Origin of the sequence: Halanaerobium congolense, from assembly GCF_004366375.1 — a bacterium.
Classification (GTDB): Bacteria; Bacillota; Halanaerobiia; order Halanaerobiales; family Halanaerobiaceae; genus Halanaerobium; species Halanaerobium congolense.
This window is the reverse complement of sequence record NZ_SOEF01000006.1, coordinates 1-57,671: the sequence shown is the minus strand read 5'-3', so window position 1 is coordinate 57,671 and position 57,671 is coordinate 1. Positions and strand designations below refer to the sequence as shown.

49 protein-coding genes and 4 pseudogenes (1 of these 53 running past the window's edge) are annotated in these 57,671 nt (G+C 33.9%); 7 read left to right on the top strand and 46 right to left on the bottom strand.

The features are described 5' to 3' along the window. A pseudogene (locus C7954_RS14150) lies at positions 1–494 on the top strand (ISL3 family transposase) (it extends 111 nt beyond the left edge of the window). Between the two features lie 140 nt (positions 495–634). Here the strand turns inward: C7954_RS14150 and C7954_RS03545 are convergent. The 11 genes and pseudogenes from C7954_RS03545 to cbiQ all read right to left on the bottom strand — a co-directional run bounded on the left by C7954_RS03545 (position 635) and on the right by cbiQ (position 14,202). Continuing rightward, positions 635–3,508, bottom strand: a complete 2,874-nt coding sequence (locus C7954_RS03545) for a PAS domain S-box protein (protein ID WP_134058736.1) — start codon at positions 3,506–3,508, stop codon at positions 635–637. 231 nt (positions 3,509–3,739) lie between these two features. Then, positions 3,740–3,841: pseudogene (locus C7954_RS03540) on the bottom strand (hypothetical protein); the annotation flags it as partial. Positions 3,842–3,974: 133 nt separating this feature from the next. After that, complete coding sequence (locus tag C7954_RS03535; RefSeq protein WP_134058733.1) at positions 3,975–6,488, bottom strand: HAMP domain-containing methyl-accepting chemotaxis protein; 2,514 nt, start codon at positions 6,486–6,488, stop codon at positions 3,975–3,977. A gap of 329 nt (positions 6,489–6,817) precedes the next feature. Then, positions 6,818–7,303: a sirohydrochlorin chelatase gene (locus tag C7954_RS03530; RefSeq protein WP_134058730.1), complete on the bottom strand. Its 486-nt coding sequence runs from the start codon at positions 7,301–7,303 to the stop codon at positions 6,818–6,820. Next, entirely contained in the window at positions 7,303–8,604 is a 1,302-nt protein-coding gene (gene hemL, locus C7954_RS03525; RefSeq protein ID WP_134058727.1) for a glutamate-1-semialdehyde 2,1-aminomutase, read from the bottom strand. Before hemL ends, C7954_RS03530 begins: the two co-directional genes overlap by 1 nt. Positions 8,605–8,971: 367 nt before the next feature. Further along, positions 8,972–9,943, bottom strand: a complete 972-nt coding sequence (hemB, locus tag C7954_RS03520) for a porphobilinogen synthase (RefSeq protein WP_073158811.1) — start codon at positions 9,941–9,943, stop codon at positions 8,972–8,974. Positions 9,944–9,977: 34 nt separating this feature from the next. Further along, positions 9,978–11,564, bottom strand: coding sequence for a uroporphyrinogen-III C-methyltransferase (gene cobA / locus C7954_RS03515; protein WP_089655326.1), 1,587 nt, complete (start codon positions 11,562–11,564; stop codon positions 9,978–9,980). A 76-nt stretch (positions 11,565–11,640) separates the two neighbouring features. Then, complete coding sequence (gene hemC / locus C7954_RS03510; protein WP_166667669.1) at positions 11,641–12,573, bottom strand: hydroxymethylbilane synthase; 933 nt, start codon at positions 12,571–12,573, stop codon at positions 11,641–11,643. A 43-nt stretch (positions 12,574–12,616) separates the two neighbouring features. Continuing rightward, complete coding sequence (locus tag C7954_RS14230) at positions 12,617–12,736, bottom strand: adenosylcobinamide-GDP ribazoletransferase (RefSeq protein WP_476729747.1); 120 nt, start codon at positions 12,734–12,736, stop codon at positions 12,617–12,619. A gap of 171 nt (positions 12,737–12,907) precedes the next feature. Beyond that, on the bottom strand, positions 12,908–13,528 hold the full coding sequence (locus C7954_RS03500) for an energy-coupling factor ABC transporter ATP-binding protein (protein WP_073158805.1): 621 nt from the start codon (positions 13,526–13,528) through the stop codon (positions 12,908–12,910). A gap of 2 nt (positions 13,529–13,530) precedes the next feature. After that, entirely contained in the window at positions 13,531–14,202 is a 672-nt protein-coding gene (cbiQ, locus tag C7954_RS03495) for a cobalt ECF transporter T component CbiQ (RefSeq protein WP_134058724.1), read from the bottom strand. 70 nt (positions 14,203–14,272) lie between these two features. Between cbiQ and C7954_RS03490 the strand changes: the two genes are divergently transcribed. Continuing rightward, on the top strand, positions 14,273–15,094 hold the full coding sequence (locus tag C7954_RS03490; protein WP_134058721.1) for a DUF1670 domain-containing protein: 822 nt from the start codon (positions 14,273–14,275) through the stop codon (positions 15,092–15,094). Then, entirely contained in the window at positions 15,091–15,864 is a 774-nt protein-coding gene (locus tag C7954_RS03485) for a DUF1670 domain-containing protein (RefSeq protein WP_073160506.1), read from the top strand. Before C7954_RS03490 ends, C7954_RS03485 begins: the two co-directional genes overlap by 4 nt. A 158-nt stretch (positions 15,865–16,022) precedes the next feature. Here the strand turns inward: C7954_RS03485 and C7954_RS03480 are convergent, their stop codons facing one another. From C7954_RS03480 to C7954_RS03455, 6 genes and pseudogenes are all read right to left on the bottom strand, one after another. After that, a complete protein-coding gene (locus C7954_RS03480) occupies positions 16,023–16,589 on the bottom strand; it encodes a hypothetical protein (protein ID WP_134058718.1) in 567 nt (188 codons plus the stop codon). Then, positions 16,582–17,193, bottom strand: a complete 612-nt coding sequence (gene cbiM / locus C7954_RS03475; protein WP_134058714.1) for a cobalt transporter CbiM — start codon at positions 17,191–17,193, stop codon at positions 16,582–16,584. Before cbiM ends, C7954_RS03480 begins: the two co-directional genes overlap by 8 nt. Before the next feature lie 626 nt (positions 17,194–17,819). Continuing rightward, a pseudogene (locus C7954_RS14110) lies at positions 17,820–18,098 on the bottom strand (histidine phosphatase family protein). Positions 18,099–18,110: 12 nt separating this feature from the next. Further along, positions 18,111–18,839, bottom strand: coding sequence for a precorrin-2 dehydrogenase/sirohydrochlorin ferrochelatase family protein (locus C7954_RS03465; protein WP_073158796.1), 729 nt, complete (start codon positions 18,837–18,839; stop codon positions 18,111–18,113). Between the two features lie 24 nt (positions 18,840–18,863). Next, the gene (hemA, locus tag C7954_RS03460) at positions 18,864–20,162 is read right to left on the bottom strand and encodes a glutamyl-tRNA reductase (protein WP_134058711.1); all 1,299 of its coding nucleotides are present in this window, start codon (positions 20,160–20,162) and stop codon (positions 18,864–18,866) included. A 188-nt stretch (positions 20,163–20,350) separates the two neighbouring features. Next, entirely contained in the window at positions 20,351–22,165 is a 1,815-nt protein-coding gene (locus tag C7954_RS03455) for a heme NO-binding domain-containing protein (protein ID WP_073158791.1), read from the bottom strand. A 244-nt stretch (positions 22,166–22,409) separates the two neighbouring features. Here C7954_RS03455 and C7954_RS03450 point away from each other — a divergent pair, with 244 nt between their 5' ends. Next, positions 22,410–22,598 (top strand): hypothetical protein, encoded by a 189-nt coding sequence (locus tag C7954_RS03450; protein ID WP_134058708.1) that lies wholly within the window; start codon positions 22,410–22,412, stop codon positions 22,596–22,598. 215 nt (positions 22,599–22,813) lie between these two features. Here the strand turns inward: C7954_RS03450 and ahbB are convergent, their stop codons facing one another. From ahbB to larE, 11 genes and pseudogenes are all read right to left on the bottom strand, one after another. Next, positions 22,814–23,332, bottom strand: a complete 519-nt coding sequence (gene ahbB / locus C7954_RS03445; RefSeq protein WP_243833638.1) for a siroheme decarboxylase subunit beta — start codon at positions 23,330–23,332, stop codon at positions 22,814–22,816. Beyond that, positions 23,319–23,792 (bottom strand): siroheme decarboxylase subunit alpha, encoded by a 474-nt coding sequence (ahbA, locus tag C7954_RS03440; protein WP_089720714.1) that lies wholly within the window; start codon positions 23,790–23,792, stop codon positions 23,319–23,321. The genes ahbB and ahbA overlap by 14 nt, the downstream gene beginning before the upstream one ends. A gap of 308 nt (positions 23,793–24,100) precedes the next feature. Continuing rightward, positions 24,101–25,093: a radical SAM/SPASM domain-containing protein gene (locus tag C7954_RS03435; protein ID WP_089720716.1), complete on the bottom strand. Its 993-nt coding sequence runs from the start codon at positions 25,091–25,093 to the stop codon at positions 24,101–24,103. Next, the gene (locus C7954_RS03430; RefSeq protein ID WP_073158783.1) at positions 25,094–26,269 is read right to left on the bottom strand and encodes a radical SAM/SPASM domain-containing protein; all 1,176 of its coding nucleotides are present in this window, start codon (positions 26,267–26,269) and stop codon (positions 25,094–25,096) included. A gap of 373 nt (positions 26,270–26,642) precedes the next feature. Further along, positions 26,643–26,792 (bottom strand): hypothetical protein, encoded by a 150-nt coding sequence (locus C7954_RS13600; RefSeq protein WP_166667668.1) that lies wholly within the window; start codon positions 26,790–26,792, stop codon positions 26,643–26,645. A 5-nt stretch (positions 26,793–26,797) separates the two neighbouring features. Further along, positions 26,798–26,926, bottom strand: a complete 129-nt coding sequence (locus tag C7954_RS03425; RefSeq protein ID WP_166667667.1) for an oxidoreductase — start codon at positions 26,924–26,926, stop codon at positions 26,798–26,800. 144 nt (positions 26,927–27,070) lie between these two features. Further along, entirely contained in the window at positions 27,071–28,234 is a 1,164-nt protein-coding gene (locus C7954_RS03420) for an iron-containing alcohol dehydrogenase (RefSeq protein ID WP_073158780.1), read from the bottom strand. Between the two features lie 62 nt (positions 28,235–28,296). Next, complete coding sequence (locus tag C7954_RS03415) at positions 28,297–28,503, bottom strand: nitroreductase family protein (protein ID WP_219909470.1); 207 nt, start codon at positions 28,501–28,503, stop codon at positions 28,297–28,299. 8 nt (positions 28,504–28,511) lie between these two features. Then, positions 28,512–29,836: pseudogene (gene larC / locus C7954_RS03410) on the bottom strand (nickel pincer cofactor biosynthesis protein LarC). Between the two features lies 1 nt (position 29,837). After that, positions 29,838–30,608 carry a nickel pincer cofactor biosynthesis protein LarB gene (larB, locus tag C7954_RS03405; RefSeq protein ID WP_073158778.1) on the bottom strand — a complete coding sequence of 257 codons (771 nt, stop codon included), beginning with the start codon at positions 30,606–30,608 and terminating at the stop codon, positions 29,838–29,840. After that, positions 30,601–31,419 carry an ATP-dependent sacrificial sulfur transferase LarE gene (gene larE / locus C7954_RS03400; RefSeq protein WP_073158776.1) on the bottom strand — a complete coding sequence of 273 codons (819 nt, stop codon included), beginning with the start codon at positions 31,417–31,419 and terminating at the stop codon, positions 30,601–30,603. Before larE ends, larB begins: the two co-directional genes overlap by 8 nt. A 555-nt stretch (positions 31,420–31,974) precedes the next feature. On the opposite strand from larE, the gene C7954_RS03395 reads away from it, so the two are divergent. Then, the gene (locus C7954_RS03395; protein WP_073158773.1) at positions 31,975–32,712 is read left to right on the top strand and encodes a YaaA family protein; all 738 of its coding nucleotides are present in this window, start codon (positions 31,975–31,977) and stop codon (positions 32,710–32,712) included. Positions 32,713–32,785: 73 nt separating this feature from the next. On the opposite strand, the gene C7954_RS03390 is transcribed toward C7954_RS03395, so the two are convergent. The 13 genes from C7954_RS03390 to C7954_RS03330 all read right to left on the bottom strand — a co-directional run bounded on the left by C7954_RS03390 (position 32,786) and on the right by C7954_RS03330 (position 47,201). Continuing rightward, entirely contained in the window at positions 32,786–34,255 is a 1,470-nt protein-coding gene (locus C7954_RS03390; RefSeq protein ID WP_073158771.1) for an SLC13 family permease, read from the bottom strand. Positions 34,256–34,294: 39 nt separating this feature from the next. Beyond that, a complete protein-coding gene (locus C7954_RS03385) occupies positions 34,295–34,675 on the bottom strand; it encodes a PH domain-containing protein (protein WP_073158768.1) in 381 nt (126 codons plus the stop codon). A 184-nt stretch (positions 34,676–34,859) separates the two neighbouring features. Then, positions 34,860–36,818, bottom strand: a complete 1,959-nt coding sequence (gene tkt / locus C7954_RS03380) for a transketolase (protein WP_134058702.1) — start codon at positions 36,816–36,818, stop codon at positions 34,860–34,862. Positions 36,819–36,831: 13 nt separating this feature from the next. Further along, on the bottom strand, positions 36,832–37,149 hold the full coding sequence (locus C7954_RS03375; protein WP_243833636.1) for an HPr family phosphocarrier protein: 318 nt from the start codon (positions 37,147–37,149) through the stop codon (positions 36,832–36,834). Between the two features lie 4 nt (positions 37,150–37,153). Further along, entirely contained in the window at positions 37,154–39,376 is a 2,223-nt protein-coding gene (locus C7954_RS03370; RefSeq protein WP_089716936.1) for a BglG family transcription antiterminator, read from the bottom strand. A gap of 1 nt (position 39,377) precedes the next feature. After that, on the bottom strand, positions 39,378–40,655 hold the full coding sequence (locus C7954_RS03365) for a PTS ascorbate transporter subunit IIC (protein WP_223174544.1): 1,278 nt from the start codon (positions 40,653–40,655) through the stop codon (positions 39,378–39,380). A 14-nt stretch (positions 40,656–40,669) separates the two neighbouring features. Next, entirely contained in the window at positions 40,670–40,939 is a 270-nt protein-coding gene (locus C7954_RS03360) for a PTS sugar transporter subunit IIB (protein WP_073158756.1), read from the bottom strand. 69 nt (positions 40,940–41,008) lie between these two features. Further along, positions 41,009–41,464: a PTS sugar transporter subunit IIA gene (locus C7954_RS03355; protein WP_073158753.1), complete on the bottom strand. Its 456-nt coding sequence runs from the start codon at positions 41,462–41,464 to the stop codon at positions 41,009–41,011. Between the two features lie 236 nt (positions 41,465–41,700). After that, the gene (locus tag C7954_RS03350; protein WP_073158751.1) at positions 41,701–42,984 is read right to left on the bottom strand and encodes an iron-containing alcohol dehydrogenase; all 1,284 of its coding nucleotides are present in this window, start codon (positions 42,982–42,984) and stop codon (positions 41,701–41,703) included. 44 nt (positions 42,985–43,028) lie between these two features. Further along, positions 43,029–43,982, bottom strand: a complete 954-nt coding sequence (locus C7954_RS03345) for a 2-hydroxyacid dehydrogenase (RefSeq protein WP_073158748.1) — start codon at positions 43,980–43,982, stop codon at positions 43,029–43,031. A 123-nt stretch (positions 43,983–44,105) separates the two neighbouring features. Next, a complete protein-coding gene (locus C7954_RS03340) occupies positions 44,106–44,876 on the bottom strand; it encodes an ABC transporter permease (protein WP_073158746.1) in 771 nt (256 codons plus the stop codon). Continuing rightward, complete coding sequence (locus C7954_RS03335; protein WP_073158743.1) at positions 44,863–45,783, bottom strand: ABC transporter ATP-binding protein; 921 nt, start codon at positions 45,781–45,783, stop codon at positions 44,863–44,865. The genes C7954_RS03340 and C7954_RS03335 overlap by 14 nt, the downstream gene beginning before the upstream one ends. 50 nt (positions 45,784–45,833) lie before the next feature. After that, entirely contained in the window at positions 45,834–47,201 is a 1,368-nt protein-coding gene (locus C7954_RS03330; protein WP_073158740.1) for an MATE family efflux transporter, read from the bottom strand. 385 nt (positions 47,202–47,586) lie between these two features. Here C7954_RS03330 and C7954_RS03325 point away from each other — a divergent pair, with 385 nt between their 5' ends. After that, positions 47,587–48,462, top strand: a complete 876-nt coding sequence (locus C7954_RS03325) for a DUF7973 family transport facilitator (RefSeq protein WP_073158737.1) — start codon at positions 47,587–47,589, stop codon at positions 48,460–48,462. Between the two features lie 102 nt (positions 48,463–48,564). Here the strand turns inward: C7954_RS03325 and nrdJ are convergent, their stop codons facing one another. The 4 genes from nrdJ to C7954_RS03305 form a co-directional block, all read right to left on the bottom strand. After that, complete coding sequence (nrdJ, locus tag C7954_RS03320) at positions 48,565–50,958, bottom strand: ribonucleoside-triphosphate reductase, adenosylcobalamin-dependent (protein WP_081374557.1); 2,394 nt, start codon at positions 50,956–50,958, stop codon at positions 48,565–48,567. A 261-nt stretch (positions 50,959–51,219) separates the two neighbouring features. Next, positions 51,220–52,179, bottom strand: a complete 960-nt coding sequence (locus C7954_RS03315; protein WP_110301005.1) for a sugar kinase — start codon at positions 52,177–52,179, stop codon at positions 51,220–51,222. Between the two features lie 107 nt (positions 52,180–52,286). After that, positions 52,287–53,309 (bottom strand): sugar kinase, encoded by a 1,023-nt coding sequence (locus C7954_RS03310; RefSeq protein ID WP_089716939.1) that lies wholly within the window; start codon positions 53,307–53,309, stop codon positions 52,287–52,289. 317 nt (positions 53,310–53,626) lie between these two features. After that, positions 53,627–54,277 carry a bifunctional 2-keto-4-hydroxyglutarate aldolase/2-keto-3-deoxy-6-phosphogluconate aldolase gene (locus C7954_RS03305; RefSeq protein ID WP_089716940.1) on the bottom strand — a complete coding sequence of 217 codons (651 nt, stop codon included), beginning with the start codon at positions 54,275–54,277 and terminating at the stop codon, positions 53,627–53,629. A gap of 370 nt (positions 54,278–54,647) precedes the next feature. Between C7954_RS03305 and C7954_RS03300 the strand changes: the two genes are divergently transcribed. After that, entirely contained in the window at positions 54,648–55,928 is a 1,281-nt protein-coding gene (locus C7954_RS03300) for a cation:proton antiporter (protein WP_134058699.1), read from the top strand. Between the two features lie 239 nt (positions 55,929–56,167). On the opposite strand, the gene serS is transcribed toward C7954_RS03300, so the two are convergent. Then, complete coding sequence (gene serS, locus C7954_RS03295; protein WP_073158724.1) at positions 56,168–57,436, bottom strand: serine--tRNA ligase; 1,269 nt, start codon at positions 57,434–57,436, stop codon at positions 56,168–56,170. Positions 57,437–57,671: the final 235 nt, after the last annotated feature.

Here is a 57,671-nt window from a genome sequence, read left to right as displayed (position 1 = left end):
AACGGTAAGTTAATTGATATTTTATCTTCCCGTAAAAAGAAAGATCTAATCGAGTACTTCAATACCTGGCCTGAGGAATTGAAAGAACAGATCAAGTACTTCTCCATGGATATGTGGATCCCATATAAAGCAGTAACAGAAACTATCTTTCCCATGCTAAGATAGTGGTTGATAAGTTCCATCTATCAATAAAGCTCTGGATAAGCTCAGAATCAAGGAACAGAAGGAGCAGACACCTGCTAAATAGGACTAAATTCTACAAATCAAGTCTCACTCTTTTAATGGCTGGTGAAAAACTTGATGATGACGGATATCAGAGGCTGATAGAGATCTTCAAACTAGCTCCCATGCTTTATAAAGCATGGGAGCTAAAAGAAGAATTCTGTGATTTATTACAAATTCCTGATGTTAAAGAGTCTATTCAAGCTTTAAATCACTGGTATGAAAATGTTAGTCAGTCTAAATTAAATCTTTTCTGGAATCAGATTCTTTGACAAATAGTTTGTGATTATCAAGCATTAAATTAGCAAAGGACTTTAAAATAAGCCCCTTTAATTTGAATAATATTTTTCAGTTTAAAATGTATCTTTTCCCCAGGCTTGAAGTAATTTAATCTCCCATATTTAACATATGATCACTCACCCTCAAATATTTTTATTTTTTTTTCATGTATAATCAAATATAAATATTCTTTTTCTGCAAAAGGTATTGGCTGACTATAAACCTCTACATCCTTAGCTTCTTCATTAACTGTTCGATGCTTAAAATTAAAATAGTTTTTGCTTTTCTCCCTTGCCTCTTCCATTTCTTTTTTTACCTCTTCTTTATTTAAGACATTTATATCTGATATTTTCATTGATGTCAATTCTTCTTTACTCCAGCCATAAAAATTTACGGCTGCAGGATTAGCATCAACTATCTTACCATTATCAGGGTCAATAATTAACATAACTGTGTAATCATTTTCAAAGAGTGCTTTATATCTATCTTTAATATTTTTATATTTGCTTTTTGTTTCCTTAAGTTCAGTAATATCTCTGTAGATAATATAATAACCCATATTTTCTTCTTCTAAAGAAACAGGAAAAGCCTGAATTGAAACATCAATTAGTTCACCATTTGCTTTCTCTCTAATTGTCCTTGAATTTACATTTTCTCCCTGAGATAATTTATAAATATAATTATCAGTTTCTCTAGTTCTATCTATTGGAACTATTTTTTTGATATTTTCTCCTATTATTTTTTGCTCATCATAGCCAAACATTTCAATGAAATAATCATTAACTTTAATAATATGAAAGTCTTCATCCACAATTACTATACCCTCTTCTGTTTTTTGAAATAATTCTTTATAATCTTCATTTCTTTTTAAAATTTGATTTTCTATTTTAGAATCGCTAATTTCATCATCTAAAATATCTAATTTAAGCTGGTCAATTTTATCATCTTCGATAATCCTGATAAAGGTATCTGCCACCTGAGGTGAAAACTGGCTTCCTTTATTACTTTTAATTTCTGCCACTGCTTTTTCAAAACTTAAAGAATTACGATATGCCCTTTTAGATAACATAGCATCCCACGCATCTGCCACTCCTAATATTTGAGAAATAACAGGAATTTCTTCTTCTTTTAGCCCTTCAGGATAGCCTCTACCGTCCCATCTTTCATGATGATACAGTAAATATTTTGCAATCGGTTTTAATGTTTCAGAACTACTCAAGGCTTTACTTCCCCAGACAGGATGTTTTTTGATCAGTTCATACTCTTTATCAGTTAATTTTCCTTTTTTATTTATAATATCGAGCGGGATAAGCAATTTGCCTATATCATGAACTAATCCTGCCCAGTAGGTGTTTCTAATTGTTGTTTCAGGCAAGTTCATTTCTTTAGCTATAGCTGCAGCTATTTTTGCTACATTTTCGGAATGACCTTTGGTGTAGAGATCATACATTTCCATTATCTTAATAATCGAAGTTATAAGTTCCCTGGTAAATGAATTTTGTAGATTGGTATATTCTTTTATTGTGTAAAAACTTAAAGCAATATTATGAAACGCTTTAAAAACACTAAGAGAATTATTAGTAAAATTTTTGCTGCTCTTTTCGCTAATATCCAGACTTAAGCCTGCTTTTTTCTGACCTGAAATTTCTAAATCCATATATAATATTTCTTTCATTTTATAGCTTAATTTTTTCAATTTATTATAATTCTTTTGGTCCATAAATTTTTTATTTCTTCTTTTTACTTCGCTAAAATTTATAATCTCAATATTATCATTTTTATTGAAAAATGCTTCTTCTGGTATATTGATATCTTTAAGACTGGAGAGTTCATAACCAATAGTATTTATAAAATTAACCTTTCCTTTTTCGTATATATAAACACTACCATAATCAGCTTCAGGTATAATTTTTATAGCATTATTCAAAAGTTCTCCCAAAAAATCTTTTTCAGTTAATAAGCCCTCATCTGTCATATTAGATACAAGTTCAATCATTTTAACAAATCTCTGGTTGAGTGAATTTATTTCTTCAAAGGACTGTTCTAATTCCTCATTCATAGCCATAACTTCTTCATTATAGGCTGTTAGCTGTTCAAAAGCAGCAGCTAATTCTTCTTTTTGTTCTCTAATCTTTTCTTCTTTATCTTTTCTTTCTGTAACATCAAAAACAAAACCTTCAATTACATAAGTCCCATCTTCTTTTGTTCTGCTTTTTATAGCATTCATACTAATCCATTTATGAACTTCATTTTTTCCTATCGCCTGATATTCAAAGTTTTTGACTTCATCATTTTCATTTAATTCCATGATAAATTCTTCTCTTCGTTTTTGATTTAAATAAAGATCTTTTTTTAAGTCATTATAATGTTTTAAAGTCTCATCTATACTGGAAAATCCCAGAATCTCTGCCATGCTTTCATTAATAGAAATTATTTTCCCGTTAGAAGTTGTTTCAAAAATACCTATTGGTGCTTTATTAACTAAATTATCATATTTATCGCTTTTCCTTTTTATTATTTCATTATCTCTTTTTATTTCAATATTTTTATTAATTATTTCAAGGTGAGATTCTATTAGTTCTTTAAACTGCAGCATAATTTCCTGAGTGTTTTTAGAAAAATGATGGGTCTTTTTGTCGTGAATACAGAGTGTACCAAAGATTTTATCATCAGGCCATTTTAAAGGGTAGCCTAAATATGCATTTAGTCCAGCCTGAGCATCAATTGAATCTTTCCACTTGCTGTTTTCTAGAGCATTGACAATCATTACTTTCTTCTCATTTTTAATAACAGCCTCACAATAATGACCTGATAATCTAGATCTCATTCCTTCTTCAAAGATATTCTCAAGATTATCACTTGCCTTAAAAACATCAAGAAAAGGAGGATCAAACCGTGTTATCAAAGCATCTGAACTGCCTGCTGTTTTAACAAGTATATCGACAATGTTCTGCCATTTATCCTGCATTTTTACTGGGATTTTTTTGTTATAATCTTTTTTACTCACTTAAAATTCTCCTTTTATAATTCAATCCTGGTCTGTTAATTTAGACATTAAATAATTTTTCCGTATTGATTACTATTACTAATTTCTCGTTAAGTGTTAAAATCCCTTTTATAAATTCCGAACTAATTTCATTTTATTTTCTTATTTTCTCTTTTAATATCTTCAACTGCTAGTGTTAATATGCCCTGCATTTGATCTACCATAAATCTTAAAGTTATATTTTCGACGGTATTAATTATCATCCTCTTTACCTTCATCCTTAAAAGCTTCTAAGGTTTCAAGTCTTGATTTGCTGATTAATAATTCTCCAACTAAATTCATTATCTTATCAAGATTTTCTAAATCTAAGTTATTTTTTTATTCATTTAATTACCTCCATATTGCCTGCAGGTTTAACTTATAGGAAAAAGAGGGGCTAATACAAATTGTTTTTGTATTAACCCTTTTTAAGAATAATTTGTGATTATTATAGTTTGAATTTATTTACCGCTTCTGTTAGATTATTGGCCATATCTGCCAAGTTTTCAGCAGCAGAAACAATTTCTTCTGTTGATGCAGATTGTTCCTCACTGGCTGCAGCTACCTCTTCTGAGTTACTGGCAGCTTCTTCACTTACCCTTGCAATCTCCTGCACAGTTGCTTCAACTTCTCTACTATTAACATTTACTCTCTCAGACTGCTGGCTAATATTTTCTATTAACTCGCTCAGTCTCAAAGCAGCACTATTTATCTTTTCAAAGGTATTCCCTGTATTTTTTATAGCACTTACACTGCCGTCAACTACTTCCTCTGTATTATTCATTTTATTAACAGCATCTCCAACTCCACCCTGGATTTCTTTTACCAGACCACCAATTTGAGTTGTTGCCTCTTCTGACTCTTCTGCCAGCTGTCTTATTTCATCTGCGACTACAGAAAATCCTCTGCCTGCTTCTCCTGCTCTGGCTGCTTCTATTGCCGCGTTTAAGGCTAAAAGATTAGTCTGAGCTGCTATATCATTAATCAACTCTACTATTTCTCCAATCTTATTTGATAAATCTCCTAAGTTGTTGATAGTATTTGCAACATCCTTAGTATTTCCTTTTACATTTTCGATTTGTTCGACTGAATTATCTACTGATTGATTCCCTTCATTTATGTTATTCATAACATTATCAGCCTGTTCATCCATCTCCGTTGACATTTTCTCTACATCATTTATCTGCTCAATCAGTTCATTAATCTTACTGTTTGTTTCTTCAACCTGAGCTGACTGTTCTTCTGCTCCAGATGCTACCTGCTGAATAGATTCTCCCACCTGCTGGGCAGCTACAGCAACTTCTTCTCCCGAAGCAGAAAGTTCTTCACTTGAGGCAGATAAATTTTCAGCTATATTAGATACATTTGTAATCACATTTCTTAACTGGTCCTGCATTGTATTTAGAGCCTTTGCTAAAGTTCCTATTTCATCATTACTATCAACATCAATTTTTTCTGCAGCAAGATTACCATCTGCTATTTCTTTGGCAAAAGCAACACCTAAGTTAACAGGTTTAGTTATGCTTCTTGTAATGAAGAAGGCTAAAATTATACCAATTAATACAGCAATAACTAAAGCGATAATCAGATTTCTAATGGCTGTTGACTGGGCTTCATGCATCTCTTCTACATGAAGATCCTTTAAGGAGTTAGCCTGAACAATAAATTCTTCTGCCTTTTCTTCCAGCAATGCTTTGTTTTCATCTTTGACAAGCTCAACATTATGTATTTCCCTAAATACCTGCTCTGTATTTTCTAATTGAGCTATAATGTTTTCTGCTGCTTCAATGTCCTGTGCTTCGTTAAAGGAATCTCTTAATTCAGCAGCTGTGCTTTTGGCTGTTTCAAAAGCTGCTAAAGTGCTATCTGCATATTGACTCTGCATTTCAGCATTTGCGAGATTAATTATATAGTTTCTTTCCTGAATCCCAATTTCATTAATATTTGCTTTTAAATCATTAGCCAGCTTTCTAGTTGAATATTTTTGGTTAACCTTATTTAAAGTTGTTTCTATATTAGTATCTGTTTCTTGCTGTAATGAATTCGAAGCATCCATATATTTTTGTTGTATCTTATCCAGCTTTTCTCTGACTTCTCCAAATATCTGGTTTTCCTGTTCTAAAAGAGAATCAAGATTGTTATAATTACCACCAGATATATTATCCCAAATTTGGGAGGTCTTAGTTTTATATGTTTGAAATCCTGTATAAAAGTTTTCTCTAATTTCTATTTCTTCTGCAAAAATTGTATCTGTATTCTCATATTTTTCAAAGCGTTCTGCTGTTTGAGCAATATTTTCATCAAAAACACCTTTTAACTGTTCTATCTCTCCCCTGTTATTTTCATTAACAGCTTTCATTAGGGCAACTTTGGACTGCTGAAAATCCCGATCAGCATTTAATAAGTAATTAAAAGTAGGTAAATAATTTTCTGCAAATTCAGATACTATTTCTTCCTCAATTTTCGTTAATTCTTCAAGAGCCTGTTCATATTCTTCCTCCTGATTTGTAAGTATGGTATTAATATGAATGTTCAGATCTTCTTCAGTATTTATAAATTTGCTTCTTAACTCATTCTGCTGAAAAAGTGAATCTGCATAATTATTTGCAGCATTACTATATTCACCTGCAAGTGTCTGCATCTGAGTAACTCTATCTTTGTCCCCCTGCTCATTCATCAGGGCTTTAGTTTCTTCTGCCTGCTCATTCATCTTTTCAGCTAAAGAATTAATATTATCAATATAGATTTGTTCTTCTCTCAGCATAAAATCTTTTTCATTCTGCCTCATTTCTAAAGCAGTTTCTGCAAAACCAACTGCATCCATTGCAATTGTTGCATCATGATCCACATTATTTAGACCACTGTAGCCCATAAAAGCCATTACAGCTGCAATAATTAACAGTAATGTAAATCCCCCACCAATTTTGATACCTAAATTCAGATTCCTAAATGCTTTAAACATTAATTTACCCCCTTGGATGATTTAAACACTACTTTATAAGAAAACTAAATAAAAAAATTTTAAATAAATACCGTGCTGTCTTTACTAAAAAATTTTTTAGAGTTTATTTGATCATGTCAGACGCAACAACAGCAGTTATCTTAAGGATAATAGTTTTATGGCACTGGCCATTTCTATACCCGTTTCTACCGGAGAGAATGAGATTAATTATCTCAGTATCCCACTGTTATACTCTGTGATTCATGTATAGCAAAGGTAACGTTATTGACACCGCAAAATGCTAATGCTGTCCATTTATGATAGAAAATAAGAAAGAATTCCTAAAGCCTTTAAATCCGATCAAAATAATTGAGCGGATTTATTTTTACTTTATTATTTAAAACATTGTTTAAGATATAAGGTGCAAAATCATCAGCAGCAGCCGGATGTGGTAAAACATTATACTGCAGCTGCTCAAACTCAGCTTTCAACTTTTCCAGCCGCTGGGGTATATCCTCTCGCACATGGTAGCCTGCAAAAATAAAAAGAGGAAAAATATTAAACTGCTCATATCCCTTCTTAACTAAATCCTCAATTACTGTTTCCAGCTGCGGAGAAGCAAATTCCAGACAGGCCCCTCTAATTAATACATAGCTCCCTCTTGAATCAGATTTTCCAACCTGATCCGTCATTCCTGATAACGATTCAAACTCTTTTCTCTTTTTATTTTCAGAATTAATTTCATTTAACTTCTGAATAAAATTTTTAAACTCCTGCTTGCTTTCCTGGCACTTACTTCCATGACTGACTACAACTAATACTTTTTGGCTGTCCATTATAATTCCGCCTTTAATTTTTTTAAGACCTGATAATTGACAGCAATTGTTTGATCCAAATTTTCTTCACTCAAAGCCAGAGAAATAAAGTTAGCTTCAAACTGAGAAGGCGGTAAATAAATTCCGGCCTCTATCATATTTCTAAAATAAGCTGCAAAAAGTTTTTGATCACAGCTTTTGACATCCTGATAATTTTTTACTTTTTTGGCAGTAAAAAATAGAGTAAACATTGATCCAACTCGATTAAAATAGGCTGGAAATTCAAGCTCTTCAATATTCTTTTTAAATCCTTTTTCCAGTTTTTCTGCCTTTGCTTCCAGCTGAGTATAAATCTTTTTATTCTTTAATTCTTTTAAAGTAGCCAGCCCTGCCTGCATGGCCATTGGATTACCCGATAAAGTTCCTGCCTGATAAACGGGGCCAACTGGGGCAACATAATCCATAATTTCTCTTCGACCAGCATAGGCACCAACTGGCATTCCTCCCCCAATAATTTTACCAAAAGTACTTAAATCAGGCTCAATCTTATAAAGTTCCTGAGCACCACCCCGGGCCAGACGAAAACCTGTCATTACCTCATCAAAAATTAAAAGGGCACCATTTTTACGGGTTATTTTTCTTAAAAAATCTATATAACCTGGCTCAGGACCAATAACTCCCATATTTCCAGTTACCGGTTCTAAAATAATACCTGCAATCTCAGAACCATATTCCGTAAAAACCTTTTCTACAGCCTGCTGATTGTTATAAGGAACTACTATAGTTTCTTTAGCAGTATTTTCAGTCACACCCGGGCTGCCTTTGATACCCAGAGTAGCAGCACCAGACCCTGCATCAACCAGCAGACTATCTCCATGGCCGTGATAACAGCCTTCGAGTTTGATAATCTTATCTCTGCCTGTATAACCCCGGGCCAGCCTGATCGCACTCATGGTAGCTTCAGTTCCCGAATTGACCATCCGTACTTTGTCGACTGCCGGATAAAAACCCACTATTAGTTCCGCAATTTCCGTTTCAATTTCAGTTGGTGCACCAAAACTGGTTCCCTTTTTAAGCTGCTCTTTTAACTTTTTAATTACCTGAGGAGGATTGTAACCTAAAATCATTGGCCCCCAGGAATTAACATAATCTAAGTACTGATTACCGTCGATATCATAAAGATAAGCACCCTCACCTTTTTCGATAAAAATTGGATCCATTTCCACAGCCGAAAAAGCCCTGGCTGGACTGTTAACTCCACCCGGAATTACCTTTTCAGCTTTCTTAAAAGCTTTTGCTGATTTTTTTCTCTGATCTCCCATAAAAATCACTCCTTAGCTGATTACTTTCTTGAAAATATAAAAATTTAGCTTACTAATTTCCAACTCTATTTTTGCTTAGACTTTACTTAAATTTTAACTATCTCTGCATCACTTTTTTTATTAGCTAGGAAATTATACCTGATGGTTTGTTGTGAATAATATTTATAGTTTCATAATTTCCGCTATCAACAAAATTTAACCTTACTATATTATAGATTGTCCGAAGGACATTTTGTTCTTTCCGCTTTTAAAGTCTTCTTTCCTGTCCTCTTTTTTACCTCAAAAAAATCATTGACTCTGATATTTATTTCATTAAAAGGCAGTGGAATTTTAAAATTATCCCATCTTATTATTTTACAATTTTAAGTTAATCATTTAACCAGCGAGCAGCACTATCAGCCCAGTATGTAATGATAATATCTGCACCTGCTCTCTTAATTGATATTAAAATTTCTAAAGCAACACTTTTCTCATCAATCCAGCCCTTTTCTGCTGCTGCTTTAACCACTGCATATTCTCCACTTACATTATAGGCTGCAATTGGCAGGTTAAAGTTAAGGCTAGCTTTCTGAATAATATCTAAATAAGATAGTGCAGGTTTAACCATAATAATATCTGCACCCTCTTCAATATCCAGTTTCATTTCTTTTAAGGCTTCGTCGGAATTAGCAGGATCCATCTGGTAGCTGCTGCGGTCACCCTCAGCTGGAGCCGAATGTGCTGCATCACGAAAAGGTCCATAAAAAGCGGAATGATATTTGGCAGAATAAGCCATGATTCCTACTTCTGTAAATCCATTCTGATCTAAAGCCTGCCTTATTTTAGCTACTCGACCATCCATCATATCCGAAGGAGCAATCATATCTGCTCCTGCTTCTGCATGAGATATTGCGATTTTTGCCAGCCTGCTTAAAGTAGCATCATTTTTGACCTTACCTCCTTCTAAAATACCGCAGTGGCCGTGATCCGTATACTGGCATAAACAGAGGTCAGTGATTACCAGAAGTTCTGGAAAGTTGTTTTTTAGACTGCGTACAGCCTGCTGTACTATTCCATCCTGCTGCCAGGCACTGGAACCTTCTGCATCTTTGTATTCAGGCAGTCCAAAAAGTATAACAGCTCTGATCCCCAGATCTATCAGTTCCTCAACTTCTTTTAGCAGCTGATCTAGGGATAAATGATAATTATCAGGCATTGAAGAAATTTCTTCTCTAATATTCTCCCCCTTAACTACAAATAAGGGCTTAACAAAATCTGCAGCAGATAAATTTGTCTCTCGAACTAAATCTCTAATACTTTGAGAACTGCGCAGTCTCCGTGGTCTATTTATTAAATTCATTTAAAACTTCCCCCTTAAATTAACTTTATTTATTTTAAGAATAATATTTTAAAATAGCAGTAAATAAGCCTTCGAGCGTATATTCTGCAGCCGATATTTTAACATTAAGACCATAATCACCGGCTTTATCAGCTGTCACCGGTCCAATACAGGCGATCGGAATTTCTTTTAGCTGCCGCCAGAGCTGCTGATCACTAATCTTTTCTGCTGTTTCAAACTCTAAAATTTGATTTTGATTCTCAATTAATTTCTCTACCCCGCTGATAAAATTTTCAACAGTCGAAGAACTGGTAAAAGTTAATAAATCAAGTTCATCATTTAGAAGCAGCTCCAACATTTCTGCTTCCAATTTTACTGGCTCTGTTCTGTAGGCCTCAACATTATTGACTTTCGCCCCCAGCTTTTTAAGTTCTTTTTCCAGCAGCTGTGGTGCAATATCAGCCCGCGGCAGTAAAAATGAGGCCTGACTGAGATTAATTTTATTCTCGCTTTCAAGCTTCTTTAAATATTCCAAAATTCCAGCTGTTGAATAATCAGCTGGTATAAAATCTGCTCTAATGCCATTCTGCTTTAATTCAGCTGCCGTTTTAGAACCAATTGTTATAACTTTGATTCCGGCCAGAGCTCTTAAATCGAGCTGCTGACTTTCCAGAGCCTCCATAAAATATTTAACCCCATTAACTGAAGTAAATATTATATGAGTATATTCAGCTAAATTTTTAACGGCTTTTTGCAGAGGTTTAATATTTTGAGCTTCCTTGATCCTGATTGTAGGTGCTAAAACCGCATTACCGGCTTCGGCCTCTATCAGATTTACAAAAGAAGATGCCTGTTTCCGGGGACGGGTGACTAGAATATTTTTCCCGAGCAGTTTTTTATTTTCAAACCAGCCTAACTTTTCTCTTAAATTAACAACCTTACCTATTACAATCACTGCCGGCGGCTTAAAATCTGCAGCCTCAACTTTCTCTACAATATTAGCCAGAGTCCCGGTTAAAGTCTCCTGATGGGAGCGAGTTCCCCAGCGAACGAGAGCAGCGGGTGTGTCTGGATTTTTACCTGCCTCTAAAACTCTTTCTACAATCTGAGGCAGTTTACCGACTCCCATCAAGACTACCAGAGTATCCACAGCTGCTGCAATTTTTTCAATTTTAATTGTACTCTCTTCTTTATCAGCCGCCTCATGTCCGGTAATCACAGCAAAAGAAGAAGCCAGATGTCTCTGAGTCAGCGGAATTCCTGCATAAAGCGGAACTGCCAGAGAAGAACTGATCCCGGGGATTATTTCAAAATCAATCCCGGCCTCTTTTAATTTTAAAGCTTCTTCACCTCCGCGCCCATAAATAAAGGGATCGCCTCCTTTCAGACGGCAAACCGTTTTTCCTGCTTCAACTTTTTCGACCATCAGAGTTTCAATTTCACTCTGGGTATAATGATGGTCCTCTGCTTTTTTGCCAACATAAATTTTTTCAGCCTCACTACCGGCATATTCCAAAAAACGATCATTTGCCAGTCTGTCATATAACACAACATCTGCTTTTTCGATTGCTTTTTTAGCTTTTAATGTTAAAAGATCCGGATCACCAGGACCTGCTCCAGTTAAATACACCTTTGCTTCCATTTTTTATGCCCCTTTTATCTATCCTTATAATTCTTTTAATTGATATTCCACAATATTCTTCTCTTTCAGTTTAAAATTAATTATTTTGCAGACTGGCTAAGATTTCTGCTCCCCCGGCTGCTTTAATTTCCCGGGCCAACTTTCGTCCCAGCTTTTGAACAGAATTTAAGTTTAAATCATTTGTACTGACTTTTCTTCTAATTATTCTGCTGCCGTCAAGTTCTCCAGCGGCAGCTGTTAAAGTTAATTTTTGGTCTTCAATTACAGCCTCTGCTGCCAGAGGTGCATGACAACCAGCTTTCATTTCTTTTAAAAAAGCATGTTCTGCCCAGACTTCCAGAGCTGTAGTTTGTGCTTCAGCCTCTTTTAGAATCTTTTTAAGCTCAGTACTTTCTTTTCTGATTTCTACTGCCACTGCTCCCTGTCGGGCAGCGGGAAGACAGATCTCAGTTGATAAATATTCTGTAATCTGATCTTGAAGTCCCAACCGCTCCAGTCCGGCCGCAGCTAAAATAACACCATCCAAATTTTGAGTTTTAATCTTTTTTAATCTTGTTTCTATATTTCCTCTGATCGGAACAATCTCTAAATCAGAACGGTAAGCTAAAAGCTGTGATTTGCGGCGCAGACTACCTGTTCCCAGTCTTGCTCCTTCGGGTAGTTCCGCCAGCTTCTTTTCTGCCCCGGCAAGAACATCATGTCGGTTGGCCCGATCAATAACAGCTGCCACCTCTAAATCTTCGGGCAGCTCTGTCGGTAAATCCTTAAAACTGTGGACTGCCAGATCAATTTCTCCAGCCAGCAGTGCTAGCTCTATTTCTCTCACAAAAATACCTTCTCCATTTATTTCAGAAAACTTTTTATCTCTTTCGCGATCACCGGCTGTCGAAATTTCTTTAATCTCAAATTCTACTTCCGGAAATTTGTTCTGCAGCTTTTCTTTTACTAGCTGACACTGTTTTAAGGCCAGATTACTGCTGCGAGTTCCTATAATATAATTTTTCTTCAATTTAATCATCCCTGTTCCTTAATTTACTTCTATTTTCTTAATTTTATAACAGAAAGGTGCTTAATTGCAAAATTAAAGTTCCCAGTGCAAAAATTCCAGAATTAGAATCATGCATAATCTTTATAGTTTTAGCTTGATCTCTACCGGCAAAAATAAATGACAAAAAGTATTCACCCAGGATAATAATCACGCCAGCAGCAGTCCCTGATAACTGCCACAATTCCGAATTAAAATAGCCTAGCTTCTTAATTTAAAATATTTAATTTCCGCTCCTGCTGACTCTGCTCTCAATTATATATAATTTTTTTGCTGCTGACACTTATAACAGCTCCCTTCAAATTGAATATGATTTATCTATTACTTTTTGCGAAAGTTTATCATTATGAGAAACTAAAACAAAGGGCTGAGAGATTTTCTTTAAAATATAAACCATTCTTGCTGCTGATTCTTTATCAAGACTGGCAAAAGGCTCATCTAACAAAAGCAGTTCTGGTTCCATTGCCAGCACTGAAGCAAAGGCAATTATTTTCTTCTGCCCCTGAGAAAGATTATAACTTGCTTTTTTTTCAAAACCTTCCATTTCAACCAGCTTCAATTTTTCTTCAACAATTTTTTTTGCCTGACTGCGGCTCTTACCAAGATTAATCGGACCAAAGGCAATATCTTCTTCTACTGTTGGACAAAATAATTGATTATCTGAATCCTGAAATAAATACCCAACTCTTTCCCTTACTTCTAAAAAATCTTTTTCTTTTTTTCTTTCCTTTCCAAAAATATGTAGTTTACCTTTTTGAGCTTTAATTAAACCCATTATCAGCTTAAAAACAGTAGTTTTTCCGGCACCATTTGAACCTTTTAGGGCAATTCTTTCTCCAGCTTTAATTTCAAAATCAAAAGCCTCTAAAACTTTATTTCCGTTTTCATATTCAAAATAAATATTTTCTAATTTTATCATTATTAAATCAATCCCTTTTCAATAGCTAATAAAAATATTAAAAACAGAGATGAAACTATTATAAACAGATAGTCCTTTTGTTTGAATTTAAAATGATCTATCATTACAAAATCTCCTTTAAAACCCCTGCAGATCATTGCCTGATAAACTTTTTTGGATCTTTCGTAGCTTTTTATCAATAACATTGCAATCAAATAAGCATATGATCTATAGGTATGCAGATTAGTTTTTGCCTTAAATCCTCTAAGTAGCATAGCCTGATGTATTGTATTAAATTCCTTTTTTATTACATATAAATATCTATAAACAAAAAATAATAAATAAATTAGTTTTGGCGGAATCCGGAGCCTGCTCATTGCATGGATTAAATCCAGAACTGGAGAAGTAGATAACAATGAAATCACTAATAAGATAATACTGTTTGAACTTAAAGTGATTTTCAAAGCATAGAAAAGCCCTTCTCTGGAAACCGAAAACTGCCAGACAGTCAAAATTTCTTTGCCAGGAAAAGTAAACGGAATAAAAATCCAGATTAAACAAATAAATAAATTAAACAGCAGGAGTCTTTTTAAGAGATATTTAAAATCAATTTCAATTGAAATTATTAAAATCACTGCTAAAGCAAAAAACAGGCTCAAAGTCTTTAATTCATTTGATAAAGCAAATAAGGACATTTGTCCGCCCCTAATCAAGTTCGACTAACAAAAGAGTTTGATATAAGATATAGTTAAGGGGGAACAACAAATGCCTAAAACTGAACTTGATCGTGTAAAAGTTAAAACTTTAGATAGTCAATTTGAATACATTCTTAAAGAACTATTTGAATATTCACCGCGTGAAGCAAAAGCAATTGTAGAAGCTGCTAATGAAGTTTACCAACTTAAACATTATGATCCATCATATCATGAAAGTAAAGATAAAATAGTTAAGACTGTAATCTCTAAGAAAGCAAAACACGGTCCAGTTCTAGAAGATTTACCAAAGGTTCAGGTAACCCTGACTAAATCAATAACCAAAGAGGATAAAACACTCTTTAGAATAGAGAATAAATCAGCTCTCAGAAGAGTTAAAATTCTAAGAATGGCAGAAGAATCACTGGAACAGGGTGGTCTTTTAACCCAGGAGGATCTGGCTGATATACTGGAGGTATCCCCCAGAACCATCAGACGTGATATAAAAAAGCTTAAAGGTAAGGGCTTTTCTGTCCCTACCAGAGGTACATATCAGGATATTGGACCTGGAGTGTCCCATAAAACAAAGATAATTGAACTGTATCTGGAATATAACACCTACTCTGAAATACAGCGAAAAACCAGGCATTCTCCTGGGGCAATTAAAAGATATATCAATGATTTTGGTCGTGTATTGCTGGCAATAAAGAATAAGCTTTCAATTAAAGAAACAGCTCATATAGTTGGTATCTCAGAAAGACTGGTTAAAGAATATACCGAACTGTATTTTAAATATAATAGCTCTGAACATAAAGAGCGTATTGCTGATATAGTCAACATAGCTGAGAAAAAAGCTTCAGTAAAAACTGAGGCAAAAAAGGGGGTCATAAAATGAGACAGGACCCTTTTGCTAACCTGGATAAAAAGACTTTCAGGCAGGCTATCATTGAGCTTTTAGAGAGTGAATATAAATTACTTGGCAGCCATAAAATACTGGAATTAATAGCCAACGATATAGTTGAATTAGAGTATAAATATCATCCTCGTAAAAAGACCAATCAGTTTGGAAGTTTAAGCTGGATTAGTACTTCCGACCAGAATAACAAACCAAAACTGGGGCAAAAACGTGAAGAATATAAACAGGAAGTTATTGAACTTCCCTATGTTACCGAGGAAGATATAGAATTAAAAAGACAGAATGTATCCAAAACAGAACATGATATGATCCGTATTGCCAGGCTGACTAAAGCAGCTAAAAAACAGGGTGCTATGCTAACTGTTGAAGAACTAGCAGCAATAATGAACCGTTCTACAGCAACTATTTCAAAGCGTATTGGTGAATACCATAATAGTCATGATGATGTGTTACCTCTTAAAGGTTATATACTGGATATGGGTCGTGGAACCACTCATAAAAAAGCGATAATAGAGCTTTATGAGCAAAAGGTTCAGCCACCTGATATAGCCAGAAAAACAAATCATTCATTAAATGCTGTAGATAGATATATCAAAGACTATGAACGCGTTAAATTCCTTATCAGGCGCGGTATAAGCACAACCCAGATCAAACATATGACAGGAAGAGGAGCTTCTGTTATCAAACAATACAGGAAGCTTATAGAAAAATATCATCCTGAATATTTTGATTCTGATAACGATAAATAATTGATTAATTTGAAATACTAAGAATCAGGAAGAATAGGACCGGACATTTGTCCTAAATGTAATTAGAAAAGAAAAAAATAATCCAACCACTAATTTGGCCCGGGGATCAAGTTTGTGAATCCAGCTGGAACCAGCCGCTAATTTTTCTTCCAGCATTATTAATTTTCTCTCTTTTTAAAATAAAAATAAAGACCCATTAGTCCAAATATATAACCTATTCCACCAATTATCTCCGTCATTCCTGGACCACTATTAGACAACTGATCTAAATCATGATTAATAGGGGCCAGTTTTTTATCCAGCTCTTCACTAACTATTATTCGTAATTGTTCTTCACTAACATCATTTACTGCTTCCATTTTTGATTCAGAATTTGAACTTTGGAACTCAGCTGGAAGTTTAGATCTTTTTACAATATATTGATCCTGATGACCCAGATTATCGTTTAAAACTAATTTCAGATCTTCCAGTACAGGTATTTTAAACTCTACTATTCCATTTTCATCAGTCTGATAGGTGTTTAAAAGATAACCGTGCTCATCATAAATATTAATCTCAGAATTTTTTATAGCTGCTCCATCTGAAAAAGAAGCTTCAGCAATAATTTTGTTTCCCTCTACATAGGCATCTAAATGAACTCCGTGAGCCAGAACTGCAGAGGTTAAAAATAACAAAACAGCTAACAACAAAAGTAACAAAATTGATAGATTTAATTTATTAAACATCTTCTTTGATTCCCCCTAAAATATTTATATTTATTTTTTTGATTGAAAAAACTACAAATACAGTTATTATTCCTTCAATAATTATAACTGGTAAATATGAGACAACCGACAGTTTTGCAATTTCTAAAAAAGATTGATCTGTAAAAGCAAGAGAAAAAGCAACCAGAATAGAAGTTAAAAAAACTGCAAAACCACCACTGATAAAAGAAAGAATACCTAGCCGAAGATTACTATTTATCCTGGCAAAAGCGAATAGATAATAAGCTGCAATTCCAGGAAAAGCTATATTAAATGTATTAATACCCAGAGTGGTAATTCCTCCAAATTGAAATAAAATACTCTGTAAAAATAAAGAAATTAAAATTGCCGGGAAAATCTGCCAGCCGAGTATTATCCCGGCTGTACCATTTAAGATTAAATGAACACTTGTCGGCCCCAGCGGCAAATGAATTAAGGAAGCTACAAATAAAGCTGCCGATATTAATGCTGTTCTGGGTATATCCTGGTCCTTCATCTTTTTTAATCCAACTGCCACTCCAGCTGCTGTAAGCACAGCTCCACTGATTAAAACTGGCGCAGACAAAACACCTTCCGAAATATGCATAGTCACCCTCCTCTTATAATATATATACTTAGTGATATTGAAATATATCACTATTTAAATATAAATTGTTTTTTTACTCAGTATTGTATAATAAATTGTGTAAATTAAATTTAGCTATCTTTTAACTTTTAATTGATTCAGTGATTTTATTTGAATAACACTGCTGAACACCCTTATATTCTCCAAGTCCCTGCAGTTGAATCTCAACCTGATAAGAAAATCATCTTTGGACTGGAAGATACCCAGGAGCTTGGTCATTCTCTTGCTCATGGCTCTTAGATCAGGGCTATACTGTTAAAGAAGTCACGCCTGCTCTAACCAAAAAAAAATCATCACAGTGCTAAATCTGATTAAATTGATGCTGAAGCGCTTGATAAAGCTGGTTAATTTAAATTTCCAGCAGACTTTAAAAAAGCTAATATCTAGTCTCGGAGGATTCTTAGCCTAAAAACCAACCCCATTTTCTTCCATGGAAATTTTTAACTTTATATAGGATGCCTTAAAAAGTAGATAAAAAAAGATCCCAACCATCAGATTGAGATTAAAAGTATATAATCATAATTAAAGTTACTTAAATCAAAAATCTAATAACTTTAAACAAACAGCTAAATTAAATAATTATCTACCTAATACCTGTTCCCAAGGTCATTTGTAAAATTTAATTTACTTAAAATTATCTCCTGATCATAAATTTTCAGCTCAGTTAGAGAACAATTATCTATCTGAAACTGCCAAAAATTTTCGAGCTTAATTGACAGAACAGCTATCAGTTATAATTTGATAACCCCTCCATGAGTAACCACCAGTATTTTATTGCCCTGATGTCTCTCAATAATCTTCTCGAAAAAAAACTTCTGATTCCAGTCAGCTTCTCCATATCTTAATAAATATAATCTGGTTAACATCAGATCTCCACCTTAAAGTTCTTCATTATGAAACTTCTTTCTTTCTATCAGCTGTGAAATAGCTTTTTCTATCTCTTTTTTAATTAATTGATATTCCGAGTCATTAGGCTGATAATTACTGTTAGATAAAATTTGGGGATTGTAATCAACTATAATTTTTCTTATTTTAGTTAAAAAGTCAGCAGAAGCTATTTCCCTGAAAATTAATTTTCTAAGTTCAATACTATCAATATCCTCTATAATTGCCTTCCTTTTTTCTGACATTATATCAAGCAGAAGCCGGTATTCAATCCCAAAATCAGATTCCAATTTTTTTCTAATATTTTTTGAAAGAGCAGGCAGATTTGAACCGGAAGCAGCAGTCAAAAGCAATTCACCTCTATTTACCACTGCTGGAACAGTAAAATCTGAAAGTTCAGCATTATCTATTATATTAACCAGAATATTTTTTCCTCTGGCCAGAAAAGCAATTCGTTGATTTAATTCTGAATTATCAGTGGCAGCAAAAACTAAAAATTGTCCAATTAAATCTTCATCTTTAAATTTTCTTTTTAAAAAAATATATTTTTCTGATTCCTGATTTAAATAGGGTAAGAATTCCCAATTAAATTCTGGAGAAATTATTTTTATCTGCGCTCTGGTCTGCAGTAAACGCTTAAATTTACGCAGTGCTACTTTACCCGCGCCTACAATTAATACATTTTTATCTTTTAAATTTAAATTTATCGGGTAAAATTTCACAGCTGTTCTCCTTTAAAAATACAATTATTCTTTTTCGCCTACTGCAAAAATTGTTTTTACAGCTTCTAATTGAGCTTCTTTTGGTTTTTTACTTTCTACCGCCAGCTCTTTAAGTCCAACAGTTGGCTGGTGTAATAATTTATTTAAGAGGCGGTGGGCCAGCTGTTCAATAATTTCTTCCGATTCAAGCTCTGAATTTCTAAGCTGATGCAAAGCTCTTTTCACTTCTTTTTCTTTAATATTCTGTGCATCCTCTCTCATTTCCTTAATCAGAGGAACACAGCGTCGTTCTCGCAGCCAGCGCTGAAAATTATATTTTTCTTCTTCAATTATTGCTTCTGCTTTAGTAACTTCATTTTCCCTTAAGTTTAAATTTTTATCAATTACCCTCTTTAAATCATCTATATTATATAAATGAACTCCAGGAAGCTCTTCAACATTTTGATCAATATCTCTTGGTAGAGCAATATCAATTAAAAACATTGGCCCATGTTTTTCCTCTACTTTATCTAAAAGATCATTTTTATGAAGTACTGTATGAGGAGCTGCTGTAGAAGCAATTATAATATCAACTTCTTCAACTCTAGCTTTAAATTCTTCCCAGTGAATAGCTTCTCCCCCATATTCAGCTGCCAGTTTCTGTCCATTAGCATAAGTACGGTTTGCCACCATAATTCCTTCTACACCATAATTAAGTAAGTTTTTAAGAGTTAACTCTGCTGTCTCACCAGCGCCGAGAATCATCACTTTTTCTCCCCTAAGGCTGCCAAAAATATCCCGGGCCAGCTCTACTGCCGCATAACTTATCGAAACCGCCCGCTCATTAATTTTAGTTTTGGTTCTTACCATTTTTCCAACTTTAATCGCTTCCAAACAGAGCTGATTTAAATAAGAGCCAGTTAGATTGTCTTCTTTATATTCTCTAAACTGTTTTTTAAGCTGTGCTAAAATCTGATCTTCTCCTTTGATCAGAGAATCAAGCCCGGCTGCCACCCGGTATAGATGTTCAACAGCCTGCAGATCATGGTACTGATAAAGATAGTCATTTAAGTCATTAATTTTATATCTAAAATGGCCTTTGAGAGTGTTTCCTAGCAGCTTATAAATATATTTTTTTAAAGTATTTCTAGTTTCAACTTCTTTTTCAGAATAAAGATAGATCTCAAAACGATTACAGGTATTTAATATAAAAAATTCTTTAAAACTATTTTTGCTCAATTCCTGTTTTAGTTCTTTTTTGATCTCAGCTGTTTTTTGAGAAAGCTGATCTCTAATTGAAATTGGAGCTGTTTTATGATTAATTCCGGATACTAAAAGCTGCATCAAAAGGCCTCCTTTTTTATAATTTTTATATCTTGTTTCTAAATTTTACTTTTACTCAACTTTAATTATATTACAAATTTTCTTCTACTGCAAAAAAGTTTGGAAGAACGATAGGTACCAGGTACAAATCGGACGATTTGTACCTGGTACCTATAAATTTATCTTTCTGGATGTTCTATTTTAATTTTTTAGACATTGTAACTTTTAAGGTTTTTGCGGAAGTTTTCTGTTAAGTCTTCCATCTGTTCAATATAACCTGTCATTTCTTTAATTTTTTCAGAATAATTATTAACGCTGGCACTCATTTCTTCACTGGAAGCTGAATTTTCCTGAGCAATTGCAGCCAGATTATTAAAGTTTTCAATGACTTCTCTAATTTTTTTTGTCTCAGTATTTAAGCTGTTTACTATATCGACAACCTGATTAGTAGCAGATTCAATATCATTGGTAGCACTATTACTTGATTTAGCAACTTCCTCTAGAGCTTGATTACTTGTCTCAAGATTGGTAAACTGCTCACTAATACTGGAGCTAAGAGTTTCAACATGTTCGGTAAACTCTCCCAGATTTTTTCTGATTGTTTCTACTGCCTGCTGAGATTCTTCGGCAAGTTTTCTTACTTCTTCTGCAACTACTGTAAAACCGCGACCATTATCAGAAGAACGGGCAGCTTCAATAGAAGCATTGAGTGAAAGCAGATTAGTCTGACCAGCAATATCTTCAACTGTATCTACAATTTCCATGATTGTCTCTATTTTTTCCGAAAGCTGTTTTCCTAACTGATTAACATTGGCAAATGCTTCTCGAACTCCACTGATCCTCTGATTAACATCAACAACAGCCTGGGTGGAAGAACGAATATTTGTAACAGCATTTTCTAAATTTTCACGGCTGTCCTGACCGGCTTCAACCAATTTTTCAATTTCTTCAACATTTTGATTGACGATATAAGCTGATTCTTCAGTTTCCTGAGCCTGAGCCTGAGCTCCCTTCGCAACTTCATCTACAACGGTTGCAATACTGTCAGAAACTTCTTCCATATCTTCTGCCAGCTCAACAAAATCTTTAGTAAAGTTGTGCATATCATCTGTTCCACCTTTTAAGAAAAGAATATCTTCTCTCAATTTGGCTTTTATCTGACGCAGTTTATTAAATAATCTTTCAAAATCATCAGCGGTTTTTAGTCTATTTTCATCATCAAGATTTAATATTTCTATTTTACTTAACTCATTATCAATTGCTTTAACCGGGGACATTAAAAGTCTGCTGATTAGGGCTAAAATAATACCCAGTCCGACAGCTGCAGCCAGATTAATTGTCCAACCTGCTGAAAACTGCGGTAGAGATGTTAAGGCAAAGCTTAAAACAAAAACAGTAAGCCCCATTTTAGCAGGAATACTTTTAAATATGCCCAGTCCCAGAATTTTAGAGAATAAGTATTTTTTTTCATTTCTAAATGATTTTTCAAAGCTAATATGTATAGTTAAGAAATCTCGTCCATCATCCAGGGTTCCTCTGTCAATTTCTTCAACTTCAATAGGAGTTTTAAAAAATGAAGAACTGCCCTCTAAAAGCCCTAAAAAATAATCGTACATCCCTCTTTCAGACTTATATGTCATTTCTATTTTATGGTCATTTAATTCCTTTGCCCGCAGGCGAGGAGGGTTGGCTCCTGGAATCATTTCTGTTAACTGCAGATGTACGGTGTCCATCAACATTAAAAAGTTTTTTAAAGTGCGATTGCTGAAATATGAGGGAAACCAGTTTGAAAAAGTTTCAATATTTTTCATCCCCATATTATGCCAGATTTCACCGGGCTTTTTACCTACCTCCTGTCCTATATATTTCATTAAATCCTTTGTTTTTTGATCTTCAATTGTTGTCATTGGTGTGATAATTAAATCTTCTTTAAATCCCGCTTTCTTTTTTGCACTGTTGACTACTTCCTCTCCATAAGTTTTGGTAAGAGTTTTAAGCCAGGTCGAAACGACTGTTCCCTTCATATACTTCCCCCCAGTAATAATTTTAATTTCAAAATTTCAATAGAATTTTTTTCCTTTATCTTAAAACATAGTTTAAATAAATATAGCTTAATAAATTAAGCTATATTTAATTATTCTTGATTGAGGAAATAATACCTGCTTTAAAAGCAAAAAAAATTAGGTACCAACTGTATACTGCCAGGGTTTTCTCTGTCGGGTATTTCTAAGATTCTTAAAACATTTCTCATCTGTTTATCCTGTTTTTTTGTCTCCTAAAAGAACAGTAGAATCTTTAACTTCCTGGCCATCAATAATTACAATTTTAGATTTTAGAACTTTAATTTTAGCATTACTCTTAAGTCTTGATAGAAATAAAATATCAGCAGGAACTTTACCTGGAAGATGTTTGATCTTAAACTCTTCTCAGTGGTCATTTAAGAATTCTGCTGCTTGAGATATTTTTCTACTTCAGCAGTATTCATTGAATTTAAAGTTACATATTCTGGCTGGGAAATGACTCAGAATATCTGCGAATTCTTTACTGTTTGGGACTTCATTATTTCCTGTCTTTCAGCTTTAATTAACCTGTTTTTGGTTCTAAAAACATTTTATCAAAAAGAGAGTCTTCTTTTTAATTTTTTAGATAATTTCAAAATGAATCTCCAAAACTTATTTTACACCACAACCAAAATACTTCATACTGGTTTTTTTTAATTCTTCCGTCGAATATAAAATTTGATAATCTTCGATCTTATACTTTTCAACCAGCTGATTAACCTTCTTTTCCAGTTCTTCTTTATTTTTAGCGTGCATCATTGCATAAAAATTATAGGGCCAGTTTTGATAAGTCTGGCGCTGATAACAGTGGCTCACTGCTTCCAGTTTAGAAATTTCCTTTCCCAGCTGATCAATCTCCTGCTCACTAAAATGGCAAACAAACATTCCATTTGCCTGATAACCTGAATCTCTATGGTGTAAAATAGCAGAAATTCTTTTTAAAATTTTTCTTTCTTTAAGCTTCTGCAGTCTTGTTAAAAGTTCAGCCCGATCAATGTTTAAATCTTCAGCTATTTTCTGATAGGGGTTTAAGGTCAGTGGTATATCAGTTTCTAAAACCTTAATAATCTTTTTATCAAGCTCATCCACGATTTCTCCGAATTTTTTATCAGAAATATTATTCATGATCATCACCGGCTTCCTCTTCCATTTTAAAAAAAACATTTAATTTAAAAAATTTCTCTTTTGGCAGCTGATAGAGTTCTTTTACTCCTGGCAAAGCTTTAATTTGTGCCAGAAAATTATCTTGCTCAAGTTCACTGGTAGTTGAGAGGGTAAACCAGAGATTTAATTGATGATCTCTGCGATAATTGTGAGTTACACCTGAGTGCTGATTGATAATTTCAGCTACCTGATAAAAGTTTTTTTCCTCCACTTTTAAGGCTACAAGAGTACTTTTATAACCCAATCTTGAAGATCTAAAAATTCCCCCCAGTCGACGAATATAACCTTCTTTTTTAAGCTTTTTAATTCGCCGCAGCAGTTCCTCTGCTTCGATTCCCAGTTCTGCCGCTATTTTTTGAAAAGGTGAGGCTTCTAATTTTAAGCCAGTCTGCAGTCTATCGAGAATTTTCTTATCAATTTTTTCCATAAAAACAGCTCCTAAATAAAATAAGCTCAGCCTATGATTTTATAAACTGAACTTAATAATTATTAATTAAAATATTTAAAATAAATTTATAGATTATACATTAACTCCAGCTCAATCGCGGTCTGCTTCCAGAATTCCTGATGCAGACGGCTCTGATATTTCCAGCTTTTCTTCCTTTAATTCTCCATACTGATCACGATAAAGTCCAATTAGATTATTAACCTCTTCTGTTGAATACTTGTTAGAAAATTGCTCAACAATTTTTGCTTCTCTTTTTTCTACTATCTGAATCTGATTATATCACAGAACTACAGACCAGTATTTTCTATTGAGCAAAAGGGATCTGCTTTCATGTAGTCACCACTGTAATAATAAGCTCTGGCTCTACATCCTCTACAGCTGCTGCCATATTTGCAGCTGCCGCATTTTCCTTCCCAGTCTAAAGTTCTCATCTCATTTAAAATTTTACTATTTTCCCAGATAGATTTAAAACTTTCTTCTTTAACATTTCCAACTTTAAGATCAAGATAGGCACAGGGCTGAACATCTCCTACAGGATTGACAATACAATAACTTACTCCTGCCAGACAGCCGTTTTTAAAGCGGGAGTTAATATCAAGCTGGTCAGCTGTGGCAATAAATTGAGGAGCACAGACAGGCTTAACCTCAATCTCTACCTCTTCCGATTTTCTCATAATTCTCTCTACTGCCAGCTGATATTCTTTTTTAGAAATCGCACTCTCTTCTATATAAGCTGCTCTTCCTGTGGGAACCATAAAGAAAATATGAGCTGCTTTGGCTCCAATTTGAGCTGAATAATCTATTATAGATTCTAACTCCCCCAGATTCCAATCCATAACAGTCATATGAGTTTGAAAAGGAATACCTACTTTTTTAAGTTCCAGAAAGGCATTTTCCACTCTGGCAAAAAGTCCTTCTTCTCCCCTGAATCGATCATGTTTTTCAGCATTAACACTATCTAAACTTATACCTGCTGCTAGAACACCAGCCGCTTTTAATTTAAGAGCAGCTGCAGCATCAATTAACCCTCCACCTGTTCCCAGTACAGGTCGAAGTCCAATTTTTGAAGCATAAGCCATTAACTCAAAAATATCATTCCTTAAGAGTGGTTCACCACCAGAAAAAACCATCAAATGAAAATTAGCTGCTTTAATCTGATCCAGCATTCTTTTTGCTTCAGCGGTATTTAATTCTTTCCCCATATCACTTCCTGCATCACGATAGCAGTGAGGACAGCTTAAATGACATTGATTTGTAGAATTCCAGGATATTATATTCATCTATAAATCTCCTCCGATTTCTTTTTTACTTAAATAACAGCCGGGATCGGCTCCCCATAAATCATCAGCTGCATAAGCACGAGCTCGAAGATTACCATTACAGATTTCTAAAAACCTGCAGTCTGCACAGCGGCCCTTAAGATGTTCTTTTCTGTTTCTCATTTTATTTAGAAATTCATTATTCTGATCCTGCCAGATCTCAGAAAATTTATTTTCTCTAATATTACCCAGGGTTCTAAAACGGCTAAATTGATCTGCAAAAACATCTCCCTTATGATCAATATTGGCAATTGCACTGCCGCTGCGGTTACCCCCACTTTTTAAAAGCTGACTGTAGATATATTCAGCCTGCTCCGGGTCATTTTCCTTAGTTTTTAAATATAGATAGGCCCCATCAGCATGGTTATCAACTGTTAATATTTCTCTGGGATCTCCCTGATCTATAAAATACTGAGTCCAGTCAATAATTTTATCGATTGTCATCTTTTTGTCCAGGTTATTCAATTCAGCTTCTTTAATATTTTCTCCACGACCTGAATAAACCAGATGATAAAAACAGATGCGGGGAATATTCTCCTTTTCAATCAGCTGAAAAAGCTCATCAATTTGCTGATAATTATCCTGATTAATGGTGAAACGAAGTCCAACTTTTTGTCCATGTTTCTGACAGATTCGGATTCCATCTAAAGCAGCGTTAAAGGCTCCGTTTTTGCCGCGGAATTGATCATTGACAGCTTCTAGACCATCAAGACTGATCCCGATATAGCTAACTCCCAGAGATTTTAATTGCTCAACCATCTTTTCTATCAGCAGAGTTCCATTGGTAGAAATTACAACCCTTAAATTTCTGCTTTTAGCCTTTTTAATCAAATTAAATAAATCAGGTCTTAAAAGTGGTTCTCCGCCTGATAAAAGTAAAACTGGGACTTTAAAATTGGCCAGTTGATCAATTAAAGCAAAGGCCTCTTTTGTATTTAAAGTTTCATCTTTTTTAACTGCAGTAGAATTTGAATAACAGTGTTTACAATTCAAATTACACTGAGAATTAATATTCCAGGCAACAACAGGCCCCAGGCCAGGCCGGGTACCAATTGGGGATTTACTGCAGTCTTTATCATAGCGAAGCTGATCCCCATAAGTATTAAATTCTGTCAGCATTTTAGTTATATTAAACATATTTCACCTCTATTTGATAGTGATTGTATGAGTGCATTTAAATTCTTCTTCCGCTTTTAAGTTATTAATTCCTTCTTTTTCTTTAATTTTATATTTAATTTTAAATCTAAATTTAAATAAATATTTTTTTAATGTATCTTCATTTTCCTCTAAAACATAAGTTAAGTACTTTTATCCTGATCCACTAATTTAAATTCATTATCTCTGGCAAAACCATGCTGAGTCATCTTTTAAGACCTTTTCCATTAGCTGTAGTAACCCACCAACTAAAATAATAGGGACCTCAACTTCTGCTGCTATCTCTGCCTCATATTTTCTGAAATAGGATTCTTCTTTTAAGTAATCAAGACCCCTTTTTCTAACAGTGGTATCCTCATTTTAGGCTCCAACAACCCCACTGATCTCTATTGCATGCATCTATTCCTAACTCATCTAAACGCTGACAGATATATTTGCAATCTTTAAAGTCAGAACTATTAATCTTAATCATAATTGGAAAATCTGCCCCTACTTTTTCTCTCACAGCAGCTAGTGTTCAAAAATAATTCTGCCTCTATTTTCAATACGCCCTCCATATTCATCAGTTCTTTTATTATAATGGGGACCTAAAAACTGATTATAGAGATAGCCGTGAGCAGCATGAAACTGAACTTCCATAAATAGCATGTGACACAAGCCGAAGGACCTAAAATAGTTCTGTTTTCTGTAACAAAAGCATAGCCTGTAATAATTGTGCCAACTTCACCTTGGGCAAGGTCTTGATAAACTTTAACTAGTTTTTCAATCTAATCTATTTTAAGTTTATAAAGCTTTTTTATAAATATTTAATACATCCTGTTTTGTCAAAGGTTTAAAGTTGCCTAATTTGCCTCTTCTGGTAGCTTGTTTAGCCATTTCTTTTAATTTTTCTGCTTCAATCCCAACTTCACTCAAATTCGAAGGGATTCCTAGTAAATTAAAATACTCTCTTGTTTTTTCGATAGCAGTTTGGGCTATTTCATATTTATCATTATCAGAATTAATTCCCCAAACATTAACACCATATTCGACAAATTTATCTACTGTCTTTTTATTTAAGGAATATTCCATCCAATAAGGAGTTAAAATTGCAAGTCCCGTACCATGAGTAATGTCGTAAAAAGCACTAAGCTCATGTTCCATTGCATGTACACTCCACTCTGTTTCTTTACCATCACTTAAAAGACCATTTATAGCCAGACTAGCTGTCCACATCAAATTAGCTCTTGCCTCATAATTTTCAGGTTCTTGAAGAGCTTTTGTCCCATAATTGATACATGTTTTTAAAAGAGCCTCTGCCATTCTATTTTGCACATATGCTCCTTTTGTTTTACTAAAATATACTTCGAAAATATGACTCATTATATCTGCTGTACCAGCTGCTGTGTGTTTTTGAGGAACTGTAAATGTATAAGTTGGGTCTAAGATAGAAAATTTAGGAGCCATACTTGGATGACCAGTTCCTAATTTTTCTTTGGTCTCTAAATTGGTAATTACAGCTCCGGCATTCATTTCCGAACCTGTAGCAGCTAGAGTTAAAATAGTTGCAATTGGCAGCGAATCCTCTATTTTACTTGGATCAGTAACTATTTCCCAGGGATCTCCATTATAATAAAAGCCTGCACCTATAACTTTGGCACAATCAATTGTACTTCCTCCCCCAACTGCCAGGATAATATCTATTCCTTGTTCTTGACAGATTTCTATTCCTTTTCTGACACTTGAAATTCGAGGATTAGGCTTTACTCCTCCTAGTTCCCAAAAATTGATATCATTTTCATTAAAAATTTCTATTAGATTATCATAAATACCATTTCTTTTTATACTACCTCCACCATAAACAAGCAAAACATTAGAACCATATTTCTTTATGTTTTCTGCCAGTAAGTCGATTTTATTCTTGCCAAAAAATACTTTTGTTGGGACTGAATAATTAAAGTTTAGCATTATTTACTTCACTCTCCTTAATTTGATTTACAGTTAATTAATCTATTTTTTTCTATAATTAATTATTTTATATAATTTATAACATCCATATTTCTTTTTGAAGGTCCTGTTGGAATATCTTCTCCTTTATAGCCTAAAGCTACTGCACAAAACGGTTTATAACCTGTGGGTAAATCTGATTTTTTAATATTTTCTTCATTTTGAAAAAAGAACCTAGTCAGACCAATCCAGACCCCACCTAGATCAATACTTTCGGCAGCTATTAACATATTTTCTACTATTTCTGACTCTTTTGGTCCAATAATTTTTCTGCTGCTTCTTTTTTGATCAAATCATAGACCTGCTGCAGACTCATATCCTTTTCTGCCGCTATCTGCCTGCATTCTTCATATTCCGGAGAATACTTAATTAATTCTCCCTTATAATAAGCAGCCTTAATTGTGATGTTCCCAATTGAAGAATTTAGCTCAAAATATTTTCGCTGCAGACAGCTTCGCTCGACTTCTCTGCGTCTGATTCCTAAGGTAGATGTTTCTTTAAATATTATTTCTTCTATTTTTTCTCTCTGATCCTCAGCTATTAGGACTGATAGTTTTTGAGCCGGGCGATTTTTTTTCATCATTATATTTGTTAAATAAACATCTTTGGCGCCCGCATCTAATAAGCTTGGGAAAAGATAAGAATAAATTTCTCCACTCATATCATCGATATTAGTTTCTAAGATTAATAGCTTTTTTTTACTTTTTTTTTAGCCTGATAAACCCGCAGCAGATTTGTGATTTCAAAATCTTTTTTGCCGGCCCCATAGGCTATTTTTGATATCTCAACTTCTGGCAGCTGGATGAAATCTTCTGCCAGAGTCTTAATAATAGCAGCTCCAGTTGGAGTAACCAGCTCTCCCCTAACTCCAGTTGAAAATACAGGTACACCTTTTAAAATTTCAATTGTTGCTGGTGCTGGTACCGGAATTCTGCCGTGAGCAGCATCAACAAATCCTGTTCCTAAAGCTACCGCTGAAGCATATATATGATCTGGATTCAGCATTTCAATCAAAATTGCAGTTCCAACAATATCTACTATAGAATCAACTGCTCCAACTTCATGAAAGTGGACTTCATTAATCTCTTTATTATGAACCTTTGCCTCTGCTTTTGCTACTTCAGCAAAGATATCAATACTTAAATCTTTAACCTGCTGACTTAAGCCACTTTGATTAATTAATTCCTTAATATCATTAAAATTACGATGAAGATGACTGCTGCTGTGACTGTGAGAATGTCCTTTGTCATGATTGTGCTGATGACTATGATCATCGTGATTATGTTCATGCTCAGAGTGCTTGTGTTCATGCTCATGATAAGAATGATTGTGCTCAACCTCTAAATGATCTGGGTGACTGTCATCATCTAAAATAACTTTAAAATCGGTAGCTGTAATTCCATTTTTCTGAACAGTAGAAATCTTAATTTCATAACCTGCAAGGTTTAACTTCTTTAACTCTTTTAAAAATTTATCCTGTTCCAATCCTAAATCTAGTAAAGATGCAATTGTCATATCTCCACTGATTCCTGAATTTATATCAAAATATAATATATTTTCCATCTTATCCTTCCTTCCTGGCTTTTTCTATCTGTAAGTTAATTGTACTGGCTAAATAAGCGGCACCAAAGCCATTATCGATGTTGACAACACCTATCCCGCTGGCACAACTATTGAGCATTGTTAAAAGTGCTGAAACTCCACCAAAATTAGCACCGTAACCAACACTGGTCGGAACAGCAATTACCGGTTTGTCAACCAGACCACCAACTACACTGGCCAGTGCACCTTCCATTCCAGCTACAGTAATTATAACTTCAGCATCATTTAATTTATCTAAATTTCCAAGCAGCCTGTGTATACCAGCCACTCCAACATCGTAAAGACGTTCAACAGAATTTCCTAAAGCTTCAGCTGTCATCACCGCTTCTTCTGCCACTGGAATATCAGAAGTCCCTCCACTGACAACCAAAATCTTGCTCTTAGTTTTTTTGAGCTTTTGTTTTTCTATAAAAATCATTTTTGGGCGTTCATGGTACACAGCCTCAGGTGCAATTTCTTTAATCCGCTGATAAACTTCTTTTTCAGCCCTGCTTGCTAAAATATTATTCTCATGTTTAAGCATTTCCTTAACTATACCTTCAATCTCGTCTAATGATTTCCCTTCACAGTAAATAACCTCGGGAAAACCATTGCGCAGGCTGCGGTGATTATCTACTTTGGCAAAACCCAGATCTTTAAACGGAAGGTCTTTTAGAGATGATGCTGCAGCGTCAACCTCAAGTTCTCCCTTTTTAACTTTTTCTAAAATTACTCTAATATCTTCTTTATTCATCTTTAGCCTCCAGAATTTCCTTATTCATACTTCCACTTTTATAAGCTGACAAGTCCAAAGTAACATATTGGAATCCTAATTTCTGTAATTTATCAGACAATTTATCCATTAAATTCAAATCTAAAATTTTTTCTCGATCAGCTTCAGATAATTCTATCCGGGCCAGATTATTATGATCCCGCACTCTAAACTGGTGGAAACCATTTCGGCGCAGCAGTTCTTCTGCCAGCTCTATTTTTTCTAATCTCTCAGCTGTAATTTGATTATCATAAGAAACACGGGTAGCTAAACAGGAAAGGCTTGGTTTATCCCAGGTACTTAAACCCAATTCTTTAGAAAGCATTCTAATTTCTTTTTTGGTCAGTTCAACCTTAAGTAGTGGACTTTTAATCCCAAGTTCTTTTAAAGCTTTACGACCCGGCCTGTAGTCACCTGTATCATCTAGATTAGAACCTTCAATTACTGTTTTCCCATTTGCATAATTTATAATCTTGTCAAAAATTACTTTTTTACAGTAATAACATCGTTCAGCTGTATTATCTGCAGCCTTTTTTAACTCCTGAAGCTCGATTGACATTTGCTGGTGCTTAAAGTCCATTGACCGAACTAAATTTTCAACCTCTTTTATTTCTCTATCCGGAACAAAGGGGCTGTTAACAGTAACTGCTTCAAATTCCACCCCAGCTTCTTGAGCAGCCGCTGTTAAAAAGGTACTGTCTACCCCTCCTGAAAAAGCTATCACAAATGGTTCCAGCTCTTTTAAATTATCAATTAATAAATTGTATTTAGCTTTTGTGGTTGCTGTTGTCATTAAAAATCCTCCCTATTGTGTTATTCTGAATTTAAGAAATTGACCAAATTAAATAATTTGTTAATCTTATTATATAAAATTAAAGTTGTAAAGAAAAGATATAAATAGAATGAGTTTCTCCATTTTTTATTTAGAAACAAATCAAAAGTTATCAACAGGCAAATTTGTGGATAATTCTCCTTCAAAACTGATGAGAATTAGTTATCAACAGATTACGCAAAAAAGGTGAAACAAGCTCCGATTTTTGGTATAATTAATTCACCACAAAAAACCAAAAAGGAGTTGTTTCACCTGTGATTAATTATAGCAGACTTATCTATAAATTGAAACGAAATTTATCAACTTTTTCAAATAAAATTACTAAAAAAGACTACTGATCGCCTGTCAAAAAATTTAAAAAATTTTGATAATCAGGATTAAATTAAGAAAAATTATATCAATGCAATTGAATCTTTTATTAATGATAATACTATCTTTTAAAGGGATAAACTATCTTATCTTGAATATAATTAAGTAAGAAAATAATTTATTTAAGATAAAGAAAGGAAGGATACTGTGAAAATAATTTTATCACCAAGCAAAACTCAAAACCACGAAAGAAAAAGAGAAGAAAAAGGTAGAAATATTTTAAAAGAAGAAATGACTAAAGAATTATTCGATTATCTTAAATCTTTATCAAAAGAAGAACTAAAAAAAGAATTAGATATTCAAGGTAATCTTTTAGATAGAACCTATGAGCTGTATCAAGAACATAGCTATGATGATCAAACTCTCCCGGCTATTGAATGTTATAATGGTTCCGCATTTAAGCAAATTGATTTAGATAGCTACAATAAAGATCAGTTTTCATATATGCAGGAAAAGCTTATTATAATTTCTCCAATGTATGGTCCCCTTCATTCAGACACTGAGATTTGGCCCTACAGATTAGAAATGAGGCTTAAACCTAATGGAATTAATCTCAATGAGTACTGGCAAGATATAATGAAAGATTATTTTGATGATATTGATTTAATTATTAATTTAGCTTCAAATGAATATAGTAAAGTTGTAGAAGATAATTATCGAGGAAAAATAATTGACTTTTATTTTAAAGAAGAAAAAGAGGATGGCAGCCTTAAAACCGTGGGTTATTATGTTAAACATAATCGTGGTAAACTGCTGAATGAACTAGTTAAAAATCAGGTTGAGAGCATTGATGAAATTAAAAAGATAGATTTAGATGGTTATCAATACAATAAAGAACATTCTAATGAAAATGAATTCTATTTTATTAAACCATTTGAAAAATAATATTCAATTACTTTTATTAAAGAATCCGCTGAACAGCGGATTCTTATTTTTATAGTAATTATTTTAATATCTATTAAATCAAAATTCCCCACCAACTAAATAAATTATCAAGCAAATATGCTAATCCAGTTGAAATCAGGAAACCAAAAAAAGCAATAATGACTCCATGTTTAAACATTGTTTTTAAGTTAACTCCATAACCTGCACTAACAGCCAGGCAGCCATTACCAGAAGCAATTGCAAAAGACAAATTAACCGAAACTGTAAGTAATAAAATAATAGGAACTGGATTTATGTTCTGGGAAATAAAAAGTTTAATAATTATTGGCATTAATAAAGCAGCCGACGCAGTATTAGTAGAAATATTTGTTAAAAATGCTGTAACACCACCAAAAATCAAAAATGGTATGATACCATGACCATCAACAAAAAAAGTCAATAATGAACTTAAAATTTCTGCTAAACCTGAAAATTCAAGAACTTTAGCCAGTGCTAAAGCACTCGGCCAAACAATTAAAACAGTTATTGGAAAATATCTCATACTTTTAATTGAAAGAACATTTTCCTCTTCTTCTGTTGGAATAAAAAACAATAAAAAAGCCAGACTAAAAAATATGAAAGCAGGATCCAAAAATGGAAATAATTGAGTATATATTGGCTCTAAAAAAGCTGCTGCTACTGCTATTATAAAAACTAAAGCCGAAAACAACTCTCCTTTACTTAAACTCCCCATTTTTTTCAATTCTTTTTTGTATATTTCTTTTGTTCCAGGTAATTTCATATCTTTTTTTTGCAAAATATGACTAATATAGAAGCCAATAAAAGGAATGAAAATCAAAGTAAAAGGCAGCATTCTAATTGTCCATTCATAAAAATATATTTTTCTGCCAACTGCCTCGGAAAGAAATTCATAAATCAATAAGTTTTGACCTCCACCAAGCGGTGTAGGCAGACTACCTATTGAGGCACCCCAGGCAATTGCTAACAAAATATTAGTTGCAGCTGGATTATTCCAGCGTTTAGAATTAGAATCATAACCAAGATATTTTAATAAAGTCACAGCAACAGGCACAAAAACAGCTGCAGTAACTGTATCTGCAATTATTGAACTTAAGGTCGCAGAAATCAAAAACCAGGCCCAAATCTGTTTTCTTGCACTATTGCCGATCAAAGATAATATTTTTAAAGATAATCTTCGAGCAAGGCCCCACCGCTGCCAGGCTGCTCCCATTGCACAGCTTCCTGCTATTAGAAATACAATTCGGTGGCTGAAAACATTTACTATTTCAGCAACTGGAGCAATCGGAATAAAGGTTGTCACAAAAATTGGAACTAAGGCTGTAATTACAACAGATATATTACCACTTGTCCACCACAGGGCCATCCAAATTAATATTCCAAGACCCCCTCGGGCCTGCATGTCTATGACTGATAGTGGTACTAATAAAATTATTAAAAACGCAAGAGGTCCTAATATGATTATTTTAATTTTATTCATATCTATTCCAAAATTATCTACCATATATCTACCGTCATTTTTCATCACCACAACCTCCTATCATATTAGACAATTAAAATAAAGTTACTTTAAAATATAATTAGCTAAAGTTCGTTGAATCTTTAAAATATCACTAGATTTTTTGCCAAATTTTTTTTCAATGGGTTCAGTAAGACCTGCTGTCCAAAGTTTAAGTTCAGCATCTCGATCAAAGGTTCCCGCTGATTCAATACTAAAATGACGAATGTTTTTATAAGGTATTGTGTGGTATTCTATTTTTTTACCGGTAACTCCCTGTTTATCTACTAAAATCAACCTTTTATCTGTAAAAACAAAATAGTCTCTCAATACATTATATCCACTTTCAATCTTTTCTCCTTCAATTATTATTTCTGCTAACTCTTTTTCCAATTTCTCTATTTCAACTTCTCCTGCATTTCCGAGAATTCCGTCTAATAATCCCATATTCAACCTCCTGATATTCTATAATTAAAATTTTTATTATTTTATCTACTTATTATAATTCTATAATACAAAGAATAATCCTTTAATATTACAGGTAATATTAAAGATATAATCAAAAATAAAAGAACTAAAACTGCTGTCATAATCATTGTACAGCCTTTTAGTTCTAATTAATATTAACTTCTTAGCTTAAATATTTTTTGATTTTTTCTGCTATCTTTTCTGCTGTCAATCCAAATTCTGCAGCTATTTCATCTCCAGCAGCACTAAAGCCAAACTCTTCAACACCAAAAATTAGAGCACTTCCTCTTAAAATTCTGTACCAACCAGTTGGATTACCAGCTTCTACCGCCACACTTAATTTAACATTTTGGAGCAGCAGCTCCAAATAATTTTGATTTTGATATAATTTTTCTTTTTCAGGTACAGAAATTATTCGAACTCTGTAATCTCTTTTTAGCAGTTCTTTAACCTCCAGAGCGGTTTCAATTTCACTACCGGAAGCCATAACAGCAATATCCGGTTCAGCTTCACCAGAAACTACAAAGGCTCCTTTTTCAAATTCTGCTGCCGATATTTCCTTTTCATAAGCATTAACATTCTGACGGGCCATCACTAAAATTACTGGCTTATTCTTTTCCTCAACTGCAGCCTTCCAGGCCAACTTCACTTCAGTTTCTGTGGCAGGTCTAATAACTCTCAGACCCGGAATCATTCTTAAAGATTCAAGCTGCTCTATCGGCTGATGAGTAGGACCATCTTCACCAACATAAATAGAATCATGTGTGAACACGTAAATTACCGGTAACCCCATCAGAGCTGCCATCCTGATTGAAGGCCGCATATAATCAGAAAAGGTTAAATAAGTTGCAGTCACAGGTCTTAAACCGCCATGCAGCATTATTCCACCTGCTGCCGCTGCCATTGCATGTTCTCTAATTCCAAATTTAATGTTCCTGCCGGCAAAATAACCTCTTTTAATATCCGGATACTGATCCAGATTGATTCTTGTCGAAGCAGAGAGATCAGCTGTTCCTCCAACTAAATAAGGAAGCTTTTCGGCCAGCAGTTGATAATATTCACCTGCATAATTTCTAATCGGCTTCCCCTCTTTTTCCTGAACATCTAAAACATCTAAATCGAAATCTGCCTCAAGCTCAATTCCCGACATTAATTCCTGATATTCTTTCTCAAATTCTGCCTCATAGTTACTTTCAAGTTCCTTCCACTCAGCAAATTCTTTTTTCAGTTCAGCCAGGTAATCACTAAAATATTCATAGACCTTTTCTGGAACCTCAAAATCTCCTGTCGGCAGTCCGGCTTTCTTCTTCATTTCAATTATCTCTTCTTTCCCGAGTGGTGAGGCATGGGCGGAACTGTCACCTTCTTTGCCAGCAATTCCTTTTGCTATAACAGTATCTGCAACTATTAAAGTCGGTCTCTTCTGTTCTGCTTTTGCTTTTTTAAATGCAGCTTCTAAATCAGAAAAGCTGCTCCCATCAACATCAGAAATAACCTGCCAGTTAGCAGACTCAAACCTTTTTTTAATATCATCTATAAAAGTTATTTCAGTTGGTCCATCAATTGAAACCCCATTATTATCATAAATAACAATTAATTTATCAAGCTCCAGACTACCTGCCAGCGAGGCTGCCTCATAGCTTATTCCTTCCATTAAATCTCCATCACCAGCTACCACATAGGTATAATGATCAATTAACTTATAATTCTCTTTATTGTATTTTTCAGCTAAAATTTCTTCAGCAAATGCAATTCCAACAGCATGAGCAAGCCCCTGACCTAAAGGTCCAGTAGTCATTTCAACTCCAGGAGTTAGCCCATATTCTGGATGTCCTGGAGTTTTAGAATGAAATTTCCTATACTTTTTTAGGTCTTCAAGACTCAAGTCATAACCGCTGAGATGAAGCAGTGAATAAAGCCAAATTGAACCGTGTCCGGCAGATAAAATCAGACGATCTCTATTAAACCAATCAGGGGCTTCAGGATTATATTTCATTTCCTCTGCAAAAAGATAGGCACCAATTTCTGCACATCCCAGAGGCATTCCAGCATGTCCAGAACCGGCATATTCAACTGCATCTGCAGAAAGAGCTCTAACTGTATCAGCAATTTTTTGCAGCATTTATTTCCCTCCTCTATTCTTCTGCCATCTGTTCATGAAGAAAGTTAACTAATTCTTCCAGTGCAGTTTCTGCATCTTCACCTTTACATTTAATTATTATTTCATTACCCTGACTTACTCCCAGACTCAAAACCCCCATTATACTTTTGGCATTAACTTCTTTTTCTCCATAAATAATCGTTACATCAGATTTAAAAGTTCCTACTTTTTGAACAAATTTTGAAGCAGGTCTGGCATGAAGTCCGGTTTCATTAGTTATTTCAACATTTTTTTCTACTGTCATTTTAGCATCCTTTCTAGATTTAATTGAAGATCTCCATATTTTTAACATTATCTTATTTATTAAAATTATTCTGCAACAGTTTATATGCAGCACCCTCAGATTCTGCCGCTAAAAGATCATCCATTAATTTTCTGTTGTTTGCAAATTCCATAATATCTGTCAGTGCCGGCATATGAGATTTTTTATCTATTGGTGCCAGCACAAAAATAAATTTTATTGGGTCAAATTGATGGCCGAGTTTAATTCCTTTTTTAATTACCAGCAGACTAATCGCTGACTCTTTGACACCATCTTCTATTCCAGCGTGGGCCAGACAGATTTCGGGAGCAATTGCAATATAGGGCCCCTTATCTTCTACAATTTCGATCATCCTTTTAATATAGCGGGGCTCAATTAAGTCTTTAGCTAAAAGCAGACTACCAGCTTCTTTAATTGCTTCTTTCCAGTCAGCTGCTCTTTCTATAATTTTAATCTGATCCCTTTTAAACAGCTTTAAAAGATCTTTTTTCCTGTCTTTTAGGCCAGTTCCAGCTTCTCTTTTCATTTTTTCAGCAGCAAAATAATCCCTGATTTTCTCTAAAGCTGCTGGAATCCGCTCTTTATCCAAAAAAGGTCTCAACAGCTCAATAATTTCTTCCGGCTCCAGACCAGTATTTTCTGCCAGCAGGGACTCATAGTCCACCGGCTTCTGTTCTGAACTGACTTTTTGCTTCTCTTCATTAAAAATCCCATATTCCATTTTTCTCTGCTGAAGATAGTCTTTAATTTTTTCAATATCATTTTCCTCTAAAAATGGATTAACCTCAATTACATCCTTTGCTTCCAAACTTAAAGGGATTGTAGAAATTACAAAATCAATTTCTTTTAGAATCTCATTGTCCTCCAAATCCAGACTGGAGAGGCTGTCAACTATCTCAATTGCTTTAAACTCATTTTTTAGACGGACTTCCAGAAGATTGGTGGTTCCAACTCCACTGGAGCAAACAATTGCAACCTTTGCCTTTTTCCTTTTTTGAAAATTAATTCTCTCCAGAGCAGCACCAAAATGAATAGTCAGGTATCCAACCTCGTCTTCACTGATTTCGACATAAAATTCACTCTGAATCAGCCTCGCTGCCAGTTTTGAAGCTTCAAAAACCTCGCCGTACTTTTCTTTAATATCTTCCAGCAGCGGATTCTGAATTGGTAGATTAAAAATAATCCGGTTGACAATTGCCTGCAGGTGAACAAGAAGACCTGAATATAGTTTCTGATCTCCAGCAAAACTGGTAGAAAAATATTTTTCTACAACTCTTATCATTTCTTTAACCAGATATTCAAGCTCATCTTCCTTTAACTCACTGCTTGCTTTTCCTTCTCTCATTTTTGCTCCTAAAAGATGAATCGTAATAAATCCAATCTCATCTTTTGGAATTTCTACCGGGAATTTTTCTTCCAGTAAATCTCCTATTTTTCTGGCAATCTCAAATTCATTTTTCTTTTTAATCATTTTCAATCTTTCAGGGTCGATCTTTATGTCCTGTTCTGCTAAAAGACGAGAAATAGCAAAAGCTACATGAACGATCAGACCGGTAAATGCACTATCAGTAAAGCGAATACCGAGTTCTTTTTCTGCCATTTTGACAACTGACTCAATTTCTTCCAAATTGAGCTCACCTAAAAGATTTTTTATTTCTTCATCATATCCGTGCTCTAAGCGGCTTTTAAAATCAACCTTTTTATTGCTCTTATTTAATAGTTCAATCATATTGCCAGTTTCATAGCTTTCATTGAGCAGACTTTTCATTGCATGTCTGATATCAATTTCTGCACCTTCAATTTGAACTCCGTAATTTCTGCGCCTGATTAAAGCCAGATTTTTTTTAGTCAGCCAATTTTCCACCTGATCCAAATCCTTGCTTACTGTTGTCGAACTCACATCTAAAAGATCAGCCAGTTCAAAAATTAAAATTGGTTCTTTTTTTTGGAAAAGTCTATATAAGATAAGGTATTTCCTCATTTTGGCAGAACGAAAATGACGGCTGTTGTAAAAATCATTAAACTCTGCAAAAACTTTAAACTGCTCTTCTGCTTCTCCTTCTAAAAGCACACCGAAATTTGGTTTTTTAGTCAGCTTTAATTCATATTTTTGAATCAAATCTTCAATCTCATTCAGGTCATAGCGAATTGTTCTGCTGCTTACATCCAGAATTTCAGAAAGAACCTGGATAGATACAGGCCCTTTCTGATCAACTAGGTATTTATATAACTCAAATAATCTGGTACTTTTTTTCATTTTAAGCGAACAGCTTCGCTATATAACCAATTATTATACCAACAACTCCGAAATCGGCATCACCAAAGGTTGTATTTGCAAAACCAAGTGATCCTAAGACCGGTAATAAGAGCGCTGGTAAAAATGAGATTAAGACACCATTAACAAAGGCACCAAGCATTGCTCCCTTCTTACCACCTGTGGAATTACCAAATACTCCCGCAGTTGCTCCGGTAAAGAAGTGAGGAACCATTCCGGGAATAATTAAGGCCAGACCCAGAGGTCCAAGGAAGAACATGCTGACAAGCCCCCCTAAAAAGCTGAATAAAAAACCAATAATTACTGCATTTGGTGCATAGGTAAAGGTTATCGGACAGTCCAGTGCAGGCTTTGCATCCGGAACTAATTTTTCACCAATACCCTGGAAGGCAGGAACAATCTCACCAATGATCATTCTTACACCAGTTAAGATAATGTGAACACCAGCTGCAAAAGTAATACCCTGCATCAGTGCGAACATAAAGATACTCTGTCCACCCGAATACTGAGAATAAATGTCACGACCAGCAATTAAAGAAACTATAAAGAAAATAATGATCATAGTCAGCATAGTAGCAAGAACTGATTCTTTTAAGAAGCTCAAATATTTAGGAACTTTAATATCTTCAGTGCTGTCTTCTGGATCTCCAACTACCTTACCAACAAGACCTGCTGCAACATAGCCAGTTGTTCCAAAATGACCGAGTGCAACATCAGTACCACCGGTAATTTTTTTCATAAACGGTTCTGCTAAAGCCGGGAAAAGCACCATTACAAAACCTAAAATTACAGCTCCAACAGCTATTAAAGGTACTCCTGTTAATCCTGCTGTACTTAAAACTGCTGATAATAAGGCTGCCATAAAGAAAATATGATGCCCGGTAAGGAATACATATTTTAATGGTGTAAATCTTGCAAAAAGCAGATTAGCTATAAAACCAAAAGCCATAATCAAAGCAGTTTGAGTACCAAGTGTCTGCTGTGCCAAAGCCACAATTGCTTCATTTGTTGGTATAACTCCCTGAATATTGAAAGCCTGTTGAATCATCGGCCCTAAATTATTCAGACTACCAATTAATACATTAGCACCAGCACCTAAGATTACAAAACCTAAGATACTCTTTAAGGTCCCTGACATTATCTTAGAAAATGGTTTTTTAAGCAGTGCCAGTCCCAAAAATGCCATTAAACCAACTAAAGTTGCAGGTTGATTTAAAACTTCATAAACTAAAAAATTAATAAAAGACATTAAAAAATCCATAAACTATTCCCTCCTTAAAGTTTTTTATATGCTGCCAAAACTTTTTCCTTAATCTCTTTTTTATCTGTCATATTTTTGACACTTATTACTTCTGCCGGATGCTCAATTTTTTCCCCGATTTCTTCACTGGCAAAAATGTAATCTGCCTGTTCCCCCATAATAGATGAAAGATCCTTAACCTCAACTGAGCCTTCGATACCTTCCTGCTCCATTATCTTTTCTATATTCATCTTTAAAACCAGACTGCTGCCCAGACCCATTCCACATACTGCTAGTACTCTCATGCTTTTCTCCTCCTATTTTTTGTTGATTGATCAATAAATTTAAGAATCTTAAAATTATTTTAATTAAAATCACTGCTGTGCCAGAATATCCTCAATATAGCTTAAGATTTCCCCTGCACTTCCCATTTCTGCAATATTGTCCACTGCAGATTCTTCCATTAAAACTACTGATAATTCCGAAATTGTTTTTACGTGCTTTTCATTATCTACTGTACCAAAAGCAAAGGCAATTTTTACAGGATCATTATTTTTATTTCCAAATTCTACCGGCTCAGCCAGAGTAATTAAGCTGAGGCAGTTTTCTTTAACCCCATCCTCCGGTCTGGCGTGTAAAAGAGCAATTCCCTTACCGATAACCACATAGGGTCCGTTGTCAATTATTGACTGCTTCATTGCTTCAATATATCTTTTTTCAATTTGACCTGCCTCTAATAATAGCTTTCCTGTTTCAGCAACCACTTCTTTCCAGTCAGCAGCTTCCACATTTACGGCTATATTTTTCTTTTGCAAAAGATCTAAAATCAAATCTTTTCACCTCCTGATTTAATTTGTTTCTTTAACTTCTGATTCTATTATACTCCCGTAATCCCCGAGATAGCAAGAGTTAATAAACTACTTCTTTTTCTAGAAATTGTGGCAAAGTATTTTATTTATTAAAAAAAGCACCCAAAAGCTGATTTATTTCAGCTAATAGGTGCTTTAATATTTAAGCATTAAATTGAATTTATTTTTTAAAAAATATTTTTAGCTCATTTTAGTCTTTAGTCTTCCATATTTTTTATTAAACTCAAATCGCCTGTTTTTGCTGCTTCTAGAATAGGACCCATATACTCGTCTACAAGTGATGCATCAAGTGGTATCGGCATATTTTTCAATTTCATATCCAACTGTGGATCTTTAGCAGCCTTTAAAGCTCTCTCTATATGCTGATCAGTAAATCCATCTAATTCAGAAAGAGTAGTAGGAAAGTTAACCTCTTTAGCAAATTTTATCATTCCCTCTGCAACTGCTTCACCTAATTTGCGACCATTTAAATTATTAATATCTACATCTATATATCCATTTCTTTTAAATATATCCCCTAAAACTTTTAATTGTTCTTCTATAGCTGGTGCAAAAAATACAGTGTAATAGATATTCATAATTCCACAGGCTCTTCCATGACTGCTCACATCTACTAAAGAAAAACTGGTAAGGTGCCCACCATTAGTTCCACCTACCATTATCGAATAAGCACCTAAATCTGTGGCTAATCCTAAAGCTTCACGTGCTTCAGTATCATGCAAATCATTAATAACTTTGGGCGTATTTTTAACTATCAGTTCAATAGCTGTAGAAGCAATCTCCTTTTCTAAATCATAATTTTCAGCATCGATTCCATAAAACACTTCTAAGCAGTGTGCTATCCCATCAAAAGCACCATCAATAGTTACCTTAAGCGGCATTGTTTCGGTTACTGCATAATCAAAAACAGATTTATGAGGAATGATAGCATTATCTACAATCAATTTCTTCTGGCCACTTACTAGATCAGTAACATTAGAATATTTTGTCAGATGCGCTCCAGAACTTGCCGCTGTTTGAATAGCGATTGTAGGAATTAGATGTTCTTTGCTGTGCTGTAGTGCCTCTGTCACAATTCCTGTTCCAAAATATTCGTCTATATGAGGACTATAATGACCGAGTGAAGCTACTATATTAGCAGCTTTAACTGCATCAATTGTACTTCCTCCACCAATAACTATTATGGAATCAGCTTCAAAAGTATGTAAATATCCTGCTAAACGATAAACATCTTCTCTGGGAGCATTTGGATTAGCCCCAGGAAATATTCTATTTCCAGCAATTTTTAGATTGTTTTTCTTAAGTGATTTTTTAACTTCAGTTACTGCTGTTTCTCGATAAGTATCATTAGAAATTAACAAAACCTTCTCACCATATTTTTTAGCATATTCTCCTACTTCATTTAAGATTCCTATACCTAAAGCATATTCCTCTCCTTTAAAATCATATAAGAGTGTTTTCGCTTTTTCTTTTAAATCCATTCTGAAATACCTCCCTTATAAAAAATTTAAATTCCATCATTACTTCAACTAACTACATTCTGAGGTTTTTCTGCTAACCAGGCTTCAATATTATCAAATACTATCTCTGCTCTTTTGATAAAAGCTTCTTCTGTTGCAAAGGCTGTATGTGGAGTTAGAATTGTATTTTTAGCATTTAAAAGTGGATGATCTGAAGGAATCGGAGGCTCCATTTCAAAAACATCAATTCCAGCTCCTGCAATTTTTTCATTATTTAAAGCCTCAGCCAAAGCTTCACTGTTAACTACAGGTCCACGTGCCGTATTAATCAAAATTGCATCCTTTTTCATTAAAGCAATCTCTTCTACACCGATTAAATCTACAGTTGAGTCTTTAAGTGGAACATGCAGGCTCACAATATCACTATTCTGCATTAATTTATCAATCGGAAGATATTCTACCCCTAATTCTTCTCCCAGTTTATGTTGTTTATGGTCATCAACCAGAATATTGCAGCCAAAGGCAGCAGCTATTTTAGCAGTTTTTTGTCCTATTGAACCAAAACCAATTATCCCAAAGTTTTTTCCGAAAAGTTCATTCCCAATTAAATTTTTTCTTGTTTTACCAACTCTTACTGCCCCATCAGAATCTTTAATATTACGCATTAGATTAATTACTAGACCAAAAGCTAACTCTGCCACAGCCTGATTGGCATAACCAGATGAATTTGAAACTAAAATATCATTTTCTCTGCAGGCTTCCATAGCTATATGATCAAAACCAGTAAAAGCAACAGAAATCATCTTTAAATCTTTAGAAGCATTAATAACTTTCGCAGATAAAGGCTGATTGGCTATAATTAAAATATCAGCTTCTTTAACTCTCTTAATCATTTCCTGATCATTTTCTGCCCGACTTGAATAAGCAATTAGCTGATGTCCCTCAGCTTCCAGCTGCTGCCGATACTCTTCAATTTTCATCATTGAAATATTAATTGGTTCAACCATCACAATTTTCATATTATCTCCTCCAAGAATTTTTCCCATTTAGGCCATGTTATGTTTTAAACCGCCATTAAATTTGATTTCATTAACTTAATTTTAGCATTGTTCCAAAAACAAGACAAATATTTTAAGACTTAATTAACTTTTAACCTTATAGCCAATTTTAAATAAATAAGTAACTAAAACAAATAAGATTAGGGCAAAAGATCCAATAATAAGTGCAGATATTAAAGGTGAAATATCAGACTGTCCAACAAAAGAATAACGAACTGCATCTACCATGTAAAAAACTGGATTAAATAAAGATACCTTACTCCAGATTCCTGGCAGGCCTTTAACTGAATAAAAGACACCACTTAAAAATGTCAAAGGAGTAATAAAAAAGTTTGAAAAAATTGATACATGATCAAATTTTTCCGCCCAAAGGCCAGCAATTATTCCAAAAAGCGAGAAAATTGAAGACACTAAAACAGCAAAAAACAAAGCCAAAAATGGATGTGCAACTGCTCCTCCATAGAAATAAATTGAAACCAAGTAAGTTACAGTTCCAACCAGTAAACCTCTTACCATCCCACCAATCATAAAACCTAGGCTTAATTCGATGTAAGAAAAAGGGGCCAGCAAAAAATCAATGATAATCCCATTATATTTAGCTCCAATTAAAGAAGATGAAGTGTTTGCAAAAGAGTTTTGGATTAAACTCATCATAATTAATCCCGGTACTATAAAACTGATATATGGAATCCCATATCTCGGAACCTCTCTATTTTGAAAAGAATAAGAGAAGATAATTAAATATAAACCTGTAGAGATCAAAGGTGCAAACACAGTTTGAATTGCCACCTTTGAGAATCTAAGAACTTCTCTTTTAACAAGGCTCGAAAAAGTAATAGTATTAATTTTCATCATCCCCTAAATTAGTTAACTTAATAAAGACATCTTCTAATTTTGCACTTTCAATATTCATATCTACAATATCTAAATTTAAATCGTTTATCGTTTTTAGTATTTTATCTAAATTTCCTTTTGCAGTTTCAATTTCAATCTCTTTCTTTTCTTTATTTAAATTAAAATCAATCCCCAACAGCTCTTTATTCAATCCGTGAACTGAATCAGCAAATTGAATCTTAATCAGCTTTTTATCAATCGAATTGATCAGATTTTCCTTAGTGTCAACCTTAACTATCTTTCCCTTATTCATAATAGCAATCCGATCACATAAAGCTTCCGCTTCTTCTAAATAATGAGTTGTCAATATGATTGTTTTACCCTGCTTATTTAAATTAATAACATATTCCCAGAGGCTATTTCTTAATTCAACATCAACCCCTGCAGTCGGTTCATCTAAAACAATTATTTCAGGATCATGGACTAAAGCCTTAGCAATTAAAAGCCGCCTTTTCATTCCACCTGAAAGTTCACGTGGACCAATTTCTGCTTTATCAGTCAGGCTTAATGCTTCTAATAATTCATCTATTTTCTCTGAATTATCTTTAATTCCAAAATAACCAGAATGAATTTTTAGAGTTTCACGAACTGTAAAGTAAGGATCAAAAGTTATCTCCTGGGGCACAATTCCTAAAGATTTTTTTGTTTCCCTATAATTTGAAATAATATCCTTACCCAAAACTGTAATACTACCTGAATCTTTTTTAACTAAACCACCAAGAACTCCGATTAAAGTACTTTTGCCAGCACCATTAGGTCCCAACAGTCCAAAAAATTCTCCTTTTTTAATATCTAAATTAATATCACTTAAAGCCTGTAGATGACCATAACTTTTATTTGTATTTCTAATTTTTATAGCTGTAGACATGAAAATCCTCCTTAATAAACTATCTTTTGATACTAAATTAATACTTCCATTTAAACTGTTTCTCTCATTTTAGACATTGAATCTTTAATTGAAGCCATCAACCAGGTTGACATTATTATAAAAGCAGTTAGTTCTGCGATAGGGAAAGAATACCAGACAGCATCAAGACCGAATATTTCTCCTAAAATATACATCCCTGGAACTAAAAACACGGCCTGTCTTAAAAATGTGATAGCAAAACTAGGCATTCCTTTTCCAACTGCTTGAAATGTAGCTACACCAATTATATTTAAAACCATAAAGAAATATGATAAACTTACTCTTTTTAAAGCACTAACTCCAATATTTAAAAGCTTGGGATCACTATTAAATAATTTAATTATAACTTCTGGAAATAGTTGAAATACCGCAAAACCAATAACTCCAAAGCTCAAAGCAGCTGCATTACCGATTAAAATTGTTTTTTTCATCCGCTCAGGATTATTATGACCAAAATTATAACCAACAATAGGCAGATAGCCCTGAGTTAAACCAAAGACCATCATTAAAAAGAAGGACTGCATTCTAAAAATCAAACCCATTACCGCTATCGCTGTAGAACTAAAAGCCCCCAAAATAAGATTAATAAAGACAACTGCAATACTAAAGAGCAGTCTATTAGCCATTGCAGGTATTCCTACATTATATATTTCTTTTATTATCTGAAAATCAAACTTAAAATCCTCCAATTTCAATGTTAATTCATTTTTATCACTAAATAAAACAAAAATAATAAATACCCCTCCAACTGCACGCGAAAAGATAGTTGCATAAGCAGCACCTGCTACTCCAAGCTGAGGAAATGGACCTAAACCAAAAATCAAAAAAGGATCTATTATCATATTTAAAACTGCACCAATGATCATAGTCATCATCGGCAAAAAAGTGTTTCCTTCTCCCCGTAATATATAATTAAAAGTTGCTGGAATAAAGACAGCCATTGAACCAGTTAAAATTATATTAATATACTGGTAACCAAGATCAATTAAGACTGGGTCATCTGTAAAAATTTTAATTATATCTTCTGCAAAAAACACACCTACTAACCCACCTATTATTCCATAAATAATTGCAATAAAAAAGACATGTTCTGCAACATTATTTGCTCGGCAGTTATCTCCCTGACCCAAAAGCCTTGAAATTAAAGAACTAGTACCAACACCAGTCCCAACTCCAACCGCAATTAACACCATTTGAACTGGAAAAGAAATCGATAATGCAGATAAAGCATCTGTACTCAGTCGGCCAACATAAATACTATCTACAATATTATACATTGCTTGAATAATCATACCGACTATGGCCGGAGCGGATAATCTGAAAAGCAATTTTATTATTGGCTCCTGACCCATGCGGTCTGATTTTGATTGAATTTCCATCTTAACCCTCCATTAATAACAAAATTATAATTAAGGTAATTTATTTTTTAAAACATACTGCTTTAATTTTAGCATCTATACTCAAAAAAAACAATAATTTACTTAACAAAAGCTGGTTATTTACTTGATTTATTAGCCCGATCAATATTTTTTAACTAAATTAATAGCCATAATATTTCAAATTCTTTGACATTGGTTATTTGAAGTGATAAAATTTATATAGAGAAGTAGGAAATAGATATTTAATTATTTTCATTTATATAAAAATATTATAAATAACTCAAAATATATACAAAATACACAAAGAAGGGGGGATAATTTCTGAATTTTTTTAGGATAAGGTATTTCTTAAAATCTTTTTTATGTTAAAAAAGGAGGAATAATAATGGGTATTACTTTAAACTTAGTTCTTGCTGCTTTTGGGGGAGGCGCATTTGGAGCTGCTTTAGGAGCATTACCTGCATTTATTTTCTGTGGTTTTGCTGTAATGGCTGGTGAAGCTTTAGCTCTGGCAACTGGTGGAGGTGTTATTACTGGTTCCATAGGTTTTGGTGCTTTATTTGGTCCTCATATTGCTTTTGCCGGTGGCGCTGCGGCAACAGCCTATGCTGGTCAAAAAGGGAAACTTGATGATGGTGCGAACATTTTGGCTCCACTTTATGGAATTGATGAAAATTGGGATATTCTACTCGTTGGTGGTATTTTTGGTATTTTAGGTATGGTAATTAATCAGTTTTTTTCTTCTATTGGCACACCCACTGATACAATTGCTTTAACTGTAGCAATTTCAGCACTTATTCATAGACTTGTTTTTAGTAAAACTGGTATTTTTGGTACTTATGATCCTGATAAAAGTGATTCTCGCTGGAAACCACCAGCAGAAATTGCCTGGCTGCCATGGCAGATGAACTTTTCGCAGCTGCTGGCTTTAGGACTCAGTGTCGGCTTGGTTTCAGGATATATTACTATTATTACAGGAAGTAAATTTATTATGTTTGGTATAACAGCTGCTTCTTTAATCATCTTAGAGACCAAGGGCAAAGGACCTGTTACCCACCATATTGCTTTTCCGGCTGCAGCTGCAGCAATTGCAACAGGAAGTGTTATCTGGGGAGGAATTTTCGGTATACTAGGTGCTTTTATTGGTGAGTTTTTTGCTCGTCTATTCTATGACTGGGGAGATACTCACATTGACCCTCCAGCCTGTACAATAGCTACTTTAATAACAGCTGCTATGTTATTTTTAGGTTTTACATTTTAAATAAGATCAAAAACTCCTGGCAGATAATATTTGTCAGGAGTTTTTTCTATCTAAATATTTTTTATTCAATTAAACTTCAATTATTATTTGAATTTAGAACATTTATCGTACCGGACAAGCTCCAGTTTCACAAGAAGCATCATCAATTTCTCTTTCTAGAAACTCAGTTTCATACTTAGAAACTAAGGACGGATTGAATTTTTCCATTTTTTTAACTCTTTCATTATATTCTTCTTCTGTTATTTCTTCATAAGGCATTAAATCATAGAAATTATCATTATAAGAAATAAAAGAAATACCCACAACACTATTCCAATTCTCCCATAACCATTCTTCTACATCTTTCCATTCATCATCACGAACATGAACAGTAATTGATGCATTATGATCAACATAATTTTCCATAAACATCTTATATGTTTCCAGCTGATCAATTGCATCTACATCCCCTTTAACTTCTCCTTCTGGCGCTTTAACAGGGAATTCAACCACTAGAGTTTCAGGGTCATCCGGATTCTGGCCAACTTCTGGATGAATCGGATAATCCAGTTCTTCACAGACTCTAGCCAGTGGATCAGAAGCAGAGATTCTTACTCGTCTAACATAATATGCACTGTGAGAATAGTGTAAACCACTGGAAACAGTTGGCATCTGAGTCTGTGTTCCCTCAGGTTTAACGGTTGTAATTAGTTTTGGCTCATTATCTCCAACTTCTTTAGCTATTTCTCTACCTGCTTTATGAGCAACTTCGCGCAACTCTTCTAATAATTGAGCCTCTTGAGCTTCATTTAGTCCAGCTGCATTTTTCATATCCTGCCAGCCAGTTAAAGAAGTTCCAATCAACCTGTCTCTTTTATTTATTTGATCCCATTCTGGTAATTCAAATTCAATTAAAGCCATTCTGTAACCCGCTCTGGCTGAAAGTTGTTGAGCCTCAAACATAGCTTCTCGATCAATATTACCTTCTTCATCTACAAAAGCCATTACATTCAATGATGTCAGATTACAAACTCCTCTCGAGTCCAGCAGAATTTCCGCACAGGGATTAACACCTTTAAAGTTTTCTCGGCGTCTGCTTCCCTCAACAGCATTGATAAATCCTGGCTCACCACTGAAACGCATCTGCTTAACATGCCACTTAAGCTGTTCTTTAGAAGGTTTTCCTTCATAAAAAATACTATTGTTACTCATCTGACGGTGAGATATTTCCTTATTGATTACCCACTCATCATTTTCTTTGACATATAAATTACTTTTTGCCTGAGCAATTTCTTTATCATCTTCACTGAAAAGACAGATTTGAGATGAACGTCTAACTCCACCCGACACAACATTTTCAGCTACAATATTTGCTAGATCCATTGCGTCGATTGGCTTTAATTTAACTCGTTTAATATCATCAAGTTCACGATCTGGTTTTTCTGTAAGCAGCTTATCTATTTTAGTAAACATCCGCTTTAAACTCTGATGTCCGGAAGCTGTCCCCCCAAAAGTCTTGAGTTTTTCACCTTTTGGACGTACAGAATCATAATTAAAAATGATTCTCTTTAAAGGTCGATAAGCATGATTAACTAAGAATTTGAAATAATATTCTAAGGATTGAATCCAACCTTCTTTAGAATCACCGACATTAATTGTTACAACATCATCTTCATCAAAATCAAAATCTGTATATTCTCTTCTCTCATCTTTATCAACTGGCTCATAATATTTATGGATTACTTCAATATCAGTTCTAATCTTAGGCAGCTGCTCTACATCACGAGGCAGGACTCGGAAACCAACTCCTGATCCGATCATTAAAAGATAAAACAAATCCTGATAAGCTTTAAAGCTGTCAATGACTGTAAAAGAACAGTTGTAATTACTCATTCCATATTTTTTAGATGATTCTGTAGAAGCTGTCCAGAGTGTACGCCCTGCTAAAAAGTTTTTTAAATTATATACATTATCATATAGTTTTTCCGCTTCTTTTTTAGTTGTCGGAGCCAATGAACAGTTATATTCAACAGCTCTTTTAACTGTTTCCCACCAATATTCACGACGCTGCTCTTCTTCTAACCAGCGCGAATATGTTCTATAGTAAATAAACTCTCCCAATTCAGTTGGAAAAGGGTTAGGCTGATGCTTATATTTACTTAAAAAATCATTTGATAAAAGTGCATTTTCCCGGTCTTTCTTTTTTCTATGCAGCCTAGACTGCTGTCTTTTATTTCTATATAAAATATATGCTTTAGCTGTTGTTACATATGCCGCCTTCATAAGTTTTTCTTCTACTAAATCCTGGATTTCTTCTACTTTAGGCACCTGATCTTCATTGTAGAAATCTATTATCAAATCAGATTCTACATCTAAGGCAACCTGTTCTGCATCATCCTCAGTCGCATCTTCTCCTGATTCGATCATAGCTCTATAAATCGCTTTGGTAATCTTATCTCGGCTGTAAGCAACCTCTCTATCATCTCGCTTAATCACCGTCATATCGGATTTGCTCAAAATAAAAACCTCCTTAAAATTTTTTCTCTAATTCTAAAACATAATTATAACATACTAATATTTAAATTGCATTTAATTAAAGCTTGATTAATCTGCTTAACTTTGCATTAAACTACAAATCTAAACAAAAACTTAGTTATTGACAGTTAATTATATCTATTTTAAAAACAGAAAGTAAAAAATAACTAATCTTTAGTATTTAGCTATATTATTTATTATAAGATTAATATAGTCAAATATCAATTATTTTCTTAAATCCTTTTAACGAAAAATTTCTTCTTTTTTACCCTGATAAACTTCAACCTGCTCCCAAGTGGGAAGTCCTTCTATATCACCTTTAACAGTTATACATAATGCTCCAACTAAATTAGCAAGTTCAACAGTTTTTCTAATTGGAAGCTCTCTTAGAAGCCCCGTAATTAAACCTGCTGCAAAAGCATCTCCGGCTCCAATTAAATCAACAATATTATTAACACAATAAGGATCAACATGCTTTATTTGATCTCCCTGATAATATAAAGCTCCCTTAGAACCAATTTTGAGAACTATTAATGATCCAGGATCCATCATCTCATAAAAACCTTTAATAATTTCTTTTGGATCAGAAAGGCCAAGTAAAATTTCTCCTTCTTCAATTCCAGGAAGTAAAACATTTACCTGAGGAATTATTTCTAGCATTACTTTACGCATTTTTTCAATTGAATCCCAGAGCTTAAGCCTTAAATTGGGATCAAAAGAAATTTTTAAATTGTTTTCTTTTGCTACCCTCAAGGCTTCGAAAAAAGCAGCTTGAGCACTCTGACTTAAAGCTGGAGTAATTCCAGTTAAATGAAGATGCTTAGCCTTTTTAATATAATCTGCATTAATATCTTCTTTATTTAGATAGCTTGCAGCAGAATTATCTCGATAATAAAAAATTTTTGGTTCTTTAGTTGTATGCATTTCTTTGATCATAAGTCCAGTTCTATGCTTGGCATCCCTTTTAACTTGAGAAACATCTACCCCTTCACCTCTTACAAAAAATTCTACATAATCACCAAGTGGATCTTTACCCAATTTACTAATCCAACCAGAATTAAAGCCCAATCTTTTTACCCCAATTGCTACATTTGATTCTGCTCCGGCTATATATTTCGAAAAATTATTTAAATACTTTAAAGATCCTACCTCTTGTGGTGCCATAGCTGCCATTGTTTCCCCAATAGTAACAAGATCAATCATTTTAAATTCCTCCTAAAAAAATAAATATTTGCCTCTAATACTAAAACTGAAAAAAGGCCACAGCCTAAGCTGCAGCCTCTATTTGAATAAATTTATTAATTATTTATTTATCTCTTAACTCTACCAGAAGCATTTCCTCCAGCTAGAGTTTCTACTTCTTTAACACTTACATGGTTAAAGTCACCAGGAATTGACTGCTTTAAGCAGGATGCAGCGGCTCCGAACTCAGCAGCTTCTTGAAGCTTTTTGCCAGTAACTAGAGAATATATTAAACCACCGGCAAAGGAGTCTCCTCCTCCAACACGATCAATAATTGTAATCTCATACTTTGTTGATTGCACAAAGTTTTCACCATCAAAAAGTACAACTAACCAACCATTATGCGAAGCACTATGGCTGATTCTTAAGTGACTACCAACTAATTCTAAATCAAAGCGGTCGATTAACTGTTTAGCAACATCTTTGTAACCTTCAACATTTAAATCACCACTGGTAATGTCAGAACCACTCTTGATATCAAATACCATTTCGGCATCTTCTTCATTTGCTATTACAACATCAGTATATTCCATTAAACCTTCCATTACCTGACCAGCTCTTTCTCTGCTCCAAAGCTTAGCGCGATAGTTTAAGTCGCAGCTTACCTTGACTCCGTGTTTTTTAGCAGCTTTAACAGCTTCTAAAGTAACATCTGACATCTGCTCACTTAAAGCAGGAGTAATTCCTGTATAGTGGAACCAGTCAACATCAGCAAAAATTACTTCCCAGTCAAAATCTGCACTTTCAGCTTCAGCAATTGCAGAATGAGCTCTATCATAAACTACGTTAGACGGTCTCTGGCTTGCACCATTTTCACAGTAATAGATTCCTAAACGGTCTCCACCACGTGCAATATAATCAGTATCAACACCAAAACGACGAACTTCATTTAAAGCAGCCTGACCGATCGGATTGTTAGGTAACTTAGTTACAAAACGAGCATCCAGGCCATAATTAGCCAAAGATACAGCAGTATTTGCCTCTCCTCCACCATAAATCACATTAAAAGAATCCGCCTGAATAAAACGCTCATGGTTAGGTGGTGTCAAACGCAGCATAATTTCTCCAAAAGTAACAACTTTCTTAGACATAAAATAAAAACCTCCTGTTAAATTTTGATTAAATTTAAATGTACTTCTAGTAATAAAATGGACCTCTCAGCTGACTAACCTGCTCACAAATATAAGAGCAATCCAGTCAACCTTCTCACCTAAAAGAAATGGTCTTAAATCTCATTGAATTTAATGACTTTATCTAGAATAACTTAATGAAGATTTTTAATAAATCAGGCTGAAGGGCAGGACGCCCTGAACTGACCGTGCCACAGAATATGGCAATCGAGAAGTGTGCCTTATTTATTAAAAAGATGAATTTTAGTTGTTCTCTAAAGTTATTTCTGAAATGAGATTTAAGCCATTTCTGCTCTGGCTTCCTTAATTAAACGAATAAATTCTTTAGCAGTTTCTGTTACCTGTTCATAGTCACCAGTTTTTGCACCTTTGCTTAAGGAACTACCTACACCAACTGCTAAACTTCCAGCTTTAATCCAATCTTTAACATTATCCAAGCTTACTCCACCAGTAGGCATTAAAGGTGCCTGTGGTAAAGGCCCTTTAACAGCTTTGATAATCTTAGGACCAAATAAAGTTGCCGGGAAAATCTTAACGATATCTGCACCATATTTCATTGCTTTAACTACTTCTGTTACACTCATTGCACCAGGCATAACTGCTTTTTGATAACGGTTACACATAGCGATAGTTTCTTCATCTAGAGAAGGAGAAACAATATACTCCGCTCCAGCTAAAATACAGGCACGAGCTGTTTCTGCATCTAAAACAGAACCAGCACCAATTAAAACCTCTTCTTTACTGTATTCATCAGTTAACTGTTTAATTACATCAACAGCTCCTGGAACAGTCATTGTAATTTCAATGGCATCAATACCACCTTTTTTTACAGCCTCTGTAATTTTTAATGCTTTTTCTGCATTTTCAGCTCTAACTACTGCAACAATACCAGTTTCCTCAACTCTTTTTAAATCTTCAACTTTACTCATTAAATAAGCCTCCTTTAAATTTTAAACCTTTTTGTCAAAACAACTCAACGATTTTCTCTAATTTTAGCCGGTATTTTAATAATCCGTTTTAGAGAGCACAAGAAATTAAATAATTAAATTTAAACCCGGCTTTATCTCAAAAAATTACTATTAAAACATGCTTATAAAATTGTGTTTCTAATAGTAAAACGACGTTTTATTTAAATCCTGTATATATAATTCTAGACTCAAAGTAATATTCCTTCTTTTTTTAAAAAAAATTTAAAAAATAATAAAAGGAGAAATAATATTGATCCTTAATTTAATATTAGACCATCATATATGATAATTAAAATTATAGAATTTTAAATCAATAGAATGAGGTGATAAAATGGGGATTAATAATCTATCAAATTTGATAGATGCTCACAACTGGTTTTTTAATGTTCAGGCAGGTAATAAAATTTTATATATTACTGCACTTTTAGTCTTTTTTGCTCTTCTCATTGTTTTAATAACAAAAAGATACAGAATTCCTATTGTAGTAGGTTATGTTTTTTTAGGTATCTTATTAAGTGAAGATATCATTAACACTCTACCATTTTTAAGTGACATACAAATAGAATGGTATTTGTTTGTAGTTGATAGTTTTGGCTATCTAACACATATTGCTCTTGGATTTATTGCATTTAGAATTGGAAGTGAACTTACAATTAAATTATTCAAAAGATTAGGAAAAGATATTCTGGTAATAGTTATATTTCAGACTATAGCTGCTTTTGGATTAGTAACTTTAGCTATTTATTTTATTGGGCAACCTATATATATATCAATGCTTTTAGGCGCAATTGCTGCTGCTACAGCACCTGCTGCTACAGTAATGGTTCTCCGAGAATATAATTCTAAAGGTCCTTTAACTTCTGTCATTATGGCAGTTGTAGGAATTGATGACGCACTTGCTCTAATTATTTTCAGTATAATTGAACCAATTTCACTAATAATCCACAGTGGTAAAGCAAAATTAACAATTATTAAAACAATTGGAATACCACTAATTGAAATCACGGGGTCTCTAATAATTGGGGTAATTATTGGTTATCTTACTCAATATTTTTTAATTAAATTTAAAAATAGAACTAAAAAAATTCTAACTTTGATTTCTGCAATTATCGGCGCTTCTGCAATTGCAATTTATACCGGTCATTCTCCATTAATTACAAATATGGCAGTAGGGTTTGCCTGTAAAAATTTTACTGATCAAAACCTTGAGATATCTGATTATCTAGAAATAATAACAGTACCATTATATGCAATGTTTTTTATTCTTGCAGGTACTGAAATCAAATTTACAGGTTTAAAACCAGGTTTTTCTTTAATCACTATTACATATATAACTGCAAGAATAATTGGTAAAGTTGGCGGAGCCTCTTCTGCTGCCTATTTAGTCCAAGCTCCTAAAAAAATAAGAAAGTATATCGGATTAAATCTTTTGCCGCAAAGTGGTGTTGCAATAGCAATGGCCTACACTATACAAAATAAATTTTCCACCTCCACATCAACGCTTGTTTTTAATGTTCTACTCTTTACTACTGCATTTACAGAAATTATCGGACCCCTTGCAACCAAATATTCAATTTCTAAAGCAGGGGAAATTGAAAAAGAAGAAAACTAATACTTAATTAAAGTTTATTCTTGAAACAAAATGTCCTTCGGACAATCTGTCATACAGTAAGGTTAAATTTTGTTGATAGCGGAAATTATGAAACTATAAATATTAGCCACAACAAACCATTAGGCAAATTCCCTGGCTAGTAAAAAAAAGAGCCCTTAAAAGGACTCTTTTAATCCAGTATTAATTTTCAAAATAAATAATACTTAAACTAATTAAACTTTTATTAAAATTATAGAAAGTTATTTAATAACATCAGTTCCCATAAATGGTCTTAAAACCTCAGGGACTGTTACTGTTCCATCTTCATTCTGATAGTTTTCTAAAATTGCAGCTACTGTTCTTCCAATTGCAAGGCCAGATCCATTTAAAGTATGAACAAATTTTGTACTTGCACCTGGTTCTGGACGATAGCGGATTCCAGCACGTCTTGCCTGAAAATCTTCGAAGTTAGAACAAGAAGAAATTTCTCTATAAGTATCATAGGCCGGCATCCAGACCTCTAAATCATAAGTTTTTGCCGAAGAGAAAGTTAAATCTCCTGTACAAAGGCTTACTACTCGATAAGGTAGCTCTAATTTCTGCAGAACATCCTCGGCATCTGCTGTTATTTTTTCTAATTCATCGTAAGAATCTTCTGGTTTCACAAATTTAACCATCTCAACTTTGTTAAATTGATGCTGACGAATTATACCTCTAGTGTCACGACCATGAGCACCCGCTTCAGCTCTAAAACAAGCACTATAAGCTGTTAAATATTCTGGCAGCTGATCTACATCAAGAATTTCCTCACGATAAAGGTTAGTTACTGGAACTTCAGCAGTTGGAATTAAATAATAGTCTAAACCTTCAAGTTTAAACATATCTTCTTTAAATTTGGGCAGCTGTCCGGTTCCTGTCATACTATCTGCATTAGCTATAAAAGGTGGAAAAACTTCCTTATAACCATGCTCATCAGTATGTAAATTAAGCATAAAATTAATTAAAGCTCTCTCTAATCTAGCACCTGCACCTTTAAGAAAAGTGAAGCGAGTTCCAGTTACTTTACCTCCTCTTTCAAAGTCTAATATATCTAAGTCTTCCCCAATATCCCAATGTGCTTTGTATTCAAAATCAAATTTTCTCGGCTGACCCCATTTTCTAACTTCTTTATTATCTTCTTCATCTGAACCAACTGGTACAGATTCATGGGGAATATTTGGAATACCTAAAAGTAAATCATTTAGTTTTTCTTCTACATCAGCAACTTTTTGATCTAATTCTTTAATTTTTTGAGATACATCCTGCATTTCTGCTATTAGATTAGAAGCATCTTCTCCATTTCTTTTTAATTCACCAATTTTATCAGAATTAACATTGCGTTTATGTTTTAATTGCTCAGCTTCATATAAAAGATCACGTCTTTTATCATCAAGTCCTTTGAATTTTTCAATTGGAGATTCCATATTCCTCTTTTTCATTGATTCTTCTACAAGTTCCGGATTTTCTCTAATAAATCTCATATCTAACATTTTTTATTCCTCCTTTAAAATTATGCGTTACGTCAAATCTAATAGTTTTTTTAAAAATATTAATAGTTATCATAATTGTCAGGTTAGGAATCTGTATAAAATGCAGGAATCCCTCCCCCTGAGCTCGTAAATAGTAATTAAGAGAACCACAACTTACTACACCCAGAAAGGAAGGGATCCTAAGTTATGTTTTCTCGAAATTTACCTAATTTCCTGCTTAAACCTCTTATGAATT

Excerpts from the sequence above, each read along its gene's own strand:
- C7954_RS03535 (WP_134058733.1), bottom strand. The coding sequence starts at position 6,488 with ATGTTTAAAGCATTTAGGAATCTGAATTTAGGTATCAAAATTGGTGGG.
- C7954_RS03530 (WP_134058730.1), bottom strand. The coding sequence starts at position 7,303 with ATGGACAGCCAAAAAGTATTAGTTGTAGTCAGTCATGGAAGTAAGTGC.
- hemL (WP_134058727.1), bottom strand. The coding sequence starts at position 8,604 with ATGGGAGATCAGAGAAAAAAATCAGCAAAAGCTTTTAAGAAAGCTGAA.
- hemB (WP_073158811.1), bottom strand. The coding sequence starts at position 9,943 with ATGAATTTAATAAATAGACCACGGAGACTGCGCAGTTCTCAAAGTATT.
- cobA (WP_089655326.1), bottom strand. The coding sequence starts at position 11,564 with ATGGAAGCAAAGGTGTATTTAACTGGAGCAGGTCCTGGTGATCCGGAT.
- C7954_RS03500 (WP_073158805.1), bottom strand. The coding sequence starts at position 13,528 with ATGATAAAATTAGAAAATATTTATTTTGAATATGAAAACGGAAATAAA.
- cbiQ (WP_134058724.1), bottom strand. The coding sequence starts at position 14,202 with ATGTCCTTATTTGCTTTATCAAATGAATTAAAGACTTTGAGCCTGTTT.
- C7954_RS03490 (WP_134058721.1), top strand. The coding sequence starts at position 14,273 with ATGCCTAAAACTGAACTTGATCGTGTAAAAGTTAAAACTTTAGATAGT.
- C7954_RS03485 (WP_073160506.1), top strand. The coding sequence starts at position 15,091 with ATGAGACAGGACCCTTTTGCTAACCTGGATAAAAAGACTTTCAGGCAG.
- C7954_RS03480 (WP_134058718.1), bottom strand. The coding sequence starts at position 16,589 with ATGTTTAATAAATTAAATCTATCAATTTTGTTACTTTTGTTGTTAGCT.
- cbiM (WP_134058714.1), bottom strand. The coding sequence starts at position 17,193 with ATGCATATTTCGGAAGGTGTTTTGTCTGCGCCAGTTTTAATCAGTGGA.
- hemA (WP_134058711.1), bottom strand. The coding sequence starts at position 20,162 with ATGCAGCTTTTAGTATCCGGAATTAATCATAAAACAGCTCCAATTTCA.
- C7954_RS03455 (WP_073158791.1), bottom strand. The coding sequence starts at position 22,165 with ATGAAGGGAACAGTCGTTTCGACCTGGCTTAAAACTCTTACCAAAACT.
- ahbB (WP_243833638.1), bottom strand. The coding sequence starts at position 23,332 with ATGATCATGAATAATATTTCTGATAAAAAATTCGGAGAAATCGTGGAT.
- ahbA (WP_089720714.1), bottom strand. The coding sequence starts at position 23,792 with ATGGAAAAAATTGATAAGAAAATTCTCGATAGACTGCAGACTGGCTTA.
- C7954_RS03435 (WP_089720716.1), bottom strand. The coding sequence starts at position 25,093 with ATGAATATAATATCCTGGAATTCTACAAATCAATGTCATTTAAGCTGT.
- C7954_RS03430 (WP_073158783.1), bottom strand. The coding sequence starts at position 26,269 with ATGTTTAATATAACTAAAATGCTGACAGAATTTAATACTTATGGGGAT.
- C7954_RS03425 (WP_166667667.1), bottom strand. The coding sequence starts at position 26,926 with ATGGAAGTTCAGTTTCATGCTGCTCACGGCTATCTCTATAATCAGTTT.
- C7954_RS03420 (WP_073158780.1), bottom strand. The coding sequence starts at position 28,234 with ATGCTAAACTTTAATTATTCAGTCCCAACAAAAGTATTTTTTGGCAAG.
- C7954_RS03415 (WP_219909470.1), bottom strand. The coding sequence starts at position 28,503 with ATGTTAATAGCTGCCGAAAGTATTGATCTAGGTGGGGTCTGGATTGGT.
- larB (WP_073158778.1), bottom strand. The coding sequence starts at position 30,608 with ATGAATAAAGAAGATATTAGAGTAATTTTAGAAAAAGTTAAAAAGGGA.
- larE (WP_073158776.1), bottom strand. The coding sequence starts at position 31,419 with ATGACAACAGCAACCACAAAAGCTAAATACAATTTATTAATTGATAAT.
- C7954_RS03390 (WP_073158771.1), bottom strand. The coding sequence starts at position 34,255 with ATGAAAAATGACGGTAGATATATGGTAGATAATTTTGGAATAGATATG.
- C7954_RS03385 (WP_073158768.1), bottom strand. The coding sequence starts at position 34,675 with ATGGGATTATTAGACGGAATTCTCGGAAATGCAGGAGAAGTTGAAATA.
- tkt (WP_134058702.1), bottom strand. The coding sequence starts at position 36,818 with ATGCTGCAAAAAATTGCTGATACAGTTAGAGCTCTTTCTGCAGATGCA.
- C7954_RS03375 (WP_243833636.1), bottom strand. The coding sequence starts at position 37,149 with ATGTTAAAAATATGGAGATCTTCAATTAAATCTAGAAAGGATGCTAAA.
- C7954_RS03370 (WP_089716936.1), bottom strand. The coding sequence starts at position 39,376 with ATGAAAAAAAGTACCAGATTATTTGAGTTATATAAATACCTAGTTGAT.
- C7954_RS03365 (WP_223174544.1), bottom strand. The coding sequence starts at position 40,655 with ATGGATTTTTTAATGTCTTTTATTAATTTTTTAGTTTATGAAGTTTTA.
- C7954_RS03360 (WP_073158756.1), bottom strand. The coding sequence starts at position 40,939 with ATGAGAGTACTAGCAGTATGTGGAATGGGTCTGGGCAGCAGTCTGGTT.
- C7954_RS03350 (WP_073158751.1), bottom strand. The coding sequence starts at position 42,984 with ATGGATTTAAAAGAAAAAGCGAAAACACTCTTATATGATTTTAAAGGA.
- C7954_RS03345 (WP_073158748.1), bottom strand. The coding sequence starts at position 43,982 with ATGAAAATTGTGATGGTTGAACCAATTAATATTTCAATGATGAAAATT.
- C7954_RS03340 (WP_073158746.1), bottom strand. The coding sequence starts at position 44,876 with ATGATGAAAATTAATACTATTACTTTTTCGAGCCTTGTTAAAAGAGAA.
- C7954_RS03335 (WP_073158743.1), bottom strand. The coding sequence starts at position 45,783 with ATGTCTACAGCTATAAAAATTAGAAATACAAATAAAAGTTATGGTCAT.
- C7954_RS03330 (WP_073158740.1), bottom strand. The coding sequence starts at position 47,201 with ATGGAAATTCAATCAAAATCAGACCGCATGGGTCAGGAGCCAATAATA.
- C7954_RS03325 (WP_073158737.1), top strand. The coding sequence starts at position 47,587 with ATGGGTATTACTTTAAACTTAGTTCTTGCTGCTTTTGGGGGAGGCGCA.
- C7954_RS03315 (WP_110301005.1), bottom strand. The coding sequence starts at position 52,179 with ATGATTGATCTTGTTACTATTGGGGAAACAATGGCAGCTATGGCACCA.
- C7954_RS03310 (WP_089716939.1), bottom strand. The coding sequence starts at position 53,309 with ATGTCTAAGAAAGTTGTTACTTTTGGAGAAATTATGCTGCGTTTGACA.
- C7954_RS03305 (WP_089716940.1), bottom strand. The coding sequence starts at position 54,277 with ATGAGTAAAGTTGAAGATTTAAAAAGAGTTGAGGAAACTGGTATTGTT.
- C7954_RS03300 (WP_134058699.1), top strand. The coding sequence starts at position 54,648 with ATGGGGATTAATAATCTATCAAATTTGATAGATGCTCACAACTGGTTT.
- serS (WP_073158724.1), bottom strand. The coding sequence starts at position 57,436 with ATGTTAGATATGAGATTTATTAGAGAAAATCCGGAACTTGTAGAAGAA.